Source organism: Paenibacillus oryzae, assembly GCF_001675045.1.
Taxonomy (GTDB): Bacteria; Bacillota; Bacilli; order Paenibacillales; family Paenibacillaceae; genus Pristimantibacillus; species Pristimantibacillus oryzae.
Window position 1 is genome coordinate 57672 of sequence record NZ_LYPA01000050.1, and the last position, 57671, is coordinate 115342.

Sequence of the window (57671 nt, forward strand, 5' to 3'; positions counted from 1 at the left end):
AATAATTGCTCCCAAGATAATGGGGATGCATCGCTTAGTTCTATTTCAAATTGATCAAGCATAGAGCGATTGTAAAAAAGCGCCTCTGTCGAAAAGCGATTAGGAATCGCATAAATTTCATTGCTGCCTTCTTTTGTAATCCTCTGTTTCAATACATCAGGAATGACCGAGGCATCAAACCCCGACTTCTGTATATAAACATCCAAAGGAGCAAGCAATCCTTGATCAATGAGCGGACTAAGCGCTCCGCTCCAATTTACAACATCAGGTTGAAAACTGGAATATAAATTTTCAAGATTTTCACTTGGCCCCCCATCGCGAGGAATCAATTCATAAGGTACAAATTCGATCGTAATATCATAGTTCTCCGTACGTATGCTATTTCCGTATTGAGCTTCAAAAAACACAGGCATAACGCCAGCAATTTTTAGCGTGATAGCCTGGGTCTCTGGAGCAGATTCTTGACAACCAAATAGAAAAGCTCCAAATCCAACGATCACAAAGGATTTAAGTGCTCTTGAAAAAAATCGAGGATGAACCGTCATCATTTCCCCCCCTGGTGATGTTTTAATAACTATTATTAGCAAGTGCCTCCAATTCCTTAAGTGTATCAAACGAGTTCTGAATAATAACATTAGATTCGGAAGACAACAGGTATGCATACGGTGTAGCAGGTATACGAAATTTCAACTCTAATACGCCCTTTTCAACTGTTACTATTGGTACATCTAAATTGTAGTATCTTCTAATCTCCACTATTTCTTTTTCAGCACCTTCAATGATTAACAAAAAACTCATGTTGACATCCATACTAATATCTTTAATTTGTTCTAGCAAATCCAAACATATGGAGCAATATGTTGTAAGTAATACTACAAGTGACAATTTATCTTTGATAGTATTCTTTCCTAACTCTCCAAATTCCTCCAACAGCATTAAAAAATTTTCTTGTATGGGGCCAGTTTTTTTGTTTTTATTGAATATCTCAAAAATTTTTTTCCTAGTTAACTCCAATGAACTCTGGTTCATTTTGCTGAGACCTCCACATTTTCGAATACTTTCCATTTTGTTTGATGAGTTGATCATGGGATCCCGTTTCAATCACTTTTCCCTCATGCAGTACAATAATGTGATCCGATTTGGATGAGTTTAATAAATTATGAGTAATAAGCAGCGTCATTTTATTTTGTCGATTTTTTATAATATCATGAATCAATGCAGTTTCAGTTTCGGGGTCTAATTCAGAAGTCGCCTCATCAAGAATTAATATATTCGAGTTTTTATATAATGCTCTTGCAATAGCTATTCGTTGCCATTGGCCGCCTGATAATTGTCTTGCATTAAGATATTCGTTTCCTAAAACCCAGTTATAATCTAATTGGTTAGGCAATAAATAAGGGTATTGCTCCATCAACTTCGCGACATTGCTCTTTTCATGAATGGATATTTCAGACATCGCTATATTTTCATAGGCTGTTAACGGATAACGGATATATTCCTGATTCACAATTGAAATCTCTTTAAACAACTGCAATCGATTGATTTCGTTAATGTCGATCCCGTTTATATAAAGCATTCCATTAGAAATTTCATGAAAACCAAAAAGTATTTTTGATAGAGTAGATTTCCCCGAACCATTTTCACCTACCAGCGCGACAGTTCCCTTGCTTGCCAATGCTAATGAAATCTGTTCAATCGCTGCGTTTTGACTGCCCGGATAAGCAAACGAAAGCTGGTTGCAAGAAATACAATTTACACTGTCGATAGTTATTTTTTTTGAAATTAGTTCATGATCAGGTAAATATTTTTTTTGAAACTCTTGAAAACGATTACGAAATATACCTATTTCCTTAAATGCGTTTATTTGGCTCCAAAAAGATCTTAAACTGACATCAAGTGAAATTGCCGTTGCATTTATAACTATATAGTCGCCTAAAGTAATCCGTTGATTTGAAAACAATATCAAAAGGACTACTTGAATGACAAGATAACTTAATGGAGTAATAGCCTCTATGGGCAAACTGAATTTTATTTCCTTCAGTACAAAAGAAATCCTCTTTTTAATGTTTGCATGAGTTACTTTTATCCACTTACCTATTAACATTTCTCTTGCCTCATAAACAATTAGTTCTTTTTGTACATAGGGATGTGTTAATAATCCTGACAGGTTGGAGCTCTCCATTGCTATTTGTGAAGCTTCTTGATGATAGCGATGTTCCCTTTGCACCTTTTTTATTCCATACCAGGCAGTGGGAAGAGACACTATTAACAAAAAGACAGTAATAATCCATGTATATTGAAATATTAAATAGATATACATAGAAATGAGAACCGCATTATGCAATAAATTTAAAACTGAATTAATAACCTGTCCTACATTCCCCATGCTCCCCTGGAGTATATTAAGATCCTGCCTGTACGTCGGGGACTCTAAAGCCGTTATAGTTAAAGGCTGCAATTTTTCGATTAAAAATTTGTTTATTAAATACGCTACGTCAAGTGCTAGCTTCTCTTGGAAAAAGGACTGGGATTTATTGAGAATTAATTCCGTGGCCTGCAAACTAAATAAAATAAAACTGTACATAACGAGTATATGTATAGAACTTGATTCATTTAAAAAATCAAAAAAAATTTTCGTATATCTGAATTTAAAAAAATTCAATAGGGGGAATATTGCCAGCATAACTAACAATATTACTGTCGTTTTTTTATTCCCTCCAAAAAGAAGCTTCACCCAATAACGTATTCCGTATTTATCCTGTATCATTCTGTTATTCCAGATAAGAAATCATCCATTTTTTCCATTGCTGTCTGATTAAAGGGAGCGCTCCACTGAACTTTATTTTCCCGATCTATAAGCAAAATCCACGGAACACCAGGAACTGAAAAATGATCAATTAAAAACTGCCTTTTTTGGCGCAAAAACAATAATTCCTCAGAGATGACACTTTTTAGTTCCACATAATCTTCTAGTTCACATTCTATCAATACGATTAAGTTTGTAAAATCAACTCGGCTAACAACAGAATCCAGCACAGAATAACAAGCCGAACAACTCGTACTTAGAATAATAATGGCTATCCCCGTTCTATTTAAATCCTTTAAAGAGAGCTTTTTTTGATCATCAAAAAAACAATCAGAAATGTAATCAAATCTCTTTAACGGAGTTATTGTTTTCATAAAAGGAGATGTATTAATCACCCTATCATCACCTCTCTACCAGTTAAAATAGAGGAATGTTTGAAACAAACATTCCTCACCTTGAATTAATGTGAACAACAATTTCCATCTACATCCCACGAGTCAGTATGAGTCTCAACCCTTCCATCTTTCATGCAAGAGTATTCTGCATAATTCCGTTTCTTATAAATTGGTTGCGTTGTGCTGCAAGCAGTCCAGCCACAATATTGTCCATAAGTCACGTTTAATTGAACATAACCAGTTGGGCAAGCCATATGTTTCTCCTCCTCTCACAAGAAAATTTAATTGTGATTTCCATCACACTTAAAGTATACCAAACTCTTCCTTAAATAATATAACCCATATGAGGTATTTTTTTGATTATTAATAAGAATTCTTTTGTTTATTTATTTAACTAAATAAACCATATTTTAAACAAATATAAATTTATAACTGTAATACTCCATCCCATGGCGAGTTTGTGTGATTCTACAAACAATAGAAATGGCTCATCCTTGATATTTGTTTCGTTTGTACGATAAAGGAACCTTTTACCACTTTGTACGATAAACATACACCCCTTTACACTAAAATCTGCACAAAAAAAGTTAGGGTAAACGAATAGTTTACCTCTAACTTTTTAAGAGAAAATACCGGCAGAAGCCCTATCCGATTCTGCTTGAGATTTTGCTTAAGAATCTGCTTGATAGAAATAGCCTTACTAATCTATGCCGAGTCCTTATCGGGAGGATACAGCACGATTTTGCCGTCCTCAACCTCCACCCGCACCTTGTTGCTGCGATGAAAGCCGCCGTCCTCCAAATAACCGGCGGGTATTTGCAGACGGCCCGCCTTGTCGAGGACCGCATATTCAACGTGGCTGTCCTCTTGCTGCTCGGCAGCTACCTCCAGACCGTCTTGCTCTCCGCTTCCTTGACCCTTGCGGAGTATTTCCGCTGAGGTTTTGCCGTCGCGTATTTGAACAACGCGGTCCACCTTGCGCGCCAGCAACGGGTCATGCGTGACGATAACAATCGTAATCCCCGTTGTCCGGTTCAGCTCCCGGAACAGGTCCAGCACCTGCTCCGAGGTTCTGGAATCCAGCGAGCCGGTTGGTTCATCCGCCAGCAGAAGACGAGGCCGGTTGGACAGCGCAATGGCGATTGCCACACGCTGCTGCTCGCCGCCGGACAGCTCGCTGAGCCGATTTTTCATTTTGCCGCCAAGGCCAACCGCCTCCAGCAGCTCCCTTGCTCTCTCCCGACGCCGCTTACCATGCAGCAGCATAGGCAGCTCGACATTTTCCATCGCGGTCAAATACGGGATCAGGTTGCGGGCATTGTTTTGCCAGACAAAGCCGACCAGCTCTCGCTTGTAGGCGACAAGCTCTCGTTCCCGAAAGGTCAGCAAATCCCGCCCGCCCACTCTCAGCTTGCCGGCAGAGGGCTTATCCAGGCCGCCCAGCATATTGAGCAGGGTGGATTTGCCGCTGCCGGAATTTCCGATGATGGCCATCAGCTCGCCATCCTCCACGGTCAAGTCCAGCCCCTGCAAGGCAACCACTTCCAGGTCTGCCGTCTTGTAAATTTTCACAAGCCCTTCGCAATGAATCATAGTCTACTCCTCTCCCAGCTTTAACGCCGATGCGATCCGGATTCGCGACAGACGATAGCCAAGCAGCAGAAGCCCCAGGCCTAATGTTGAACCAACAATTCCGTATAGCTGTATATAATCACTGGCCCGGTAGACGACCTCGAATGGCGGCACCTGCTCCGTTGTGGCAAACGACATTTCAAACAGAGGCACAAAACGCTCGCTAACGAGATTGCCAATTAAAACACCCATCAAAACCGCCGCCCCGGAGGTCAACAGCTGCTCAGCCGCCAGCATCCCAAAAAGCTGAGGAAACGGCAGGCCCATCGCCCGCAGCACTCCATATTGAAGCGTTCTTCCCGACAAGGTAAGCACCCAAAACAGCAAAAAGCCAAAAAAGCAAATCACCATGGAAATGACAAAACCCAATGTCATGACGCCATTAATCGCCATGCGGAACGGGTCGTTGCGGGATTGGCTCAGAGCCTGCTGTGCATCCTTCAGTCCGCTAACGGCAACCTTGCGTTCCGAAAGCTGGCTATAAATATCGCTGCTGGATACGCCATCCTCCAACTTCAGCCATACCTCATAAGGCTCCACAGCGAGACGGTTCTGAATGGTAGCCAGATGTCCTACGACAAGACGCGGTGCAACGACTTTTCCATCCTCCTGCACTGGGCCATCGGGAAGCGGATTCCAGCTTGGCCAATAGTCGATAATTCCGTAGACCGTAAAGGTCGTTTGATCCACGCCGTCCCATGAAATCCGCAGCGGATCGCCAGGCTTCAGCTTAGCCTCCTCTGCAATGGAACGCGATATCAGCACAGCCCGAGGATCAGGCGCAATCAAATTCAAATAGCTGTTGATGGGATGCTCCAGCAAGGAGTCCTTCATCCATACCGTATTGCCAAAATCCTGCGTATGAATGCCCATCAGCGTTGTTCGGCCAGCCTGGCCGCTGCCAGGCGCGCTGAAACGCGCATCCTCCTTTTTGAACACCTTGGAAGCAGCCGCTACTCCCTCCAGCTCTTGAAACGGGGCAAACGGCGGCTCCGTATATTGCACGCGGCGCGCAGTTGTTGCGGTTGATGAGCCGCTATCCCCTTGAAGCTGCTGCGGAGCGCCTCCCGCCATGATCGTAACAGGAGCATCGCTCTTCCAGCGGGTTGTCAGCGCCATATCCGCTCCAACGTTGTACCTGATTTTACTCTCCAGATTATCATTGATCGTTCTGGCCGAGCTTGCGCTGAAAATGCCTGTTGCAACCGTCATAATAAGAAATACCTTAATCGTCAGGTATTGCCCGGAGGAGCGGCTGACCTGCACAAGCGTCCCGTACATGGAGGGCGGCCACCAGCGCTGCCCCGCCCGGAACACCAGCTTGATCAGCCATGGATATACACGAAGAGCCAGGAGACCGCAGCCAAGCGCAAACAAGGCAGGCAGCAGGAACAGCATCGGGTCTATCTGAAGCGCATCGGAATCAATTGCCAGACGCTTCAGATCCTCCTGTCTTTTATTGAAGTTATGCAATAAATAAAGAGATAGCGCAATGAGCGCAATATCGGCTCCCGTTTTGTGCCAAAACGACATCCCCGCAAGCCGGGCTGTAGCCTGCTTGCGCGCTACTATGCTTGTTCTAGTTGCCGCGAAGGCCGGAATCAGAATCAGAATAATGGCCGCTCCAACTGCGATGGCAGCGATTTTGTAGGCAATGCCGCTTAGCGCCACCTCGAGCGCAGATCGCTGCACAAATTCCAGAAAACCGCTGGACGCGCCCAGCACTCTTGTAATGGCAACGCCCAAAAACGGGCCTGCCGCCAATGCCGCTCCTCCCAGTAAAAGGCTTTCGAAGGTATATGCCGTCATAATTTGCAGACGGCTTGCGCCCCGGCTGCGAAGCACGGCAATTTCCGTCTTCTGGCGCTCGATAATCAAATTGGCCGCCATATACAAATAAAAAGCAAGCATCATCATAACCGGCGAATAAAGGGAAAGCATCATCAGATCCAGCTTTTCCCGCTTTCCCTCGTAGGAGGCAATGGTTTGAAGGGCCGGAACGTTTACTTCATCGGCTCCAAGCCGTCCCCGGAAGTAGCGACGGAGCTCTGTGCTTGCTTTTGTAAAAGCCTCCATATTCTCCAGCTTCAAGCCGCTGTAATTTAAAGCAACGCGCCATTCCAGCTCTGAAACTCTCGCCTTTCCTCCCTGCACGAACTCCCGCTCGAACTGCTGGAAAGGCACAAGAAAGCCATCCGTAGATTCTGTGGTCAAAAAAGGCAGATACGGGTCTGCCTCAGGGTCCGTTTCAATGATGCCCACAGGTACAACTCTGAACAGAACCTTCTCCTGCTCCGGGTATTCCGCGACGAGCTCTTCGCCTAATCCCCGCTTTGCGGCAAATAGAAACCGCTGCGTCACCAGCGCCTCGAATACGCCGTCTGTACGGTCAGCAGGCATTCTTCCTTCGATGAGCTTTACCCTTGATTCCATGTCGGATAGCGACTTGAAGGCGCCGGAGGTTTTCTGAGCCTGCTTCTCCGCCTCGCTGGCGTCGGCTCCATAAACTTTCATTTTTGGCGTGGCGCGCTGCCGGTAAGCGGACATCTGCTCCAGTCCTGCTCTTGCGGGAAGCCCCTCCATATAACGGTCGGCCCGGGCAATCGCTTCCGCCGTATCCTCGGCGCTTTTGCTTGAAGAAATCGTTGTTGCAGCCCGGACATAGCCGGGATAGACGAAGCTTTCGCTTTGCAGCCTTTGAAGCTCCTTTTGCAGCGTTCGCTGAAGAATCGCTTCGGAATAAAGCGGCATCGAGCTGAACAGCGCTACGCATATCGTAAGCCCGAACCATAGATTTAATTGCAGCCATTTATTGCTGGCCATCTTGCGAAGGATCATGGTCCACAAGGCCATATGCACACCTCATTTATTTTTCGTCCCTGTCGGGCATGCAGCTGCGGGTTTAGTGGTTTACGACCACCATCTGCCCCTCATCCAGCCCGGATACGATTTCTGCTTCGGTCGCTGTCGTAAGACCAACCTCCACATCTACCTCCCGGCGCTGGCTTCCGTCCGCAATTTGCACATAGCTGCGCCCCATGTAGGAACGCACCGCCGAACGGGGCAGCAGAATAACGTCGGCGCGATTTTGCAGCTCTATGATCATTTCCGCGCTATGCCCGATCTGCACATCCTCCGGCTGCTTCTCCATTTCAACAATAAGCAAAACCGCGTTTCGCTCCGTCTGAATTTCATCTGTTGTAAGCGGAGCATTGGCCGGAGTTTGCAGCACCGTACCATCATAGGCCTTTCCCTTGTATCTCAGCTGAACCGGCATGCCGGTTTCCACCATCATCAAATCCTTGGGACTTCCTGCCGTATAGGTCAGCTGTATGCGGGCAGGGTCGGCGATGGTCATAATGGTCTGATGGGCGCTTACGGTATCGCCCGTCTGCAACGTTTCCGCAAAAATAACGACGCCATCAATCGGAGCGTATAATCTGGAATTTTCCAGCCGGCTCTCCATAGATTCCAGCAGCAGCGTTTCCCGCTCCAGATCGATTTCGCGCAGACGCAGCTCCGTCTCGGACACGTCGGACATTTTGGACTGCCTGTACTGCAGCCAGCCTTTCTCAACATTCATTTTCTGTAGCCGGAGCTGCAGCTCCAGATCGCCGCTGTCCAGCTCCACCAGCACATCCCCCGCTTTGACGGAATCTCCCACCGCAACATTTACCGACTGTACCTTTCCGCCGGATTCAAGAAATGAAGCCTCCTCCGTGGCAGCGGATACAAAACGGGCCGTGCCTCTGAGATACGTCTGGATATTTCCCTTGACCGCCTGCACGAGGTTTAGCTCCTCCTCCGTCGGCTGAATAAGGGGGGGCTGCACGGTTTCCTCCTCCATTGGAAGAAGGGAACATCCCGAGAGGACAATACATGCAATAATCCATATTGCCGCCAGCTGTTTGAAGCGCGAACGGCTAATCCGCCGAGAGTTGATTTTGCGTAACAATACGTCCATCCTCCAATGCCACAACATAATCGGCAAGCTCCATAATTCCGGGATCATGCGTTGTCATCACAATCGTCATGCCGGCCTTCTGCACCAGCTCGCGAAATACCTTCATTACCTGGTAACCCATTCTGCTATCCAGCTCCGCAGTTGGTTCATCCGCAATCAGCAAGGTCGGCTTGTGCGCAATCGCCCGCGCAATGGCCACGCGCTGCTGCTCTCCGCCTGAGAGCTCCATGGGGCGATGCTTCATTCTGTCCTTCATGCCAACCTTCTCCAGTGCCTCGATCGCCGCTTCGCGGTTGCCGCTTGATGGCGCGCCTGCGATGCGCAAGCCGTATTCCACATTTTCATAGGCGGACATGAGGGGAATCAAGCCAAAGGATTGGAAAATAAGCCCCAGCTCCTTTCGCCGCAACCGGCTTCTCTCCAGAGGCGACAAGGCCGTTATTTCTCTATTTTGCAGAAATACCTGTCCACCGGTCGGCTCATCCAGGGCGCTCAGGATGTTAAGCAGTGTTGTTTTCCCTGACCCCGAACGCCCCTTAAGCGCAACCAGCGTACCTGTCTTTACATTCAAATGAATATCTGCAAGCGCTGTCACAGCAGTTTGGCCTTTACCGAATACCCGCCGTATGCCAACGGCCTTCAATAACGTTTCCCCATCGTTGGTACGACACGCTTCCAATAATAGCTCCTCCTCACGGATTCAAAACAATCTGCTGCCCTTCCTCTATGCCTTTAACAATTTCAATGTCCGAACCGGACGTCAGCCCCGTCTCGACATCCCTCACCAAACGGCTTCCTTCCTCCAAAATCTGCACATAATTGCTGCCGGAGAGAGAAAATACTGATGTTCGCGGAACAATGATGGTGTTTTCCCTTTGTTGAAGGGTTATTGCGATCTCCGCACTATGACCTATAACGGCTTCGGGAGGAAGCTGGTCCATATCAATAATAATTCGGGTGGCATGCTGGAGTTTATTTCGGGGATCAGCCCGCATAGGCAAAGCAGAGGGCGACTGCACAACTTTTCCTTCATAAAGCTTTCCTTTATACGTCACCTCAACCGGCATGCCCGTCTCCACGCCAAGCAGCTCGGAAGGCTGTTTGACGCTATACACCAGTTGCAGGCTGGAAGGATCCGCCACGGTTGCAATGGCTTGATAGGGCTGCACGCTGTTGCCTGCTTTCAGCTTCTCGGCAAAGGTTACAATGCCTTCAAAAGGCGCTTTTAGCTCCGAGTCTGCCAATCGAGTCGTAAGCGCGCGCAGCGCAGCCGTTTCCCGCTCCAGATCGGCCTCCCTGGACAGCAGCGCAACTTCGTCGCCATCCATTCCAGCTGTCTCTTTATATAGAAGGACTGCCCTTTCTACATTCAGCTTTTGCAGCTCGATCCGGTCCTCCAGCTCTCCCGTTTCCAGCTGCACCAACACTTCGCCGTTTTCAACCTTTTTTCCCGTTTCGGCATAATAAGCTTTAATAACCCCGCCGGAGCTTCCAACAACCAGCTTCGTTACGCGGGACGGCACAAAGGTTGCATTGCCGCGCAGCCTGGTTTCGATTGTTCCTCTTGAAGCGATTGCCGTTTCAACCTTCTCCTCCGGGGGCTGAAATAAAGGAGCCGCCAAATCAGCGGGTTTGCTCTCTCCCAAAGCGCAGCCGCCCAGCAGCAGAACCGCCAAAACGCAACCGCCTAGCCGCACTGCAAACCCCTTGCCAGGAAGAATTGAACTGCCGCCTCCTTTTTGTCGATCAACCACCGTAAAGCCTCCTCCGCTTGGCTTATTGCCAGCTGCGTTTCCTCTGTTTATCGCTATTATAAAATAAGAACACCCTAATCAGCGCCCGTCTGATTATAGGTGTTCACATGTCATTTGCTATGATTCATTGCCAGCACACAACTCAAAAGGCTGCTTTCAAAAATTTTGCTACCCCGTTATTGTTGTTGCTTTCAATGATTTTGTCTGCTGTATTTAATATCGTTGCATGTGCATTGCTAACCGCATACTTTTCATCCGCTGCTTCAAACATGCTTAGATCATTGAGGTTGTCTCCAAAACAAACCACTTTTTCAAAATGGAATTCTTTTTTCAAATAAAGAACTGCTTCTTTTTTTGTTGCATAACGACTCGAAATTTCCAGCCAGTTAAATGGCGGGGTGTAGATGTCCGGGCCATAATGACAGGTGCATTCCTCGTTATCGCTAAAGACTTGAAAAGCTTTGACAAGCTTTTGCGGCTTATCTATTGCATTTACCGTAAGTATATGCTCATTAAAGCATTCATCATAATCGCCAATGCATCTGAATCTCCGATCTCCCTTGCTCAGCCTGTTTGCTATGTAATTCTCCTCGCTTTTATTAAAAATGCCTCTATAGTAAATATGAGCATTTCCAGCCGAATCAATGGTATACACGATAGGATTAAGGCCAGATTCCAAATAAGCTTTGAGGACCTGAGCAGCCAGTGGACCCGGCAAATAATTTTCCTTAATGTTACGGGATTTTGCAGCATCAAAAATAAAAACTCCATTTATTAAAACCATAGGCATCTTTAAACGCAATCCTTTAACGATTTCCCTTACGGACTCTATGGAACGGGCTGTTGCGATAGTAAAGTTCATTCCCTTGTCGACGATCAGATGATTAATAATTTCTATGGATTCATTCTCTATCTCTTGCTTATCGTTCAATAAAGTGCCATCCAGGTCCGAAACGTATAAAACGCTCACAAAATACCTCCTTGTCTTGATGGGGCTGTCCAAAAGAAGGATGTCTTGGAAGCTTTCGGACAGCCCCTGGTAGTTAATTAAACGAAGTCTCTCCCGTAATCACTTATTAGTAATACTAAGAGCCAATTTCATAACCTGATCTTTGTCGAAATCGCTGGTGCGAATTTCATATTGCAGCCGTTGGCCGTCTTCTTCCTCAATCCACAAAAGCTGGCGGTTGAACGCATCGCCCAAATATACGGCCTTATGGCGGTTTACGAGGGTTTGCTCTACCTCATGCGTGGAAAGATCGGGCACATGAACCCGGTTTTTGGTCGTTGTCAGCACATGCTGCTCCCATCGGGACCCGCCATCCTCGCAATTCAGCTTGAAGCCAACCATTTTTCCGCTTGGCGGCAGCGGACGTACAACCGTTTTCCCGCTTTTCTCCGCTTCCTCGCGCATAGCGGATATTTCGCTATCATCCAGTGAACCAAATCCATACATAACGTAAATTTCCGTAATGACCTCGCTCCGGGGCAGTTTAATGACATAAGGCTGCATCTCCTGAAGAAGCGCCTCCAGACCGCCGCTCCAAAGCACATGCTCATAATTCGTCTGATTGCTGACCGTACGGTCGGGATTGTCAGTCAGACTATAAATGGCAATGCCCGATCCCGGCGGCAACCCGCCAACTAGCTGATCGAAGGGATCATCCGCCTCCAGCGAAGCTACCGTCACCTTGCCCAGGAAGCCGCCTCCGTCGCTCCAAAGCTCCAGCTCCTTGAATATTTTGCCCTTAAGCTCCATCGGGGGTTCGATTTCAGCCGCCTGATTCCGTAATGCTGACAAAATGGCTATATCGCGATCTTGATCTGTCATTCTACATTCCTCCGTATTGTCGTTCTTAGTTTTCTTAAGGCCAGATTTAATCTCGACTTGACTGTACCCAACGGGATACCGGCAATTTCCGCAATTTCCTCCTGCGACAAATCATTTAAGTAGCGCAGGATGACAACCTGCTTCAGCTTATAGGACAAGCCTTCAATCTCCCTTACCGCATCGTCGGCTGATAACCTCTCTATAACCGCGCCCGAAAAATCCAGCTCGACCGGAGCGGCTTGAAGCTGCTTCTCCTTGTTGTCCTTGCGTGCCTGTCTCCACTTTTTTCTGCGATAGGACTGGTGCTGCCGGATCGCAATCCCGTACAGCCATGCTCGCAGGGAACGGGACGGGTCAAATCGGGGCAAGCTCCTGTACAGCTCCACATAAACATCCTGTACGATATCGTCCAGGTCCTCCTTGCTGTCCGTTAAAAAATACAGCATCCGGTAAATGGAATGAATGGTTTCATTGTACAGCTCCGAAAAAGCCTCCTGATCACCAGCCAATACTTTATGAACCTCAGCGTTTGATTCCAACAATCTGTCACCCCCTAGCTGGTTATATCATATATTGGCCCTCTGCCGCATAATCGTTCGCCAAAAAGGCAAACAGCGCTCCCTCCACCTTGTGGAAAAAGCGCCATTGCTTTTGGAACTCATGAATTAACCCTTTACTCCGCCAACCATCATGCCTTTTACAAAATATTTTTGCAGGAACGGATAAACCATAATAATCGGCACGGAAGCCACAATCGTCATCGTCGCCCTCACGGACAATGGCGTCACTGAACTTTGTGCGCCGCTCATGCCGCTAATCATGCCGGAAATAGAGCCTGAGCTATTGGTTGTATTGGAGTTTTGCAAAATTTTCTGCAGCTCATATTGCAGCGTGCTTAGGTCAATATCAGAGGAATTGTACAGAAATACGTCAAACCACTGATTCCATTGAAAAACCCCTGAGAATAGAGCCACCGTTGCAAGCACAGGAGTCGTAAGGGGCAGCACGATGCTGACAAATGTACGGAATTCCCCGGCACCGTCAATTTTGCCCGATTCCAGAATGCTTTCCGGCAAGCCTTCAATAAAGGAGCGAATAATAATGAGATTAAATACGCCAATCAAACCCGGCCAGATATAGACCCAGAAGCTGCCGATCAAATTCAGATCGCGCATCAGCAAAAAGGTTGGAATAAGTCCCCCGTTAAAATACATCGTCAATATAAAAGCGATCGTTACAAATTTACGCAATACATATTCTTGCTTGGTCAGCGTATACGCCACCATGGCTGAGCAAAATACGGTCAATACCGTCCCGACCACGGTCCTCAATACGGAAATAAATGACGCGTGGAAAATGGTAGCCTCTCTAAAAATGTAGGCGTAATTATCCAGCGTCCATATGCGTGGAACCAGATAAATCCCGCCCTTGATCGTATCCTGTGCCTGGTTGAATGAAACCGCAAGCACATTCAGAAACGGATACAAGGTTACAATCATTAACAGGATCATAAATGTGTAGTTGCAAATATCAAATATATGGTCGCCCGTCGACTTTTTAATTTTGTATCTTTTAGCTGCTTTGACACTGCCTGAAGCCATTTCCCTGCACCCTCCTTCTAGAATAACCTGGATTCGCCCATTCTTTTCGCCAGATTATTGGCGGCAAACAACAGAATAAAGCTGACGACTGTCTTGAACATGCCCGCCGCAATGGAAAGCGAGAAGTTGCTTTGGTTAATGCCGTATTTCAAAACAAATATATCAATGTTTTCGGAATAGTCCACGTTAAGCCCATTGCCCAGCAAATATTGCGGCTCAAATCCCGATTCCATCAAATAGCCGATATTCATAATTAGCAAAACGATAACAACCGCTTTGATTCCCGGAAGGGTAATGTAAAACATCTTTTTGAATCGGCCTGCTCCATCTATTTCCGCCGCCTCGTATTGGGCTGGGTCAATGGTGGTCATCGCGGCCAAATAAACGATCGTATTCCAGCCAAGATCCTTCCAGATCGAGCTGGCGCCAAAAATAGTCCAGAACTGATGCGGAATGCCTAAGAACAAAATTTCATTTCCTTTATCAATAAAGCCTAACCAGACCAGAACCTGGTTAATGATGCCATCCGGTGACAAGGTTGTCTGAATAATGCTTGCTGCTACAACCCAGGAAATAAAGTGGGGCAAATAACTGACGGTCTGAACGACCCGCTTGAACGCTACCCTGCGGATTTCATTAAGAAGCAATGCAAGCGTAATTGCTGTAAGGAAACCAAATACCAGATTGATGCCGCTCATCACAAGAGTGTTGCGCAATACTCGCAGAAATCTTTCGTCGCCAAACAAAAACTTGAAGTGGTCAAAGCCAATCCACGTTTGATCCCAGAAGCCGAGAGCCGGCTTAAAATCCTGAAACGCAATGGTCCAGCCCCAAATCGGGACATATTTAAAAATAAACAGCCAAATTACAAACGGAATCGACATAAACACCAGAACGCGTTGTTGCTTGAGCTTACGCGCAAACGTTCCTAAGCGCGACGTCTTGCGTTGTGCTCCTGCTGCAACTGCCGCCTGGGCAGTATTGTTCTCCATCTTGCATTCTCCTTCCGATGCCATATCGCGAAATCGCAGCGGAGCCTCGCGGGAGAGCGGATCACTCCGCGCTCCCGGCCTGGCTACCTGTTTCTTTATTTTGCGTCTTCGACTCTTATCTTAACTTGCTCGGTTGTCCACTTCTCATAGCCGGCAGTATCAAGCTTGTTGAAGTCTTTCAGATATTCCTCCCAGTTCGCTTCAAATTTATCCGGTGCGCCCAATACCAATTTTGGATAATGCTTTTTCGTTATCTCGTCCTTGCTTGTTTCCCACATTTGCTCAGGAGAATTTTGCTCCTTGGCAAAGCCCCATGCCGGATACCATGGACGATAGACCGGTTCAGCAAACATTTCGCTGTAGGTTTTTGCGCCGTATTTGTCCAGGAAGCGCTTGTCGCTATCCGTCAGTCTCATTTGGAATACCTCTGGCTGATAAAGCACAGCCTTGGCGTTGCCGTTAGCCAGTGTGGAGTTGGCGTTGTAGCTAGGCCAGTTCCAGCCGTATTGCTTGAAGCCGAACTTTTCATTGAAAGCTTCGTCGATTTTGGCAATTTGCTCCGCAGTACGGTAGTAACGGCCGTTATCGTCAACTTCGTATGTTTCTCCCTGAATACCCCATGAGGTCAATGTCTGATTTTCCTCGGTCAACAGGTTGTCAAAATATTTAATAATGCGAACCGGATCTTTGGCGCTTACGGTAATGCCGATACCACGGTTAGTGACAAGACCGCCTTGCGGATCAATGTAAGCGTCAGGCGTTTGCTCGTCAAACGTTACCGGCAGCGGGAAGTAGTTGTAGGCATCCAGAGACGGATCCTTGCGCGCAGCGTCAGTCAGTACGTTCAAGCCATTCTGAACCTGCCATCTGTAATCGAAGAAGCCCAATACTTTATGGGAGGTCAGCTTGGCGATATATTGGTCATAGTTGTCAACAAAGGAGGACTTGTCGAACAAACCTTTTGCATTCAGCTCGTTAAGCGTTTTCAACCATTTGTAGGTTGCGTCGGTTGCCGCATACGTTTTGGCTTCGTGGCTGTTCAGATCTACCATTACGTTGCCTTCGTTTGGATAACCCATCAAATGCATTGGCGGGTTGGCAGTGGCGAAAAATCTCCAGTCATGCGTCAGTGAAACCATGCCTGTCAAGTTTTCATCCTTGTGCTTTTCCGCATAATTGGTAATCAGCTCAATGTATTGATCAAGCGTTTTCACTTTAGGGAAACCTGCTTCTTCCAGAACGCGGCGTTGAATCCAGAAAGCCGCTCCCGGCTCAGGGTCCGGTACATAATCGCCAACTTGAACGGCAATCGGAAGAATGTACAGCTTGCCGTCTTTATCTCTCATTTGATCCAGGTAAGGACCGTAAACCCGTTTAATATTCGGGCCATGCTCTTCAATTAATTTATCCAGCTCAATAAAAGCGCCTGCATTTAAAACCTCTTCCATCGCAGCGTCCGGAATCAGAACTTCGGGATATTTGCCGGATGCAATCATTGTTCCTATTTTGGTGTTCAAATCGCCTACCAAAAACTCAAGCTTGAAGTTTACTCCAGTTTGATCTTCAAGCATTTTGCCGATTGTTGTTTCATTGGTGTTGATGTCCTTGGTGCCCGCAACGCCGTTGTAAATGGTGTAGGTTACTTTCTCTTGTGTTGTCGATGTCGGTGTGCTTGAGCCGTCGTTGGTCGATCCTGTAGCAGCCGGTTTGTTCGTATTGCCGGAACAAGCGGTGACAACCGATACCAACAGGGCAGCCGTCAGACCGAGTAGCAAACGTTTTTTCATTTTCATTGCTCTTTTTACCCCTCTCTCGAACTAAGTTGGTCGTGCAACTACAGTATAGAATTGATTGCCCCGCTTGATTACCGCCTAAATTATTGATTCTGTTTTATTAATTATAGGTTTCACTCTCATATGGAATGGAAAGTCTAACAAAAGTTCCCTGACCGGGACTGCTCTGAATATCAAAGGTAAAGCCCTCACCATACATAAGCTTACTGCGGTAAACGACGTTTTGAATGCCGATTCTTTCGCCCATAATTTCATCCGAAATCAGGTAATGCCGAAGCTCCGCCACCTTTTCATCCGCCATGCCAATCCCGTTGTCCATAATTTCAAAAACAAGCTTTCCATGGGCTTCCTCGATCGAAATATCAATTCTTCCGCCTTGCTTCATTGGTTCTATGCCGTGGATGCATGCATTTTCAACAAAGGGCAAAAAAATCATTTTGGGAAGCAAGCAGCGTTGCGCTTCCGGCGAAACATTAATAGTAAAATCCAGCTTGTCCTCAAAGCGGTATTTTTGAATATCCAGGAAGCAGCGAATGAACACCAGCTCCTCATTAACCGTAATTCGGTCCTTGCTCCAGGTTAACGAGCTGCGGAAAATTTTGGCCATGCTATGAATAATATGAGCCGTTTCCTCCTCCTGCTTCAGCAAGCTCCGCATACGGATGGTCTCCAGAGCATTAAAGAGGAAATGAGGGTTAACCTGGCTTTGCAGCGCATTTAGCTGAGCCTGGCGTCTTTCCAATTCCAGCGATTTCGTCTGGATATCAGCCAGATAAACATCCTGAATCAGCGACTTGATTTGCAGAGTCATTCGATTAAATTCCAGCGTCAGCTGTCCGATTTCATCACGCGAGTCGGAGTCCTGAATAATTTCGAAGCTTTGGCTTTTTACTTTTTTCATATGCTTTAATATTCTGACTATTCGTTTGTTTATGGATCGGGACATCAACAAGATGATCAGGGTTGGCACAGTCAGCATCAAACAGGCTGACCACACTATAAAATCGCGCGACTTCCATACCTGACTGGCGATTTCATCCTTATCGACCGTGCCGACAATGCGCCAGCCGCGCAAATAATTAATATCACTGAATTCGCTTTTAAACTGTATAAGACGGGAATCCGGAATGGAATCAAAAGCAATGACCTGGCGGTTATCCCAATCCGGCTCGCGGCTGATCGCATATTGGATATTTCCTTCCGGATCAATCAGATAAACATTGCCCGGAACGTTCAAATTGCCTAACATTTCATCCAGATCGTTGTTTCTGAAATCTATCTTCAACAGCTTTTCCTTGTTCATACGATCGGGAAAATAATCCAGGCGCAGCAGCAAGGAAAAAACCGGCTCTGCTCCGTCCTTTTCTTCAGTCCGAATAAACAGAGGCCGCGAGCGCATTTGCTCCGCGGTTACCCGGTACCATGGCTTTGCACGGATTTCATCCGACAAATAGCTAATAGAGCCGGAATGCAACAAGCTTTGATTATCAGCGTAAATGACGATGTTCTGGAAGGACACCGAGCCAGGATTGTAAGCATTCATAGACCGCCTAAGATAATTGTCATACGCTTCAACATAATCCTCAGGATGTACATATTCCTGCTCTAATATTTCATTGGTGCGGAAATCGGCATAAAAAAATGTAGATATCCCAACCGCATCATCAACCCAAATCCGGAAATCGTTGCCGATTTGCTCCACGGCTCGCGAAATATCCTTTATCCGTTGCTCTTTAACATTCGTCGCAATAATGTTATAGAAAATGACATTTATAAGTAAAATCGGAATAAATACGCACAGGAAATAAATAGCCAGCATTTTGTCGCGCAATTTCATATTGTTTAACAGATTCAAAGGCTCAGCCTCCCGCATTTTATTTCCAGCGATTGCGATATTCGGTAGGCGGCATGTTCTCCAGCTTCTCGAATTGGGTAACGAAGTAGTCAGGCTTGTTAAAGCCGACGCGGCTCGCGATTTCGTATACCCGCAAATCGCTTTGCCTCAACAGCCGCTTGGCCTCTTCGATTCGCAGCTGCAGCAAATATTCGTTAAAATAGACATCATACGTTTTTTTGAAAAGCTGGCCTAGATAAGCAGCATTCATATAAAATTGCGCAGATATGCTCTTAAGATTTATATTTTCGTGAAAATGCTCGTCCATATATTGCTTGACCTTGGAAATGACGCCTAAAGCCGAGGAACGAGTCAAGCCGCCGATCATCTCTGCGGCTTCGATCGAAAAAGCCTCCAGCATTGCCCGAAGCTGGTTTAAGGTAATGTTGTGATCATGCCAGCTGATAACAACCTCCATATGCCGAAGCTCCTTTTCATCGCCCTGCAGCTCGCGAATCAGGCGGCCTGTTTCCAGCACGCACTGAACGATAGCGGTTTTGATGGCTTCGGGAGAAAATCGCTCCCTTTGAAATTCGTCAATGATGGCGCCAATTGCCCCCCGAATCGCCTCTTTATCGTTTCTTTCCATCGCTTCAGTAAGCTTGCGCTGCGCCTCATGACTCAAATATTTGTAATAAAGCGAGGCCCCCGCAATATCGGCATGAAGCAATACCTGATCATCCGGTTTCAGAAATTTATAAGCAACCGTTTCCTTTGCGCTGCCGTAAGAGGCTTGAAGCTGCTCCAGCGAAGAGACAGAATGACCGGCATATATTCGGGGTTCTACTCCATCTCCGTTTTGAATTCTTCCCAATACCCCCTGAAGGAAGCGCCTCAAATCCTTCTGGTTCTCCTTGCCGTACAAATCTGGAACAACAAAGCCGTAGCTTTTGCGGTGCTCATAAATAACAGGGGCTCCAAATGCCGGGGCTTCAGCCCTTATGGCTTCGCGAATTTGTTCCTTTTGCACTTTTTTGGGCAGCATTTCCTCACGGCTCCAGGGCGGGGCAACGTTCATCTCTACCAGCGCATAGCTGTAGCTTGACGCGCCTGCAGCCAGCCACGGTCTAGCCCAGTCGCGCAGCCCCTCCTCCTTTAATTCCCCCCGAATGAGCGCCTCGATCTGTTTTTCTCCGCCCTCCAACCGGCTTGCTTCCTGCCGTTTCTTTTTGTCCGACAATTTAACCCGAAGCTTGGACAACGCCTGGATAATATCCTCCTCGTCAATCGGCTTCAGGACGTAATCCGTCACGCCAAACCGCATGGCCTGCTGGGCGTAACGAAAGTCGTTATACCCGCTAATAATGACGAACTCGGTATCCGGCGCAAGCTCCGACGCAGCCTGTATCAGCTCAATCCCGTCCATGCCGGGCATGCGAATGTCCGTAATAACGAGATCCGGCCGTTCTTTTCTAATGATATCCAAGGCGTCATCTCCGTTATCCGCCTCGTCGATGACGGCATAACCATTGCCGCTCCAGTCGATTAGCCCGCGAAGGCCCTTTCGCACAAACAGTTCATCATCCACGATTATAACGGTATACATTTCGATGACCCTCTTTCAATTAGAAATAAAAAAATCTATAGTTTTTAAAGCATTTTCTAAAATTAGTAAAGCATGTACGATGATATGATGTCACTATAGCAGATATCAGGGAGGTTGAAAAAAAATGACCGGCAACCAACAAGGAGCGTTCCACAACGGGATTTACCGCAATCGCTTTCAAAGCTTCGGCTACGGAGAAGCTGCCGTTTCACAAAAGCTGCAAAAGGCATGGTCTGACTTATTTTATGGTGATGATAACATTCGATTTTATTATTCCGCAAGCTCTGATATGGGGTATATTCTGGATACCGGCAACAATGACGTCCGAACGGAAGGCATGTCCTACGGGATGATGATGGCCGTGCAAATGGACAAGCAGGAAGAATTCGACAAGCTATGGACCTTTGCCAAAACCTATATGCAGCATACCGAAGGGCGCTACAAGCATTATTTTGCATGGCATTGCAGACCCGATGGCACGGTCATTTCCCAAGGGCCGGCTCCGGATGGAGAAGAATTTTTTGCGATGGCTCTTTTTTTCGCTTCGCACCGGTGGGGAGACCGCGCAGAGCCGTTTGATTATTCCCGCCAGGCCAAAATCATTTTGCGCGCCTGCCTTCACCAAGGCGAGGACGGGGAAGGCGATCCCATGTGGGACCCGGAAACCAAGCTGATTAAATTTATACCGGAATCTCCCTTTAGCGATCCCTCTTATCACCTGCCGCATTTTTACGAGCTTTTTGCCCTTTGGGCCGATGAAGAAGACCGACCGTTCTGGAAGGAGGCCGCTGCCGCAAGCCGGGCTTACCTGCAAACCGTCTGTCATCCCGTCACTGGCCTTTCGCCTGAATACGCCAACTACGACGGCACGCCGGCTCCTGTGCAGCCTCATGGCGATTACAGACATTTTTACAGCGATGCTTACCGGGTTGCAGCCAATATTGCGCTGGATTGGGAGTGGTTCCGGGCCGATCCGTGGCAGGTCAGACAAAGCAGCCGCATCCAGCATTTCTTCCGGGGAATCGACGTTTCGGATTACCGCCGTTACACAATTGACGGCAAAGCCTTTGATGAACCGTCTCTTCACCCCATCGGCTTGCTGGCCACCAACGCTATGGCCTCCATGGCGGCGGAGGGCGACAACGCCGAATTTTTTGTCCGTCTCTTTTGGAATACGCCGCTGCGGGATGGCGGCCGGCGCTACTACGACAACTGCCTTTATTTTTTCAGCCTGCTTGGGTTAAGCGGAAACTACCGCATTTATCATCCGGGCGCTCAGTCCCAGTGAACCAATAAAACGCTCCCGATTTGCCGGCATCGGCAATCGGGAGCGTTATTTCCTTGCTTTGAGCATGAGTTGCAATGATTATTCAAGCATCAGGAGCGGCTGAATTGCCAGCTTTCAAGCTTAAATAGCGAAGCCTCTTCCTTGCCTTTAAATACCAGATATAGATGATGCACGCCTGCTGCGCCTTTTACTTCCGTGCTTAACTCCTGCCAGCCTGCACCGTTTTCCGAGGAAGAAACAGCCAGTTGTCCGATTTTTTCCCCTTCCGGACTGTCCAGCCGCAGTTCAATAATTCCGCCCTCTTCCACTGCCGCCGTTATAGCAAAGGAAGCTGCGCCTTGCCCAAAATCAACGTTGGACAGGGCAAGCCAATCGCCATTGTGAATGTCCGTTACAACAACGGAAGGGCCCTTCGATTCCGAAGCCGCTTCAACCAGCTCGGTTGCAATTCCCGCGCTCCAGCCCACCGTCGCCGCATCGTTCAAGGCGTACGGATCAAACGTTCCAACCTGGGCTACACCTGCAAAATTAGCCTCGATTTCGCGAATATCGCCGTTCTCCTCGAATACAACCTCATTCAGATGAGTGGAGCGATAGCCTTGGGGATGTCCCATTGCTTTGGATAACGTTTGAGCATGATAAGCAATATAGTAGGAATCGTTAAAGCTGAAAATGGCATGGTGATTGTTGCCGCCAACTCCAAAGAAATGACCCGGATTTTTCAGAATGGTTCCCTTGTACGTCCATGGGCCCATCGGGCTTTCACTAACCATATAGGCAATTTCGCCAGGAGGAGGGCTATCCTCGGTGCGAGCCTCTTGAATAAAGTTGGTGCAATAAGTGTAGTAATATAAGCCGTTTACCTTGTTAATGCCGGAGTCCTCAAACATGAAAGGAGCCGGAATAACCTGGGCTTCGCCCACGACGCTTATCATGTCCTCGCCAAGCTCCATAACGCGGGCTGTATTCGGCATTGCCGCTTGCCCTTCAGGAAGGCCGCCGCCGAAGTAAATATACGCCTTGCCATCGTCATCCATCAGGACGGCAGGATCAAACAGCCAGGTTACATCCTTGACGCCAGGAGTCGCTTCCCTTGAAATTAGCGGCTTGCCGATAGGATCTCTAAACGGGCCGACCGGGCTGTCTCCAACCAATACGCCGATATGGCTGGCATTGTTGGCGAAATACAGGAAAAACTGATCCTTGCCGTCGATTACTTTATGGGCGGCTGCGGGAGCCCAGGATTGCGTTGCCCACTTGGCCGCGCCTTCGCGTCCCGCAACATTGATATAACCATGATCGGTCCAGTTGACCAGGTCGTCGGAGGATATAACCGAAAGCCTGTTGATGGAGCTGTAGGAATTATCCTTGACGTTGCCTGCAGCGTCATATTCAAACACATCGTAGGTATTGTACAGATATACCCGTCCGTCAAATACGAGAGTGTACGGATCAGCGCCAAACTTATGGGCGACTACCGGGTTTCCGTTAGGCGGCAGCTTGCCGACTGCGGCAGCAGGCGGATTGTAATCAACCGACGCGGTTGCTCCGCTCACATCGTATGCCTTATTTTCCTTGCCTTCAATTGTTGCTTCCAGCTTGTTCACTTTGATTTCTTCGCTCATTTTGCTTCTCAACCCCCGATTGCTTTTTAGAATCAGCGTCAACAACTCATTTCCAGAGGCTTCATTGGTAAAAGAAACGGCAGACCCGTCTCCATTACGCATGACAATCCGTATGCCTCCATCAGCCGGACTGAAGCTGACCTCATCTGCCGCCAGATTGTCCGGATTGGGCACTACCTCATCCGCCTCAAGCATATCCGGCAGCTGCACAAACGCCTCCAGGCTTGCCGCCTTCCAGCCCGCAGGCAATGGATCGGCCAGCAGACGCAGTTGCAGCGCGCTTCCCGCTTGTTTCTCCAGCTCTCCTGCGACCTCCAGATAAGCGGCCGGAGGAAGTACAGACGTCTCTCCACCACCAGGCGCCATTGATGCTCTGATAAGGATAAACGCCACAACCGACAGGGTCAGCGCCGCAGCGGCCACTAACAGAAGACCTTTTTTTCTGTTCAGCAAGCGAAACGGCCTCCTTGTCTCTTAAGTCCAAGTCCTCTACAAGCCTTTCCCGCCCTTCGGGATAAGACTAAAGGGCTTACACTAAAAAGTGTACGGTCTCGCCCGCCGGCGTACAACCTGCCGATTCACGTATCTCTACCTGTCAAAGTCTATATAAGCTGTCGCGGTATTCCTGGGGCGTCAGTCCGGTTGCTTTTTTAAAGAAACGAGTGAAGGAGTGAGCAGCGTCGTAGCCTACCAGCAGCGCGACCTCCCTTATTTTGAGATCGGCGCCCTTCAATAGCTCCTTGGATCGCCTGATTCTGCATTTGTCGATATATTCGGAAAGATTGATCCCGCGCTCCTGCTTGAATAAGCGTGAAAGATAGGAGGGATTGAAGTAGTGAACCTCGGCAAGATGAACAAGAGAGACGTCCTCCCCCAGATGATCCTCGATGTATTGGCAAATCCGGTCAATAACATGGCTCGTTTTGTCCCGGTCATCCATCCGTCTGAAACGGAAAAGCTCCACCGCCGTTTGCTCCAGGAAACGAAACGCTTCTTTTATGGATGCGTGCCCGTCCAGACGCAGCAGCCTCTCGCGTTCCCCGACCCGCGCCTGCGGCCCCATCCTTTTCATACCGGCTAACAATACGAGAGCAACGGAATAATAGGCCTGAGCGGCCAGCTCCACATTGCCGCTGCTGCTTAGAACAGCATCTTCCAGCTGCTTCAGCTCCCGCAGAAAATCGGCTTCGCGCCCGGCCTCCAGATGAGCCTCCATACTGCCCGATCTGACTGCCGCCGCAATTTCACCATTTTCGCTATAAGCCTCTGACGGCTCTGTACGATCCTTCAGAATCATGGAGATGCCGTCGCCGACTTTTAATTGCTGCAGCTGTTTCAGCCGGTCGTATTGAGGCGTTATGCTCTGCCACTGGCAGGCAAAGCCGCTGAAGGTAAACGCCACGGGAAGCCCGAGCGACGACATGCAGGCCTCCTGGATCAGCTCCAGCATGCCTTCCAGGTAAAGCGACAGGTTTTTGTCCGGCTCCTGCGCCAGCGGCTGCAGCAGCCACACCATGTCTCCGTGCAGATCCAGCATACCGACGCTTGAAATGCCGTCTCCCATAAACGAGTTCCAGATCAATTGAACCGCCTTAAAGGCATCTCTTTTTTCGCCATAGGCCTTCCCCGATATAGTGGAAAAACGGCCCAGCGTCAGCATGACGGGCAGGTCCGGGTTCAGCGGAATATCAAGCCGGCGCAGGTCATCGGCCAGTCGCTCGCCTGAGCCTTGTATCAGAGAGCTGTCGGCAATAAGCTGGCGCAATAATTCCCATTGCTCCAAAAAAACCAGCGTTTCGCTCTGCTCCTGCAGCTTTTGCAGCGTTTCCCCCATTTGTCCGTCTCTCTCGAATTCCTGGATAACCTCCAGAACTGTTGCCATAACCTTATCATATCCTTCGGTTTTCAGCAGATAACGCGCATTAGGGATCTGAATTGCCTGATAGGCGTAATCGAATTCGCTGTATCCCGTCAAAAAAACAACTCTGCATCTGGGCCATTGGCTTCGGATTTGCCCGCTCAGCTCCAGTCCGCTCATGCCGGGCATGCGGATATCGGTAAGCACGATGTCGATTCTCGTGCGCGACATCCAGCCCAGCGCTTCCTTCCCGGAATAGGCGCGGCAGACATCGAGCTTATCCGGCATCCAGTTATGGAACACTTCGTACAAACCGTCTGTAATGATTTCCTCGTCATCCACAACCAGCAATCTATACATGTAGGTTCTCCTCCGTCAATGTAATGACAATGACGACCTTTAGGCCGTTCAGACAGCTTCTGGACAAAAATAACCCGCTGCCTTTGCCGTATGTCAATACAATCCGTCTGTGTATGTTGATGAGCCCCGTCATTTCATGACTTTGATCCGTATCCTCCAGCCGTTTTTCCAGCTCCGCAATTTCATCGTCAGTGATGTCCGCGCCGTTATCCTCCACCGATATGCGAATTTCATCGGAGGTGGCTTCGAATGAAACCCGCAGCAATCCTTCTCCAGGCAGCTTTTCGAGACTATGCTCATAGGCATTTTCGATAATGGGCTGAATAATCAGCCGCGGCACTTTGACAAGCGCAAGCTCCTCCGGCAGCTCTTGGAATTCGACGGCAATGCGGCGAGAGAAGCGAAGCTTCTGGATTTCCGTATACATCCGGGAATGCCTGACTTCGTCGGACAGCTTGACATTGTCCTCGCCGTTGCGCGTAATAAAGCGGAAATATTCGCCAAGCATGTTGGTGAACAGCTCAATGCGCTCCTGATCCCCTGTTTTAGCCAATGAATTGAGAATAAAAAAGCTGTTGTACAAAAAATGCGGGTTAATTTGAGACTGCAGCTGCTTCAATTCCGCCTTCTGCATCATCAATTTTTGTTTGAAATCCTGATCGATGAGCGTTTGCAGACGTTTGAGCATATGATTAAACCGGTCGTACAAATAACCGAACTCGTCGCTGCGCTTATGCTGAATTTGCATGTCAAAGGTTCCGCCCTCCATCTTGCGAAAGCTTTGGACTAGAATAAGGAGCGGCTTATGAACAAATTTGTACGTTGAGACGACATAAATAAGGATGGCGAGCAGGGACATCAGCGCAAAAAGCCAGGCCCAGGTATAAAACTTGCCAAGCGGTCTTTTGACCACATCGGTTGGCAAATACGTAACGAGTGAAAGCTTCAGCTCGTTGGAGTAGGCCTGGTCGATCAAATAGCTGGCGCCGTTCACCTCCAGGGAGGACGTTTCGTTCATTCTCCCGCCTTCCATATAGCTCTGCATAATCTGCTTGTTGTCATCACTGTCCGCCAGCGTAAAGCCGGACAGCTCCGAAATCAGGAAGGAACCGCTCTCGGGATAAACGCCAAGCTGAATCAGCGACTCCTTCAGCATCTCCTCGTCGAGCTCGATCGTTACGGCAAACAGCGGCTCCTGTCCTTTTTTTGCGCCTTGCTTAAAAGCAGCCAGATGCAAGGAGTCGCCAATCCGAAAGGGCCGGCTGTTGGGACGGGCGCTAACCCGGACAATCTCCTCGTACCGGTCCGCTTCAAAGGGATTAATTCCCGTCATTGCCGTAATCGTTTTGTCAATCGAGCGTACATGCACATCCACGTCCTTGATAAAGGCGCTGCTGTTTTTAATAGATACTAGCCGGGGCAGCAAATCATTCAAGCTTGCTTTCCGGGTTACGCTGTTCATTTGATCCCACATAAGGGCCATTTTGTTTAAGTCGCCGTCCTGCAGCAGGTCGTATTGCTGAATTTCCATCCATTCAATTTCCCTGTTCAGATCATCCAGGTAGGCCGTAAGCTGCGCCTTCATATTCCTGGATATTTCATCGCTCGCATTTTGATAGCTCCAGTTGTAGAGATAGACGCCAAGAAAAATGATGGGCAAAATAATAAAAAAATAAGTTGTCAGCAGTCTGACAAAAATCGTATTTCGCAAAGCCTTTGCCGGAAGTTTAAACACCTCTATGCCCCCAATGCTGCTAGGTTACTAATGAGTTAAAAAATCACTTATTGGAGGTCTTGTCCTCTTTCCTCATACCACTGGTTAACTTCGGCCGTTATTTGCGCGCCTCCCAGTATCATCCACTCCTCCACGAACCGGTCAAACTCCTCCAGTGGATTCCCCAAAATAATATTAATAAAGGCATCATGGCTCAAATCGTTCAATATGATTTGTTTTTCTATCATAGCTTCAGTAGGCGCTCCAACAAATGCGTCAAAGAGCAGCTGTTTATTTTTTTCATAACCGTCCAGCACGCTCATCGCACCGTTTTTGCCATACGTTTTTTCCCAGCCCCAGCCAGATTCGCTATCTTCGCCCCCGGCTGCGTACAAATCCATTTTTTTCTGGATAAAACGGGCTTCGTCCTGCAGCAGCGCCTCATGTCCGCTTTCATAGGCCTCCTTGATTTGACGGTAAGCCTCGAGATTTTTTTTGGCGGGAAACGGCGTTACGGGGGAAAGGCCCCATACGGGCATGGAGTTATTGTAATAGACTTCATACTCCGCTGTTTTACCCCAGTTTTTCTCCAGATACAGGTTAAAAAGCTTAACAACGGCTTCGGGATGGGTATAATCCTTTCTTACGGCATAAAACTGGCTGGTATTAAATTTAAGCGGCACATAAACGGGCTGCTCCGTAGCGGATACAATAGGATAGGCCTGCCATTCCGAGTCCGGGTCATTCTCCCGGCTTATTTGCGCCAAAAAGGAGCCCCATTGCTCCCCGTACAGCATGCCGATTTTCCCCTCCGCAATTTGCTGCTTCACTTTTCCGCCGTTTTTAATTGCAAATTCGCTATCCAGCTGTCCTTCCCTGTACATAGCTTGCAGTGCCTTTAACGCTTCCTTGACCTCGGGCTGGATGCCGCCGTAGACGAGCCTTCCGCTCTCATCCTTAAGCCAGATGGCTGGATAAGCGCCGTATCCCGCCATAAACCCGGTTAATCCCATAACGGGATCGAACAGATATTGGGTGGCCGCCAGGCCATACGTATCCCTTAATCCATTGCCGTCGGGATCGCCTTCTGTAAACGCTTTCGATATTGCCAAAACATCGTCTATCGTTTTTGGAGGCGCAAGCTTCAGCTTCTCCAGCCAGTCGGTCCGAATCCACAAATAAAGCGCCTTTTCGATGGATGCCTCCGTTTCCGGAATGCCCATCAGCTTACCGTTAATGGTCCCGGATTCCAGCGCTCCTGCACCCTCCTGCGTCAAAATTTCCTTGGTAAACGGCGAAGCGTAGGTCTCATACGCGTCTGTCAATTCCTGAATCAAGCCGGCATTGCTAAGCTGTCTCAGCTGCTGGGCATTGACCTTAACCACATCAGGCAGTCTTCCCGCAGCAAGCATGATTTCCTGTTTCTTGTAATATTGCTCGCTTCTCGCTGTCCATTCATAGGCAATCTCGATGCCCAGCACATCGCGGTATAAGCGGCTCCATCGGTTGTCCTCCAGCGTTTCGCCGGGCAAATCATCAATCAAGTCCTTCAGGCCGTCTCCAACCTCTCTTGCCATGCTGAGACGGATCGGCGGATTGTACCTGCTTAAATAGGCGTCATCATAAACAGCTTCAGGATTGCCCTCGGCTTCCTGTACGCCCTCAGGACTTGCACTGCGGCTGCACGATACAAGTATACTGCTCATGACAAAGGCGGATAACAGCAATTTGACCATTCGCTTTCCGCTAATCTGCAACTGACAATCCCCTCCCATGACCATTAATTGTCTTATTATAACGAAAATCACACTAGACTCAATCCACAATTTTTTACTTATCGTCCGTTTGTTGACCAATTTCGTTTATGATATCCTCTTGATTCCAATTAACGGAAAAAGCCGCCCCGCTGCAGACTAATCTGCCAAAGCGGGACGGCACGGTATATGCAGCGGCGACTGCCTATAGATAGCTGAACGGCTCCTTGGCGTCGACAAAGTAAACGGGGGAGCCGCCTGCCAGCGGTTTCAGCCACTCTGCCATATCCTTCATGCCCCACTCTTCGGTGCGCTCATGACCCACGATGATCATCGCTTTGTTCATTCCCAGCATGGCTGCGTCATTGACGTAGGCGCATAATGTCCACTCTGTAATTTCACCGCAAATCATAACATCCAGGTCGCGGTCCCGCATGAGCTCCATCGGCATATGCTCCTTGCCAAGTCCCAGGCTTCCGCCTCCGACCAAAATTCCGATTCGGGAACAGCCCATATCGGGCCGCCCTACAATCCGAATGTGATCCATCCCAAGGCGTTCCTTGAGGAAGGCGGTCAGCTCCTGCACCGTCGTTTCCTCAATGCCGTATCCCCATGGCGAAAGAGGGTCCAGCTGCTTCCCTTCCCAGCCCAGCCGCCGAATCAAGCCGTCGTAAATACGATCGGTTTTTGCCATATGCATATGATCATGGAAACGCCATATCGCTATTTCATGTTGTTCGATTAATTGCTTTTTCGCTAAATATACGGGGTCGTCCTGCAGCCAATCCAGATGGTCGGCTCCCGTAAAATAGGTTGGCTCGTGCGTTATGATCAGATTAGCGCCAAGCTCTATCGCCCTTTGGATGACGCCAACCGTTGCCATAAACGTCGTTACGATGCCGCTTACCTCCATATCGGGATGACCGCTTGCCAATACGTCACACGTTTTCTCCAGCCTTTTGTCCCCGCAGCTGTCCCGCAAAACATTGTCGATAATGTCCTGAACCTTCATAAGCGACACATCTCCCTTTTTTAGGTGCTTTATAATACATTCGCTTCACCGCTGTTTAACCCTCCACAGCCCGGATAACAACGCTTTAGGACTTTGTGGAATCTACAAGATGCCAAGTAAGGCCATAGCCACCTGAACCGCTCCAGCAAACGAACAAAAAAGTGCAGACCACGGGGTGTTGCCCCCTTGATCTGCACTTTTGACAGTCTTAATCGATTAGCTGGCCGTCACATGTATATTGTCGATATTGGGGCCTTCCGTCCCCGTTGTTACTAGTCGAAGCGTATTATTCCCCGTATTCATAGGAACCTGAATCGTTTTTTCACCCCAGGTCGCCCAGCCTCCGGTAGCGGAAAAAGGAGTATTGCTGATCACCTTGACGCCGTTTACGTAGACGTCCAGATTTCGCGTGCCGGTTTCCAGCGCGTAGCGGATTTTGACATTTTTAGTGCCGGTGGTGGCGCAATAAATACTGTTCCATTGAATCGCGGCGTCGCTTGCCGCCTGAAAATCGACAAAGCCCGTGCCGCTATATCCGCTATGCGTCGTCGCCACCGTAGCATTGGTTAACGTTGTTCCGGTCTCTGCCTCATAGGTCGTGCCGCTAGTATTGCCGCCTCCGCTCAAATCAGCTACAAAGGTAGTGACGCTTCTTGGAGGAAGCTGTGCGGTAAACGCTCCGTTTGATATCGAAAGGGCAGGTCCAGCGGACAGATTACGGGTTGCATCGGTAATCCATGAAGCTGCCGTCGAGGCATTGCCGTTTTGCAGCACAAATCTTTGGCTGACAGTCGAAGCGCTGCGGTTCACCGCTACGATAACGGCTTTGTTGTCTCCCTTATAGGCAGAGGTAAATACATTGTTTTCCGGGTTTTTCGTTGCATCCACCCGCACATAGCCGGGACGCACAAACTTGGAATAGTGGGCCATGGAATAGCCGCGTTTGCTGATAGTGCCATCTTCCTTCATAGGACCGTAGGATCTGCGGATGTACCACCACAGATAAGCCTGAAATTCCGCATCGACGAGATTGTGATGGATGTGATAGGCAACATCCAGCGCCTCGGGCCAAAGATCGGCGGAGCTGCTGCTGTTGGGATAATAAACCTCGGTCATCCATAGCTCCTTGCCTGCTCCCTTTTGCTTGAACAGAGGATAAGGGAAGCTGCTGAACTGCGTTCCGTAGGTGTGGGCTCCCAAAATATCCATATTGGCCAGCGCCTGAGGATCATTCAGGATGGGGTCAGACATATTTTTGAGATAGGAAAACGATTCCGGGGCCATGACCCGCGTACCTTGAATAGAGCCTGCATTCTCCTTCATGAAACGAAGCATTTCCTGCGGCGTCCACCAGGTCCAGTCATGCGCGTAATCCGGCTCATTCTGCACCGAAATCGCATATAAATCGACGCCGTTGTTTTTCATATACGAAACAAAATTATTCAGGTGCTGAGCATACGCAGCGTATTTATCATAACGCAGCCGCTTTGCATTGGTGTCGCCGTTGCGATTAAACGTTTCGATCATGTCGCTTGGAGGATTCCATGGAGAAGCAAACACGATTGCTCCAAGCTGAATCGCCCTTTGCGCGGTTGCTACCTCTCTCTGCCAGTTGCTGGGATTAGGATCTACAAAAATCCTCAAGATGGAGAAGCCAAGCTGATTTTGTCCGTTGCCAAAGGCCGTGTCCCGTTGCGAAGACGTTAAATCGCCAATCCAGATAGGATGGTTCATTCCACCAAAGCCGCGGATAAGCTGCTTTTCCGATGCCAGATTAACGACAACATCACTTGCTGCCGAAATTTTGGCAGGCGCGGGCACAATAATGAGCGACAATGCCAGCATCGACGCCAATAACACACAAATCGACCTTCTGAACCGTGAAATCATTTCTTCATCTCCTCCTAAAATGGGTTTATGGTAACCTCCTTACGGCTATCGCAAAGCCGCCCAATCACCGCCTTTCAAATGAGGCAATAAATAAGGCAATAAATGTATGCGCTTTCAATATACTTTATACCGTCATCAAGTGTTACCGGACAAACTATAGCTTTTTCTCAAAAAAACATACTTTTTTCCCTGAATTGCTTCACCTGCATGGACCAAACAAAAAGGTCCGGCTCTGGCGCCAGCCGCACGTAACTGCGCGCTGAACGCCAAAGGGGACCTTATGTCGGAGGTTATACTAAGCCATTTAACCCTTAACGCCGCCAAGCGTCATGCCTTGAACAAAATAGCGCTGCACAAAAGGATACACCATAAGAATCGGGACGCTGGCAATGATGGTCATCGTCGCCCGAATTGAAGTTGGCGTTACGGACGTTCCGCTCCCTCCCTGGGATTGATAAATATCTCCCGCCGATGCCGTCGCTGCCGTTGTTGAGGTTTGCAGGATTTTCATCAATTCGTATTGCAGCGTGCTTAGCTTGATATTAGAGGAATTATACAGGAAAACATCAAACCATGAATTCCATTGCCCGACGGCTACAAATAAGGACACAGTTGCCATAGCCGGGATCGTAAGCGGCAATACGACGCGGACAAAGGTTGTAAACTCCCCTGCCCCGTCAATACGCGCAGATTCCAATATGCCGTCCGGCAGCCCTTCGATAAAGGATCGAATAACGATCATATTAAAAACCCCGATGATGCCCGGAAAAATATAGACCCAGAAGGAATTGATCAGCCCCAGATCCCTGATCAGCAGGTACGTGGGAATCAGCCCTCCGCTAAAATACATCGTAAACACAAAAAACATCGTCACAGCCTTGCGGAGCACAAATTCCTGCCGGCTGATCGTAAAGGCAAGCATCGCCGTACAAAATACGGAGACAATAGTGCCCAATACGGTGCGAAGGAACGAGATTAATGTCGCATGGTAAATATCGGATTCGCCGAAAATATAGCTGTAATTATCCAGTGTCCACAGCCGCGGCCACAAATAAATACCGCCCCTGACCGCATCATTGGCGTCATTGAAGGAAACCGCGATCATATTGACAAAAGGATAAATCGTTACGATCATCAAACCAATCATAAAGACGATATTGCCGTAATCGAACAGCCGATCGCCGAGGCTTCTTCGCCGCAGACGCGATTTTTTCAATGCAAGCATGAAGAAAACCTCCCTTTAGAAAAGTCTGCTTTCTCCCATTCTCTTCGCCATATAGTTAGCAGAGAAAAGGAAGAAGAAGCTGACGACCGTTTTGAAAATGCCTGCCGCCGTACCCAGCGAAAAGTTGCCCATCCCTATGCCGTATTTCAGCACAAAGATGTCCAGATTTTCTGAATAGTCCTGATTCATCCCGTTGCCAAGCAAATATTGCGCTTCAAACCCGGACTCCAGAATATGACCCATATTCATGATCAGTAAAATAATAATAACCGGCTTTAGTCCGGGCAACGTTATGCTTAACATGCGCTGGAGGCGGTTGGCGCCGTCGATTTCCGCCGCTTCGTATTGGGAAGGATCAATAGCTGTAATGGCGGCCAAATAAATAATGGTATTCCAGCCAACCTCCTTCCACACCTCCGTCGCTCCCAATATCCCCCAAAAATAATGACCTTTGCTCATCCACAATACAGGATTGTCCAAAATGCCCAGCTTGGTCAGCAGCAAATTGACAATGCCGTCCGGCGATAAAACCGTGAGCACGATGCTGGAGGCAACAACCCAGGATATAAAATGCGGCAAATAACTGACCGTTTGCACAAAACGTTTGAAAACAATATTTTTCAGCTCGTTAAGCAGCAGGGCCAGCGTAATCGCAGTAACAAAACCAAGTACCAGCTTGATCGAGCTCATAACTATCGTATTGCGGAGTACGCGGTAAAAGGAATTGTCGGAAAACAGGAACTGGAAATGTTGCCATCCGACCCATTCCTGCTCCGCAAAGGTTCTGGACGCCTTAAACTTCTGAAAAGCCATCGTCCAGCCCCACAGAGGCATATATTTGAATACAAACGCCCACAGCACAAATGGAATACACATAAACGCCAACGTTTTTTGCTGAAGCAGCCGTTTGAAAAATAGCGCGGTTTTATGAATATTGGGCTGATTCAGACCCGTGGCCAATGGTTCGGATTTTATCGGTTTCTCCACCTGATGTCGCCCCTTCCGCGTTAACCTACCATTTGCCCGCTACCCGATCCTGCACGGCTTTGGTTATCGTGGCTTCATAGGTTTCTTTGTCCAGCTTGTTCAGCTCGGAAATGTAAGCTTCCCATGCCGGCTCAAATTTGGATGGCGACTCCAGAATTAGCGTAGGCAAATGCTTTCTCTGCAAATCGTCCGATTTGGTCGCAAAAATCTGCTCGGGCGAGCCTTGCTCCAGCGCAATGGACCAGGACGGGAACCAAGGGCGCGGGTCAGGCTTGTTGAACAGCTCACTGAACGTTTTGACGCCGTAGGCTTCAAGAATAGCTTTATCGCCTTCGGTATAGGAATACGAGGCCACCTCGGATTGATTGCCCGGACTAAAAGCATTGCCGTCGGATAGCGTCGACTCTCCGCCATATTTTGGCCAATCCGTCACGAAGTAGGTAAAACCAAAGGTGCGGCTAAGCTCCAGATCGTCATGATATTTGCGCTGCTCGTCGTTTGCGAAATAGAAACGGCCGTTTTCGTCTACGCTGTACGTTTGGTCCTTGATGCCCCATTGAACCAAAATCTGATTTTCTTCCTTCAGCAGATTATCAAAATATTTGATGATGCGGACCGGGTCCTCGGCTTTGGTTGTAATGCCAATACCATAGTTCGCAACAAAACCTGGAGGATCGATGTATTGATCCTTTATGTCCTTGTCAAACACAATCGGCAGCGGCGCGTAACGCTTCTCGTCGATACCCGCCGAAAGCAGGTTTTTGGTGGCGTCGCCAACTTGCCAAGCGTAGTTAAAGTAACCCAATACCCGCCCGGAGGTCAGCTTGGCCAAATATTGGTCCTTGTTCATCGTAAAGGACTCCGGGTCGAACAAGCCCTCCGCGTTGATTTCGTTCAGCTTTCCGATCCAGCGCTTCTGATATTCTGTTCCCGCCACGATTTTGGCTTCATGGGTTTCCATATCGACGATGACGCTGCCGTCATTTGGATAGCCGGCAAGATGCATCGCGGGGTTCTGCAGGGTGAAGAAGTTGTTGGCGACACCGGCCAGCGAAACAAAACCGATTGTATCCATGCCGTCAACTTTCGGATATTTCTCCTTGTATTTCTTGATGAAATCGAAATATTCATCCAATGTTTTGATCTCGGGGTAGTTAAATTCCTTTAATACTGAGCGTTGAATCCAGAAAGCTCCGCCGCCAATATTGGGGCCGCCGATATATTCGCCTTGATTGGCGGTATAAGGAAGCGTATAGATTTTCCCGTCCGTATGCCTCATTTTATCGAAATAGGGTCCGTACACCCGTTTAATGTTGGGCGCATGCTCCTCGATCAGATCATCCAGCGGAATGTAGGCTTCCGCATCCATCAGCTTGGACATTTCGCCGCTGGAGCTGATGACATCGGGATATTCTCCGCTGGCGATCATGACGCCGGCTTTTGTTGTGCTGTCTCCAACGACGTATTCCAGCTTCCAATCAACGCCGGTTTGCTTCTGCAGCTCCTTGCCGATCACCGTTTCACTGGCCAACACATCCTTTTTTCCAGGCGCAAAGTGATAATACGTAAAGGTGACCGGTTCATTGGATTCCGTCTCTCCTCCGGTTTGCGCAGAAATGCTGTCTTCCCCGGAGCCGTTGCCAGGACTGCTCGACGGCGTTCCTTCCGCTGCCTTACCGCACGCCCCTAAAGCCATCGCCGCCACAACGACCAGCGCCATCATCCAAGTCTTGCTTTTTGCCATACCACCTGTTTCCCCCTTTAATCCCCATCGTTTTGTAAGCACTTTCAATATAACAAGAAAACGTTGTGGCGATTACCCATAAATCTATACCTCCTGCTTTGTAAAGCATATCCTCTTTCTGAAAGCCTGTTATTGCCCGCTTGCTTTCAAAGGCAATAAAATCTGTATTTCCGTGCCTTCTCCCTCCGCGGATCGCACGGTCAAGGAATACCGCTCCCCATAAATGAGCTTCAGGCGGTTATACGTGTTTTTCATGCCGACCCGCTCCCCGATTTCTTCATGCTCCTCCAGATAACCCAGCAGCTCGTCCAGCTTCCCGGCAGCCATGCCGATTCCGTTGTCCGCCAGCTTGAACCGAAGCTGATCCCTGTACAGATCGACAGCAACGCTAATCATTCCTTTTTCGGGACTGGATTCAATGCCGTGTATGCTGGCATTTTCAACAAACGGCAAAATGACCATCTTCGGTATTCGGTACTGGAGTATGGCAGGATCAGCCACAATGCTGTATTCCAGCATTTCCCCAAATCGGTATTGCTGAATGTCGAGGAAGCTTCCGATCAGCTCCAGCTCCTCCTGTACGGTCACCTCATTGGCGCTCCAGGAGATCGATTTGCGAAGCATTTTGGCCATATGCTGAACGATTTTGGCCGTTTCCCGTTCGCCCTTGATTATGCTCCTCATTCGGATGGACTCCAGCACATTAAACAGAAAATGAGGGTTGATCTGGCTGTACAGGGCGTGAAGCTGCGCCTTTTGCTGCTTGAGCTCCAGATCCTTTCGCTGAATGTCCGCGATGTACACCTCGTTTATCAAATTGTTGATTGTTTCCGTCATCCGGTTAAACTCAATGGTCAGCTGCCCGATTTCATCTCTGGCTTCTTCCGGGGGAATGCTCTGGAATTGCTGGCTTTTCACCTTTTTCATATGCTTCAGAATGCGTACAAGCCTGACATGCAGCGACCTTGACATGGCGGCAATGATCAAGGTGGGCAGCACAAAGTTGATGCAGGCCAGCCAAATGACGAAGGAGCGTGATTTGGACACCTCTTGCATATAAAACTTTTCGTCCAAAATGCCATGCAGGCTCCAGCCATTCAAATAATTGATGCCTTCATAAGCAGACTGGAACCGATGGTCCGCCTTATCCAGCTCCATGTCCTGCACAAAGCCGGCTTGCGGTTGCGGATTTTCTCCATCCTCACTGCGCTTGGCAAAAACAATTCTCCCTTCCGGGTCGGCCAGGTACACGTTACCGGCAAAGCTGCTTCCATCAAACGTCTGGGCGATCAGCTTCATATTGAGGTCGATTTTGACAAGCTGCTGAAAGCCGCCGGTATGGTAGTTGTTTAGCCTTTGTATCAAGCTGAATCTGGAATCCCAATAGATAAGCGCGGGAAAGGCATTTCGGACAGACTGGCCTTGCGACTGGACATACCAGTCCAGTTGCTTGGTCGCATCCGTTAACGGTTCGATGTAGCCCGACCTCAGAATGGTAGGATTATCGCTATACACCTGGTAGCCGCGAACCCCGTGGATGGATTCCTGATCGGACAATGCACCCTTCAGATAAGAATTGTAGGTTTGAATATAATCAATTTGACTGGGAAAAAGCTGAGAAATCGTTTTGTTAAAAAGGGGATCGGCATAGAGGGAATAAGCAAGTCCTACCCCCTGGTCGATGATACCGCGCAGCTCGGTTTTCAGATGATTCAGCGCCATGACGGCGTCCGCGTTTTTTTGATTGCGGATATTGGTAGCGGTGACATGATAGAAAATGAGATTGGTGGCGACAATGGGAATAAAAACGGACAAGACGTACATGAGCAGCAGCTTGTCACGCAGCTTCATAAAGTTTAGCTTAAAGGGGGTTATCCATTTCATAGGCCTGCTCCCTAATCTTTGCCGCTCAAGCTGTTGCGATATTCGCTAGGGGTCAGCTTGTCCAGCTTTTCGAATTGGGTGGCAAAATAATCCGCATTCTGAAAGCCGACTCTGGCAGCAATTTCATACATGCGCAAATCGGTTTGGCGAAGCAGCCGTTTGGCTTCTTTCATCCGAATCTCCAGCAGATAGTCGTTAAAATAAACGCCATAGGTTTTTCGGAATAGCCGCCCCAGGTAGACGGCGTTCATATAGAACTGCGAAGCAATGCTTTTCAGGCTAATATTTTGGCTGTAATGAAGGTCGATATAGCTTTTGATCGCCTTAATGCCGCCGTTGGATGACTCCTTGCGCAAAATGGCGATACAATCGTCCGCCTCCGTCAATGCTCCAATAAAATGCCGCTTTAGCAAATCAAGGCTCCAATTGGCGCGCGTTATTCCCTGCGACAGCTCTCTCAAGGAAACGAGGCAATCGGGATTTCCGTTCATTTCGTTCACAGCTCCGACTATCCCGGCCAAACATCTGGAGAGAGAGCCCGCTACGGCCTGCGGAGAAAATCGCTGCTCGCGAAACAGTCCGAATATGTGCTCCGTTGTTGCGGTAAAGCCTTCGCGGTCGCCCTCCTCCACCTGCAGAATCAGCTTGCCGGACAAATCCGGGCTGATGTCAAATACATACAAGGGTTTGCCGCTAACGCCCGCATAACGGATAACGCCTTGTTCAGCATATTTATGTCTGGCAGCTTCATTGGCGGCAAGGCAGGCATCCCGAATATGAATGGGCTGATATACGGGATCGCCGCAATAGATTCCAACTTCGGCGGACAGGCGGCGGGAAAGCGTCATACGGATCTGCTCCAGCTTCTGCTGGAACACTGACTCCTCGTTGCAGAGACGAGGTGTCTGGAGCAATAGCGCGAATTGGCCAGGGCTGGACTCTCCAGAGGCTAGCAAGGCTCTATTGATATCAATAGAGCCCCACGCCTCCAGGAAGGTTTTGTTAGTTATCGACTCGTCCTGCGGAGGGGCGTAAACCTCGGCAATAATATACAGCAGGGAGGTCCCTTCCTGAATGCCCAAAGCTGCCGCGTAGCGCTCCGCCTCCTCATCGTCGGACGTTCCTTGAGCCAGCGCTTCCAGCATCAGGCTTTTGAGCTGGCCGTCTTCAGCAAGACCGCGCGCTGCTTGCGCTGCCATGCCAAGACTGAGCTTGCGTAAAGTGGAAGCCAGTTCCTCCTCGTCGATCGGCTTCAAAATATAGTCGCGAACGCCGTAGCGCAGCGCCTGTCTGGCATAGTTGAAATCGTGATAGCCGCTAATAATAATAAAAAGCGGTTTATAGCGGCCAGCCTCGTTAACGAGGCGAATAAGCTCCAGCCCGTCAATCGCGGGCATGCGTATATCCGTAATGACCAGATCCGGCTTCAGCTCCTCAATAAGCCCCAGCGCCTCCTTGCCGTTTCGCGCTTCGCCAACGATGGTTAGCTTCATTTCGTTCCACTCCACAAGCTCCAGCAGCCCTTTTCGAACATAAGTTTCATCGTCCACCACCAATACTTTATGCATGAACCGTGCAGCCTCCTTTTTAATCGGATGGTTGAGAACGCAAAAAACCGAAGGAAACACTCTCCTTCCTCCGGTCTTTTGTTGCTTGCTTGTATGCTTTTATCGATGTTCGTAATAGCTCACATTTTACATTTAACGCTATTTCAGCATTGTTTCGGTTCCATACGTTTTTTCCCATGCTGCTTTTCGCTCATCAATGATGGCTTGACCGCCTGAATTGAGATAATCCTTCATGCCAGAGTCATATATTTCGTCAAATTTGTCTACAGCCGCTACAACGGCCTTATTCAGGATTGTATCCCGTTTTTCTTTAAGCGCCTGGCCTTGCCCGTCTTCTGCCTTGATTTGCCCTACATTGGCATTTTTGCCGATACGCCCATCATTCGTTGTAATTTTATGGGCAATTTCAATTAATTTGGAGTCAACGCCGGCATATCCGTTTGCAATTGACTTGACTGTTAAATCCGGATCGCCAAGATTAATGCCATTGCTTGTAATGGTATAGTCGATGTTTGCTGGAGAGTTCATAATTTTTTCGCCTGTTGTTGCAATGGTCTTCAAGGAGCCGTCAGGCAGCTTTTCATGCGTTACGCCTTCTTCTCCAAACTGAAGGAATACGCGATTTTCAAACTTGGAAATCCAGTTTACATAGAGCAAAGAAGCAATTGGCTCTTTGTTTGTAGCCGGGAAAAACACCTTGCGATCAATGGGACCTGATAAAAATTTCTTATAAACTCCAGCGTCATTCGGGAATGACTCGACCGCAACATAAGCCGCATCAGGACCAACAAGCCGCTGAAGGCTTGCATGAATGCTATCGTCGCCGTTCCGGTAAGGATAATCCCAGTTATGCATAAATGCGCCTACATGACCCAGCTTCATTAAATTATCCTCGGTTGTATCTCCTGCAGGATATAGAGGGAAGTCCTTCCAGACCAAACCTTCGTTGTACCATTTGTTCAGCGTTCTTATGCCTTCCTTGTAGTTCGGCATAAGGAAAAGGCGGTCATCAAAGCCATTTACATAGATGTCTTTATCTGTTAGATCATTAGGCATAAAGGATGTCGTCAAATGATCCGCACGCCAGCCGACATCAAAGCTCGTTGAAAATGGAATCATCTTGTCAGCATCCGCCCCTAAAAGGGTCGAAGCATTGTCCTTAAAGGCTCTAAGCATGCTTTCAAACTCCTGCAGGTTGGTTGGCGGCTCAATATTAAGCTTCTGGAGCCAATCCTGGCGCACAAAGGTATTGATGCGGTTAAGCACATTCAAACGGCCTTCCAGCGCCCACAGTGTTCCAGTGGCCGGGTCCTGATCCCAATAGATGTTTGTTTCAGTTAAGTACTCAAACATATCCGGAAAAAGCTCTTTATTTTCCGCCAAAATAGGAGCAAGGTCAAGAATACCTCCCATATTAGCGTAGGTTTGAATGGTTGGATAAGAATAGGTAAGGCTGACATCCGGCGCTTGATTCGCTGCCAAATAATTGTTAATGACCTCGGTCTCTGTCCAGCGCGGAACAGGAACAAAAGTAACCTCTACATTATGGTCGCGCAGCATGCCTTCTTTGATATATGTTGTATAAAAATTATCCTCTGGCTTGGTTCCCCCATCATTGCCGCGGTCATATACCTCTACTGTAATTTTGCGGGTTTCCTTGAATTTCAAATTGGAATCAAGGCCCAATGCTTCCAGTTTTGCATCAGTCCCCCCTTCACCGGAATCAGATGGAGATGAAGAGGCTGTTGGAGCAGTTGAAGCTGATGGAGCCGGTTTGTCGCTGGTGCATCCTGAAAGCGCCAAAGCAAAAGCGGCGCTAATCGTCAGAATGGAAATTCCTTTACGAAATCCCATGTTTGTTCCCCCTTTTCATTTGCAGTGCGGATTGATTTATAAAAATTGACATTGCCAATTTCTATCCTCATGAAAAATTAGCCTTTGACCGCTCCGATGGTAACGCCCGATATAAAATATCTCTGCAGCCATGGATAGACGAGCAGAATCGGTACCGTCGCAAACATAACGGTTGCTGACTTGATCGTTTCAGACAGGCCAGGGCTTGAAAAACCCTCCTGTGTAGCCACATCAATGCTGCTAATGCTATTAAGAATGTTGTAAAGCAATAACTGAATAGGGAAATAGGTTCTGTCGGACATAAACATCAATGCATCCGAGAAGCCGTTCCAGCGGCCTACTGCATAAAAGAGGGCCAGCGTTGCAAGCACAGGAGTAGACAGCGGCAGATAGACGTTGATAAGCACCTTCAGCGGCCCTGCTCCATCCAGCTCGGCGGATTCTCTGAGACTATCAGGTATCCCGAACAAAAAGCTGCGCATGATGATGACATAAAATACACTAATACTGTTTGGCAAAATCAGTACCAGCGGATTATTGAGCAAGTGCAGCTCCTTCAAAAGCAAATAGGTCGGGATTGTGCCTGCGCTAAAATACATCGTAAAAATAATGATGGCCATGATGAGCCTTTTCCCTTTAAGGTTTTCGTATATTAGGGGATATGCGCACATGATGGTCATAAACATAGACCAAAACGTGCAGATAACGGTTAGTATCGCAGTCCACAACAACGACCATGTGTATTTGGAGTCGCCAAGCACAGTCGCATAAGCTTCGAAATTAAGCCCTTTTGGCAATAGCAAAACTTCATTTTTCACTAAAGCATCGGCAGAGCTTAAGGAGCGCGCCAATATATTCAACAGCGGCAGGAGACAAGCTAAAATGCACAACACACAAAATAATACGATAATCCAGTCTCCGATTTTGGTGCCTCTTGATTTGATCATCTCATGAGCCTCCTTCTACCAGATGCCGCGTTCGCCAGATTTTTTTGCCAGAGCGTTTGCCGTAAACAAAAAGATGACACACACGACGGATTGAAATAAACCGACTGCAGTTGAAAGCGAAAATTGCAAGCCCCGAATACCGTTGTTGTATACGAATATAGAGATAACGTTTGAAACATCGGTAACGAGCTTGTTGCTAAGCGCGTAAGGTCTGTCAAATTCGCTGCCCAAAATGTGACCCAGGCTTAAAATGAGCAAGATCATAATCGTAGGACGAAGCCCCGGCAGCGTAATATGCCAAATTTTTCGCAGGCGGTTTGCCCCATCCACCGCTGAAGCCTCATAAAGCTCCGGGTTAATTCCCGCAATAGCTGCCAAATAAATAATGGTATTCCAGCCGCAGCTTTGCCATATGCCCAAAACAATGTAGGTGACTACCCAATAAGAAGGCTCATTCAGAAACGGTATGGATGCAAATCCCATCTTGTTTAGCATGATGTTAACAAGCCCGGTAGTTGGCGCAAGAAGCTGAAGCGCCAGCCCGGAAATAATAACCCAGGACAAAAAGTGCGGCATATAAACAACCGTTTGGGTAAATCGTTTAAACCGCTTGAACGCTAGTTCATTTAAAATAATGGCCAGCATAATTGGCGCAGGGAATCCAATCAGCAGATCCAGGAAATTAAGCATAATGGTGTTTCTAAGCGCATACAGAAAGTCGCGATTGGAAAACGCCTTAATAAAATATTCAAACCCGTAATTTCCTGCCCAGTCCATCGCCCAGGGGCTTTTTACAATGCTGTAGTTTTTGAAAGCAATCTGAATGTAGCCCATCGGTATGTATCGGAAAATAATAAAAAAGGCCAACGGAAGAAGCAGCATCGCATACAGAATCCAGTAACGCTTCATATACAGAAGTGACTTGCTTTTGACTGAAATCTCCAATTTTACACCGCCCTACATTTTTCTCCTAAAAAAGCGCTTACAGAAACTTCGGCATAAGAGGTATGAATTAAACTTTTTAAGGACGTCAGGCTGCTCATTAATTCCCCTTAAAAGCGGCTAAACCGTTCCCGTTCTTTATATAACTTAGCATTTAAGATTCGTTGGAACAATAGCATAAATAAAGCTAAGGGGGGCTAATTAAAGATAATTTCTCTAAAACAGCTATACTAGATTAGGCTGATTTTTAAGACATTGCGATGGAGAATAACCTTTAACCATTTTGAATTGCTTGCGAAAATGCGATAGATCCTTATAGCCGCAGCGCTCTGCCGCTTCACTAACTTTACATTCGCCATTTTGCAGCATGTTCTCTGCATGATTGATCCGCATTATTGTCAAATATTGATTCAACAGCATTCCCGTTTCATTTTTGAATAACGCCCCGAAGTATACGGTATTAAGCCCTACCATATTGGCAATTTCCTTTACAGAAATGTTGCTCGCATAGCTTTCGGATATATAGTTAATAGCTTTTTTCACCCGATAATCCATGCTGGAGCGATCCTGCTTTAAAAGGATCAGCTCAAACAATCTATGAATAATGACAAGCAGCAAACCTCTGGTTTTGATGCGATAACCGGGCTCCTTGCGAACCCAGGCATTGGATAACTCGCGAAAAAGCCCAACAAGGTCGCTTTTGATCCCGATATGCGACAGTAAAGGAAAAGGCATATCCGCCAGCTCTCCTTCCATGGTATAAAGGGTGAAGTTGGCTGAGTACAAATTCATCAGATCGTCGACGATGCAATGAGCCTTGCGAATGCTTCCACGGGGAATACAAAGAAGATCGCCGCGCTTGACCTCGTAGGATATGCCATTAATGGTATAGATGCCTTTCCCCTCTATGACATAGGTGAGGTCATTGAATGAAATTTCGTTTTTGATAATTTCCCATGTCGGCGTACACTTTCTATAGATTAAGTAGCTGATATCAGGAACTAAAGAATCATTAATTTCCACTGTAATCGCACCCCTCCCAAATAATTACTTTTACTTATACCCTATAACCATGCTACAACCTTGTCAATGCGCAAAAAGACCGAAGGAGGAAAGCGCTTCTCCATCGGTCTATTATTATGTCGGCAACGTCCTAGTTTGGAAACTTCCTCATCCAGCCCTGCTCATAAGCGTAACGCGCCAGCTGCACCCGGTTCTCCAAATGGAGCTTTTGCAGAATATTTTTCAGATGATTTTTGACGGTATGCTCGGAAATATCGAGGCGGGACGAAATCTCCTTATTGCTCATGCCTTTGGCGACCAGCCCCAAAATCTCGGTTTCGCGCGTGGTCAAAGGGTTTTCCTGAACACCTTCACTACCAATCGGGGACAGCTCCTTCAGGATGCGGAATGCAAGCTCCCGCGTCATCGGCGCTTCATCCACCGCGATTGCTTTCAGGTATTCATGCCATTCATCCGGCTTCATGTTTTTCAGCAAATAACCCTGCGCGCCTTTTTTGAGAGCTTCGAACAGATGGGCGATATCGTCGGAGACGGTCACCATGACCACCTTGATATAGGGAAGCTGCTGCTTGAGCAATCTGGTGGCCTCCAGCCCGCCCAGACCCGGCATGCGGATGTCCATCAGGACAAGATCCGGCATCCACTGCTGACACAAGCCCAGCGCTTCTTCTCCGCTCGTTCCTTCCGCCACAACCTCAAAGGCGTCATCGCTTTCCAGAATCAAGCGAATGCCCTCTCTTGCCATCTCGCTGTCGTCGATAATAATAACCCGGAACGGCGACAAATCAGCCACCCCCCTTTGCAATTGTAACCCGCGTTTCCCCGTTTATCCGTTCAAAAGAAAGCTGCCACGCCATTTGCCTGGCCCGGTCCTGCATCATTTTGATGCCATATCTGTTCCCGGCGGCAGCCCGTTCGTGGTCAAAGCCCTTACCGTCGTCGCTGATGCAGCAAATCCAGCCTTTGCCTGCCGTTTCGGCCAGCAGGCTGATGACTGAGGCGTCGGCATGCTTATAGCTGTTCAGCATAGCCTCGCGGATAATAGCCAGCAGCTCCACCTTTTCCTTTGGCGTAAGCATGCCCTCGGGAATGGACCACTCCGTCTGGAAGGAAACCGCTGACTCCTGCTCCAGCTCACGGATCAGGCTGTCCACGCTTTGCAGCCAAATATGCTTATCGGAATCCGATACATGGCGCAAGCTGGCAATCGCCTGCCTTACATAATCATTGGCTCGAAGGACGCTTTCCTTTAATTTTGCCAGCGGCGCGGCTTCTCCTTGCTCCTTTTTTTCCATTTGCATAACCTGAGCGTTTAAGAAAAACAGAGATTGCGCAATGCCGTCATGCAGCTCTCTGGCGATTTTTTCCCGCTCCTCCATCACGGCTTGCACCGCCTTGGCCCGGTTTAATTCCTCCTGGTTATGCTCAATCATACGGAACAACTGAGTCAGCAGCAAAAGGGATACGAGCAGCACGATGACGGGTGTCAGCCAGTTGCCAAGCTCCATGGAAATGTAGGGAAGCAAAAACTCATGCCGCAGATATTCCCATAAACCAACGGCCAACGTCGGAATCGTCAGAATCAACCATTTGATCGCCTTGTACGACAATTGCAGCCTCTCCTCTCGCGCCTATCTATGCACGGAATCTCTCTCTATTTTCTCTATTTTAACGACAAGACTGCTGGAACGCATCTGTATCTTTTTTAAACTGCTCTCCAGCAGTCTTTCTCACTAAACATAATCAGTCAGCACTTCCGGTACGGTCAAAAATGTCCATTAAAGCGACTTTTTACGCTCAAGTCAATTTGTAACGGAAGTTTTTGGCCGTCAGGGCTGGCAAAAGAGGCATTTTCCGCTTAATTTCTGCTGCAACGGACGGATATGACCATAAGAATTGGTTTAGGCGGCTAAACGACGCTCCTACGGCCATTTTTGTCCGTCAAAAAATAAGGAGCCCCGCTATATCCCAGTGTACTGAATAATCGATGTCATTCACCCTTCACTGAGCCTCCCGATTATTCGTTCTTTAATTGATTCATTAAGTCCAGAATGTCTGACATCTCCGTCAGCTCTCCTTCGTGCCTTGCGATCAATTCGCCATCCCGATCCACCAGCAGAGTAAGCGGCATGCCCACAACGCGATAGTGGCGTTTGACCTCCATCTCTTCGTCCAGCACAACAGGGAATTCAAGCTCATAACGATCCACGAAAGCCTGAGCCTGCTCCCCTTTTTCGCCGACATTAACTGCCAATACATCAATACCGCTCAGCTTGTAGGCTTCATTAAGAAGCGGCAGCTCGTTGACACAAGGGTTGCACCACGAGGCCCAAAAATTAATGAGCACCCCTCGGCCCTTGTAATCCGCCAATCGAACCGTCTCTCCCAGTAGATTGGTCAACGTAAACGCCGGAGCGGCTTCCCCCACAACAGCCCGGGCCTGCGGCTTTTCCATATAGGGCAGAAGCGAATAGATTACGCCCGCCGCAATAACGAGCAGCAATGCCAATTGAACAGCTTTTTTTGCTTTCATTCCAACACTTCAGCTCCTATTGCCTCTATCAGGCCAAACCAAAAAGCTCGCCAAAAGCTTTCTGCAGCCCCGCTTCTCCATGCTGCCCCTTAATCTCTTCTTTCCTGCCATCCAGGACCAAACGGCCATCGCGCAAAAAGACATAACGATCGCCCAGCGCCTCCGCAATCTGCAGTTGATGCGTAGAAAAAACAACCGTTTGACCTTCCGCCGCCGCTTGCCGGACCAGAGCAACAAAGGATTCCATCCAATAAGGGTCAAGGCCGTTTGTTGGCTCATCCATAATAAGCAGCGGGGGCTTCGCAAGCAGCGCTTGCGCAAACAGCACCCGCTGGCGCATGCCTTTGGAGAAAGAGGCCACCGGCTTGCCGCCAGTGCCGCTCAAGCCCACCTGCTCCAGCACCTCTTTGGCACGCGCCTTTCCCAGGCCCCGCAGCCTGGCCCAAAACAGCATCGTCTCCAGCGCTGTAAGCCCCTGACTAAACCGGTAATCATCCGGCATATATCCAATCTGACGGGCATAAAAATCCCGGTTTTCTCCCCATGCAACGCCGTTAATTGCAATGCTGCCGCCGGATGGGCGCAGAATGCCTGCCAGCATGCGCAGCAGCGTGCTTTTGCCGGCTCCGTTGCCTCCGCATAGCGCAACCACTTCTCCCCGTCCGATATCCATCGTCAATTCGGAAACAACGGTTTTGCCTTTAAATAGTTTATGAACCGCTTGAATGTCGAGCAGCCTGTCGTCAGCCAACTCTTCTCCCCCTTTCCCACACTGCATAAGCAATCAGCAGGGCAACGCCGATCCAGGCCATCATCGCGCCCGCAAAAACGGGCGTTCCCCAAGGCGACCCGATCCACCGCATCCAGTTGTAATATTCCGGCCCCAGCGTCGAACCTCCCCCCAGCTTCACAACGGTGAACAAGCGGGTAAGCTCTGCCGGATTCAAGAAGGTCAATACAGTGATCGCCGGCTTGATTACGGAATAAGGAAGCATACCCAGCGCGGCGATCAAAAGCGACGGCCAGGCAATGACGGCAAAAAACCAGATGCCGACCGCAAGCGTAAGCGCCTGCCAGCGGTTTTTGGCAATCGTTCCGACCAGCATGGAAGCGCCAAGAAAAAACAAGGATAAACAAATGCAAAAGACCAGAAGCTGTCCATAGGTGGAAAAATCAAACCCTCCGCCCAGCAGCCAGCCCGCAACGCCGGACAAGCCAAAGCCAAGGGCAACGATAACCAGCAGCACAACGGATAGTCCGATATATTTGCCCGACAAAAACGCCCATGTGCCCAGTGGGTAGGTGGACAGCAACTCCCAATTGCCCTCTTCCTTTTCACCCGTCAGTGAAAAAGCGCCCAGCATCAGCGCCATCAGTGGGAGCAGATAAAGCGCCAGATTCAGCATCGTCCCGCTTATGCCTGAGTAGCCTTTTACGTAGCTTTGGGCATTAATCAGCAGCAGGCTGAGCATAAATAGAGCAAAAAGGGCCATAAAGGAATAGGCCCATGGATTGCGAAAACCAATTTTTATTTCTCTTGCCGCTACATAGCCGATTTCATTCACGAGCCATGGCCCCCGGAGGCTTGCTCGCCGTGACCCGACGCTTCTGCGCCGTGAGCTTCACCGGCAGCCTGCTCGTCATGTCCGGACGCTTCTTCGCCGTGAGCTTCACCGGCAGCCTGCTCGCCGTGGCCAGACGCTTCTGCGCCGTGAGCTTCACCGGCAGGCTGCTCGCCGTGGCCAGACGCTTCTGCGCCGTGAGCTTCACCGGCAGCCTGCTCGCCGTGGCCAGACGCTTCTGCGCCGTGGCCGCCGTCGGAGGAATGACCGTGACCATCCATTTGCATCATGTCGTGGTTGACCTCCCACGTATGGTTAGCCAACTGGTCGGCTGTCATCATCACGCCTGCTCCCTTATCCTTGATAAAAGCCAACGCGTCGGCTTCTTTTTCAAAGGAAACAACGCCGTAAGCCATTGGGGTCTGGTAGGAGGCATCGTACGCATAATACGCTTTTTCATAACGCAGCCATTGCTGGCTGTTGTAATCGCGGACAAACGCCGCGCCAATCGTTTCCGTTCCATTTTCCGTCTTCCATGTATTCAGACAGCCAATATCGTCAAATTTGAGCGATTGTCCGTCCTTCGTTACAATCTGGGTTGCAAACTGATCGTCCTTAACCGCCATTTTGCAAATAGCGCATACATCGGTTTCTTCATTGATCGCCTGCGCTTTATACTTTTCTCCTCCACACGCCGCCAGCAGCAGCATAACCGCCATAATGACCAACAATCCTGCATTCCTTTTCATTGAACAACTCTCCTCATTCCAAAAAATAGTAGGCTTGCACAACCCAGCAGAGCTAGTCCCAGTAAAGCAGACGCAGCATCCCCCTCAGAACGTTCAGCGGACTGAAGGCTTTCCGGCGAAGGGGCCATCAACGGAGCCGAATCGCGAGCCCAGCCACTGGAATCCCCCCCATAAAGCCCTTCCAGAAACACCATGCCGGGCGATTGAAAAAACAATTGAAAGGGCGGCCGCTTCTGCGTCAAGCCTTGAAAAAATGGATTGATAGCATACGAAATATCGCTGCTTCCATCGCCATCGGCATCAATGCCCTGAAAACCATCCCAGTAATTCCCACTAATACTGTTGCTTCTGCTGCCTCGCGCTTGCGCGTCCGCAACATTGCCGACAAATCCATTTCCCGTTATTTCGTTATCGTCGGACTCCAGGAGCTGGAGGCCGATAAAGTTATAGCTGACGCTGTTGCCCGCTACTTTGTTCAGCGTCGATTGCTCGATATAAAGCCCCACGCGATTGCCATCCACTCTATTGTCCTTTACTGACGTTTCATGGGCGTCATACAGCAAAATGCCTTGAGAATTCACATTTTCGCTTTGCTTGGTAAACGTATTCCCAACAACGGAAACCTGACGCGCGGTCATCACCATTGCTCCGGTTACGTTCCGATCGCCTTCATTGTTTTCGATCACCGTTCCTTTGGTATACATGCAATGGACGCCATACCGCGATAGCCTGAGCACATTGCCTGATACCAAGGCATCGTCGCTGTTTTCCATATAAATGCCATCATGTACATCCGTAATCTCATTGCCCGTTAACGTCCAGCGATGTGCATTATACAGATCAATGCCATTTCCCTTATTGGCCTGACGTACACCTTTTGGCGCCCACTGAATGACCGTATCCTTTATTGTTCCGTCATGGGCATCCCTGATTGCTATTCCATCCGCACCCGTCAAAATATGAAGCCCCGCCAAAATAACCCGCTGTCCCGAAACTAGCACAGTCGCATTTTCCTTCACGCTAATATCCTGTATGGACAAGCCTTCAACCTCAACGCCGTCTCCCTGTATGGAGAGCGCAGGCCGCGAGCTGTTGTTGCGCAGGATAACCCCGCCCGGCTTGTCCGCGCGCAAAACAATGCGTTTATCGATCACAACAGGCCCTTCATATACGCCTTCCTTTAAAATAAGGCTATCTCCAGGTTTTGCCGCATCCAGCAGCGCCTGCAGCTCTTTATGCTCCTGATGCTTCTGATGATTCTGCAGGACCTGTGGCTCTTGCTTCGCTATGTCTTTCCCGGGCCCGGAAGCTGAAGTCGTTACGCCAGCATCAACCGCAAGAAGCGAAACGGCAACTACGGCCAAAAAGCATACTCCTCTAACGATCAACCGCTTGACTTTGACCGGGTTCATTTAACCTCCACCCATTTCTTCTTCGTGATATGAATATCATCGACATAGAGATGGACGTACACCGTCAAAATCCCCTTTTCCGGAAACGTGAAGGTACCGCCAAATACGCCTTCGCCTTCATATGCGGCATCCACAAGCTCCAGCTCTTCGCCAATTCGGATGTCAAAATTTACGGTGGCTGTCTCCGAAACATCCATGCCTTCAAATTCTACATGCAGCTTCGTCGGACTGCCCGCCGTTACCGTTTCGGGAGTTGTCGTAAGCTTGGCGTCCACGGCATCCAGATCAATCGGCTGTTCCCCCGAGCATGCCGTCAAAAGGATGGATAACGCTATCAAAATAGAAAAAGCGCCTATTTTCAGCTTCATTGCTTCATTTCCCCCCTTTTCATCAACTTTTTATCAGGTTACATTTTAGCAATAGGAGGCCACGCGTCCTATAACTCTTAAGGGCTATTAAGGGTCATAACATCGACAGCTTTGTGTCGGTATTCCTCCGCCTGTTTGTTTTTCCATTGCCATTGTTCACGGATTTTGCTCACAGACTGCCTGAATTACCGGTTATAATCATATTTTTCACAGGTACAGGCCCCGTTAACCCTGTCTATGGAATGTTCTCTTCTTTTTCGTAGGAATAGGTCCCGTCCGCTGAATCCGTCACGTCAACCTTTAAGAGCCATAAGCCGCTATCGTTGATAAAACGCCCTGCAGATTCATAGGTGTATTTGTCAAAGCCTTCAAAACCATAAGGGTCCGGCCCGCCCTTCACATATTGAAGCGGCACCTCGCTTGTTTCGCCATCCCGTCGAAGGGAAACCGCCGCCGAACCCGGTTCGCCCAAACCGGCTGGCAGCCATACATCCAGGCGCAAAGCTTGTTTGCCGCCCTTTTCTTGCCGTATTCGCAACGACATATGAGCATCCTTGCCCATAACATGCCAATAAACGGGCTCCTTCAGCACAGCGCCTCCTGAAGCAAATCGCGTGAGGGCCGGGCCTGTCAGGAGCAGCACAATCAGAACACATGCCGCAGTCAACATAATGATGGCAAAGCTTTTCCGCGATTTTGTCATCGCTATCCCCTTCCCGCCCTTTCTTCTGTTTTCTCCCCTTATTTTTCCCTATTTGTTCCTGTTTAGCTATAGCTCCTTAGGGCCATGGCCCACCCGTTCCATTGAGAAACAACTATTACATCAATCAACTGTCACAAAAAACAGACAAAAAAGGCACAAACACCGGTTAGTGTTTGCGCCCTTTTATTCGAAATAGACAGGATATGCTTATGTACTCGCCAGATGAAATGTTGTACAAAGGAGCAGATCATTAAAGGTAACGTCTTACTCTTTTCATATAGTGTGTATATTGACTTCCGAACTTACTCCTGCACCATCGTTCCTCGGAAAGAATAATCCAGTGCGCTGTTAGTTGGAAAATGAACACGGCAATAAATAGGATTATGGAATGCATTAACAATGCGCAGCCAACAAAATAGATAAAATATCCGATGTACATCGGGTTGCGAGAAAAGCTGTAAATGCCGCTTTCATTTAACCCGCTCTGGTTAGGCTTTGCGAATGCAAGCGTTGAACAAACCAGAACAACCATGCCTAAAACGCAAAAAAACAAGCCCGCTATAAATAGCGGCGAGCTTGTTTGTACCTTTAAAAAAAGCGGATACAACATAATAAAAACATTCGATAGCTGATAAACATAATAAGCCGCTTTTTCTCCGCCTTCTAACGGAGCAAACATAGCGGCGCGACTCAAAGCAGATTTGCCTTGCATCCCCAATAGGCCAAACCTAATCAGGAGGAGCGGTAAAACTAAAAGAAACGCATTCACTACGCTTCCCCTCCCGCTCCCGCAGTGAAGGCATTCATCCGCTCCGCAAAAGCCGCCATTTTCTGATTGCGCAAAAAGTCCTCCATTTGCCGCTCGGCAGACGACATGACCTGGTCGATCAGACAGTCGGGACCATGATCAAGCCCACAATCGAACAGGGACGAGGTTCCTTCGATGGCATGGATGATGTCCAGAAACGATATAGTTTCCCAATTACGTTTCAAGCGGTAGCCCCCGCCCGCTCCAGATGCGGATTCAATCATATTGGCTTTGACGAGCTTCGTTAATATTTTGGACAAATACGTCGGGGATACGTCTTGCCGTTCGGCTAGCTGGTGAACGCTCATCGGCTGCTTAGGCGTTGCAGCTGCAAGAAACAACATCGTATGAAGGGCGTAATTTGTAGCTTTGGAATATTTCATAGGGAGTCCTCCGTCCGGCTTCCGTTTCCCCCTATCATAACTGGTTATTGGATAAAAATACAACGGGATAACCCTTATCTTATTCCATTTCCTCCTCTATCAGCTCCTTAACTACACTCATCGCCGCCCTGGCGCCATCCGCAGCTGCAAATATGAGCTGGGACGGCATCACATAAGCTGCATCGCCGGCCGCAAACAATCCCGGAACGCCGCTGTTGCCCCATGAGTCCGCAGCAATTCCGCCAAGCTCGTTGCGCTCATAGTGGAGCGTTGCTTGAAAATCGGCGCGGGGCTGCAGAACCGGAGCCACAAACCCTCCAGAACGCGGAAGGATGGCGCCATCAGCAAAAGCAATAGCCTCAAGCTTGCCCTCCTGATGGACAAACGAAGTCACCGGCTGCTCCATAACCATTATGTTCTTTTTGCGAAGCCGCTCTTTTTCCTCTTCACTCAGACTATTGCTGCCATTTGTGCAAACGACCAGATCCTTGCTCCAATGGCTGATCATTTTGACCATGTGATAAGCGCCCGGCTGCTCCGAAAAAACGGCCAGCGGCTGACCCCTCAATTCAAAGCCATCGCAAAACGGGCAATTAAACAGGCTTTTTCCATAACAGTCCCGCAATCCCTCGACATCGGGCAATATTTCCTTCAGCCCTGTTGCCACCAGCACTTTTCGTGCCAGCACCCTGCTGCCGTCTTCACCAGAAAGAACGAAGCCGTTTTCAGCGCGGGTAATTTCCTTTGCTTCCCATTCATAACGGGTGACCGTTGGATAGCTCAGCACCTCCTCATAAGCAATACGGCGGAATTCGGCGGGTTTGATGCCATCGCGGGTCAAATAGCTATGTGATGCATGCGTGACCGCATTTCTTGGCCGATTATCGTCAATCAATGCAACGCTTATTCTTGCCCGTCCAAGCACCAGTGCCGCTTGCAGGCCAGCCGGCCCTCCTCCAACAATTGCGCAATCAACTTTTATCATCATTTTCGCCTTCTCTCCATTAAATGTATTAAAGACTTTTAATATCCTTAATTAGTTCAAAACAGAGATCAGTGCTTGACTTGGGCAGAGATGAAACGCTACGGGACAGAGGGTTCTTCCGCTAGGCTCTGTTTTCTGTCATGCACTGATTATTAGGTTGAGCTAATTATTTATTCGAAAAACTAAATAAAAGACTTAGTGTGTCTATAATATCTCCATTAGGACGGCATGTCAACCTGTTTGGCGATCAGTTCACACACCGCACGGTTCAATACATCATCAAACCCACTCATCAGCCACCTTCCTTTTTGGCCACTTTCATTGTTCCCATTATCCATCAAACCCCGGATTGCCCCATTTGCATCATGCCAAAAAGCTCGGGTTTGTTCCCCGCAGGAGAAACTGCCCGAGCTTTTTATACCGTTGTATCTAAAAAATAAAATTGCAGCGTTGACCAGCCAGCAGCTTTACTTTCAGACGATTGTCCGAAACGCGGCTCCACTGAATGTCCTCGTCTTTGCACGAAATGCGTATTGGCTCATTCGGAACAGCAAGCTCGCACTCCTGGTCAAAGCTCGACAGGAGGGAAAGGCCGGCCAGTTGTCCATTTTCCCATTGCAGATCCACTACATAGCCGCCTCTGGCGCGCAGGCCGTTCACATAACCGGTCGGCCACTTCTCAGGCAAGGCAGGTAGAAGCTCCAGATAACCTTGATGCGATTGCAGCAGCATCTCCGCTATACCTGCTGTTGCGGCAAAATTGCCGTCAATTTGGAAAGGAGGATGCGCATCGAACAAATTGGCATATACGCCGCCTTGACCACGGTTTCCTTTGCCGTCATTGCTCACCAAGGTCAGCAGATTGGACAACAGGTTTTCCGCGCGATTGCCGTCTCCGAAGCGCGCCCACAGGCTGATTTTCCAGCCCAGGCTCCAGCCCGTGCCATCATCGCCGCGGCGTTCCAGCGACACCTGCGCAGCCTTGAACAGCTCGCTGTCGGTTTTCTCCGTGATCAGCTTGCCCGGGTAAATGCCAACCAGATGAGATACATGGCGATGATGAACATCCTCGTCGTCAAAATCCTTGTACCACTCCTGAAGCTGTCCATGCTTGCCGATCTGGAACGGCAGGAGACGGCGTCTGGCTTCAGCCAGCTCTGCCGCAAGCTCCTCATCTACGCCCAAAATTCCGGCTGCTTCCGCGCAATTATCGAACAGCTCCGCAATCAGCATCAGATCCATCGTTGCCGCAGCGCTGATGGCATAACATTTATCGCCTATTCTGAACTTATGCTCCGGAGACGTGGAAGGCCCGGTAATCAGGAAGCCTTTATCATCCTCGTACAGCCAGTCCAGACAAAATAACGCCGCTTCCTTCATAACAGGGTAAGCCCGCTCTCCAAGGAACGCTGCATCCCTGCCAAACAAATAATGCTCCCATAAATGCTGGGTCAGCCATACCCCTCCCAGCGGCCAATAAGCCCAGATGGGGTCGCCGTCGCCATAATCGCCGACCGGAGCGGATTGCGCCCATATGTCGGAGTTATGATGGGCTACCCAGCCCCGTGCGCCATAATTGACCCGCGCGGTTTCTTTACCGTTGACAGCCAGCCGCTCGATATACGACAGCAGCGGCTCATGCAGCTCGGCCATATTGCAGCTCTCCGCCGGCCAATAGTTCATTTGCGCGTTAATATTCAGCGTATAATTGCTGCTCCACGGCGCGCGGGTTTCTTCGTTCCATATCCCCTGCAGGTTGGCGGGCATCGTTCCTTTGCGGGAGCTGGATATCATAAGGTAGCGGCCAAAGTTGAACAATAAAGCGGATAAGCCGGGATCGCTGCTTCCATACGTTGCAATGCGCTCGTCCGTTGCCATACCTTCAGGCGCCAGGCTGTCTCCAAGATGAATGGAAACCCGGTTATATAACTCCTGGTAATCGTTAATATGGCTGCTCTTCACTTCATGGAACGGCTTTGCTGCAACAGCGGCGATAATGGAGCTAGTAACAGCCTCCGGCAGCCTTTCCTTGCTGCTAGCGCCTTTCTCTGAATCGAAGGAGGTAGCCGCGCTAAAATACAATACAGCAGAGGTAGCGCCATAAACATGCAGCCCGTCGTGGTTGACCTTCCACTCTCCCCCGTCAAGCACCGCTTTTAAACGCCCGTGGAAAGCAAGCGCCTCGCTCTGTTCAGCGTCGCCATACAGGATAGGATTTTCCGAATAGTAATAGCTTGGCCACACCTGCTCCGGCGCAACGCCGTGAATCGTAAACGCGTCCCCCTCCGCGCTTGTCGCATGGCGAAGCAGGCTAGACAGCTTCGCCCGGAAGCTCAGCAGGCCAGGCTTGGAGGATTCCAGCCGAATGACAATGACCCCGTCAGGATGGGACGCAAACACCTCTCTTTTGTAATCATTGCCGCCCACCGTATAAGAAACCGCTGCAATGCCGTTATCCAAATCCAATGAACGCTTATAGTTGTGAAATTTGTTCCCATGCTCCATCGTCAGCAGCAGGTCGGCAAAGGGCAAATACGATTGCGTATAAGGTCCCATGATTTCCTTGCCCAGCGCATCTGCTGTGGCATAGTCCTCCCGGCTGATACTTTCTCTGATTTTTGGCAAAACTGCTTTTGCACTGTCATTATTCCAGTCCTTCGGAGCTCCAGACCATAATGTGTCTTCATTAAGCTGAATGCGTTCAGACTCTACCCCGCCAAATACCATAGCGCCAAGGTTGCCGTTGCCGACCGGAAGCGCTTCCGTCCAATAAACGGCTGGCTTATAATAAATCATACTCATTGCAATAGATCCTCCCAAGTCAATCAAATTCATCAATACCATTTATCCCATTGGGCCGGAAACAGCCTGACCGGTGCCCGGGAATCGGGCTACTCTAATAGTTTATACCAATAAAATCAGGAAATATATTGCGCATTTTGATCTATTTCGGACTTTTTTTAAGATAACCTGCAAATGAAGGATTGACATGAATCATCCAATGTCATTATAATAAAAATAACATATGATCAACTATTCATATATTAATAAAAAAAGACCCTTAAGGAGCGGATCTCAATGTCTGGACATCAGCATGACCACGGCCATAATCATGGACACTCTCACGGACATACCGGCAACAAAAAAATACTGCTTATTTCATTTATAATCATTACCGCCTACATGATCATAGAAGCAGTTGGCGGCGTAATGACGAACAGCCTGGCCTTATTGTCCGACGCGGGCCATATGTTATCCGATTCCATTGCGCTTGGCATTGCGCTGCTAGCGTTCCGTTTCGGCGAAAAAGCTGCCAACAGCGGCAAAACCTACGGCTACAGACGATTTGAAATTTTGGCTGCCGTTTTAAATGGCATAACGCTGATTGGCATTTCGCTCTATATTTTTTATGAAGCGATTGAACGCTTTGCCAATCCGCCGCAGGTTGCAACAACAGGTATGCTGATTATTAGCACAATCGGCCTTTTGATCAATATTTTGGTCGCATGGATTATGATGCGGGGCAGCGACACCAAAACCAACCTGAACATGCGCGGCGCGTACCTGCACGTCATTAGCGACATGCTGGGCTCGGTAGGAGCTATCGCCGCAGCGCTTCTGATGATGTTTTTTGGATGGGGTTGGGCTGACCCGCTTGCCAGCGTAATTGTGGCGGGTCTAGTGCTGAGGAGCGGCTTTTTTGTAACCAAATCGTCTCTTCATGTATTGATGGAGGGAACGCCTAGCCATCTGGATCTGAACGATATCGTAAGCAGCATTCTGGACACAAAAGGCGTATTGGGCGTCCATGACGTGCATCTCTGGTCCATCACCAGCAATCAAAACGCCTTGACTGCCCACATCGTCGTAGATGGAGGCAGCAGCGTTTACGATACAGAACTGCTTATCAAAAAAATCGAGCATGCTCTTGAGCATAAAGGCATTGCCCATGTTACCCTGCAAGCGGAGTCGGAGAAACACGGGCATGAGGATTCTGTCCTGTGCACAGCAAAGCCAGGAACGCCGGACGCTCATGCCCATCACCATCATTAATGCAGGCTAAGCCGGGTTGGTTGTCCAAATGCCTGCGCTTTTGAGCAGAACCCTTTGCGGCAGCTTCAATCCGGCAAGGATTAATTCTGCAACGTCCTCCGGCTGCATCATATGATCCTCGTCGCCGATTTTTAAGCCCAGACCAACCGCCATTCCCGTATTAACCGTGCTAGGCGTAAGCGCAGTTACGCGAATATTGGATTTGCGAACCTCCTGCATCAAAGCTTCCGTT

General features: G+C 48.7%; 48 protein-coding genes (2 of these 48 cut by a window edge). 2 read left to right on the plus strand and 46 right to left on the minus strand.

Going from position 1 to position 57671, the window contains the following annotated elements; translation table 11 throughout:
* The 17 genes from A7K91_RS10340 to A7K91_RS10420 form a co-directional block, all read right to left on the minus strand.
* Nucleotides 1-548: the 5' end (the start) of an extracellular solute-binding protein gene (locus tag A7K91_RS10340; RefSeq protein ID WP_169833397.1), read on the minus strand. The gene continues 841 nt to the left of window position 1, outside the view; only the first 548 of its 1389 coding nucleotides appear in the window; the start codon lies at nt 546-548; the stop codon falls past the left edge of the window.
* A gap of 19 nt (nt 549-567) precedes the next feature.
* Nucleotides 568-1029 (minus strand): hypothetical protein, encoded by a 462-nt coding sequence (locus A7K91_RS10345; protein ID WP_068682338.1) that lies wholly within the window; start codon nt 1027-1029, stop codon nt 568-570.
* Complete coding sequence (locus tag A7K91_RS10350; protein WP_068682340.1) at nt 1001-2767, minus strand: ABC transporter ATP-binding protein; 1767 nt, start codon at nt 2765-2767, stop codon at nt 1001-1003. The genes A7K91_RS10345 and A7K91_RS10350 overlap by 29 nt, the downstream gene beginning before the upstream one ends.
* Nucleotides 2764-3201, minus strand: a complete 438-nt coding sequence (locus tag A7K91_RS10355; RefSeq protein WP_068682342.1) for a hypothetical protein — start codon at nt 3199-3201, stop codon at nt 2764-2766. The genes A7K91_RS10350 and A7K91_RS10355 overlap by 4 nt, the downstream gene beginning before the upstream one ends.
* A 705-nt stretch (nt 3202-3906) precedes the next feature.
* Nucleotides 3907-4794 (minus strand): ABC transporter ATP-binding protein, encoded by an 888-nt coding sequence (locus A7K91_RS10360; protein ID WP_068682344.1) that lies wholly within the window; start codon nt 4792-4794, stop codon nt 3907-3909.
* A gap of 3 nt (nt 4795-4797) precedes the next feature.
* A complete protein-coding gene (locus A7K91_RS10365; RefSeq protein WP_068682347.1) occupies nt 4798-7686 on the minus strand; it encodes an ABC transporter permease in 2889 nt (962 codons plus the stop codon).
* Between the two features lie 49 nt (nt 7687-7735).
* Nucleotides 7736-8680, minus strand: coding sequence for an efflux RND transporter periplasmic adaptor subunit (locus tag A7K91_RS10370; protein WP_245697395.1), 945 nt, complete (start codon nt 8678-8680; stop codon nt 7736-7738).
* A gap of 76 nt (nt 8681-8756) precedes the next feature.
* Nucleotides 8757-9476, minus strand: coding sequence for an ABC transporter ATP-binding protein (locus tag A7K91_RS10375; RefSeq protein ID WP_068682351.1), 720 nt, complete (start codon nt 9474-9476; stop codon nt 8757-8759).
* Nucleotides 9477-9489: 13 nt separating this feature from the next.
* Nucleotides 9490-10551, minus strand: coding sequence for an efflux RND transporter periplasmic adaptor subunit (locus A7K91_RS10380; RefSeq protein WP_169833398.1), 1062 nt, complete (start codon nt 10549-10551; stop codon nt 9490-9492).
* Nucleotides 10552-10693: 142 nt separating this feature from the next.
* A complete protein-coding gene (locus A7K91_RS10385) occupies nt 10694-11521 on the minus strand; it encodes an HAD hydrolase family protein (protein WP_068682353.1) in 828 nt (275 codons plus the stop codon).
* Between the two features lie 99 nt (nt 11522-11620).
* Nucleotides 11621-12382, minus strand: coding sequence for a hypothetical protein (locus A7K91_RS10390; RefSeq protein WP_068682355.1), 762 nt, complete (start codon nt 12380-12382; stop codon nt 11621-11623).
* Nucleotides 12379-12924 (minus strand): sigma-70 family RNA polymerase sigma factor, encoded by a 546-nt coding sequence (locus tag A7K91_RS10395; protein ID WP_082967362.1) that lies wholly within the window; start codon nt 12922-12924, stop codon nt 12379-12381. Before A7K91_RS10395 ends, A7K91_RS10390 begins: the two co-directional genes overlap by 4 nt.
* Before the next feature lie 123 nt (nt 12925-13047).
* The gene (locus tag A7K91_RS10400; protein ID WP_068682357.1) at nt 13048-13983 is read right to left on the minus strand and encodes a carbohydrate ABC transporter permease; all 936 of its coding nucleotides are present in this window, start codon (nt 13981-13983) and stop codon (nt 13048-13050) included.
* 17 nt (nt 13984-14000) lie between these two features.
* Nucleotides 14001-14975, minus strand: a complete 975-nt coding sequence (locus A7K91_RS10405) for an ABC transporter permease (RefSeq protein WP_068682359.1) — start codon at nt 14973-14975, stop codon at nt 14001-14003.
* Between the two features lie 95 nt (nt 14976-15070).
* Nucleotides 15071-16768 (minus strand): type 2 periplasmic-binding domain-containing protein, encoded by a 1698-nt coding sequence (locus A7K91_RS10410; protein ID WP_068682361.1) that lies wholly within the window; start codon nt 16766-16768, stop codon nt 15071-15073.
* Between the two features lie 100 nt (nt 16769-16868).
* Nucleotides 16869-18623 (minus strand): sensor histidine kinase, encoded by a 1755-nt coding sequence (locus tag A7K91_RS10415; RefSeq protein WP_342671734.1) that lies wholly within the window; start codon nt 18621-18623, stop codon nt 16869-16871.
* Nucleotides 18624-18642: 19 nt separating this feature from the next.
* Complete coding sequence (locus A7K91_RS10420; RefSeq protein WP_082967363.1) at nt 18643-20208, minus strand: response regulator transcription factor; 1566 nt, start codon at nt 20206-20208, stop codon at nt 18643-18645.
* 124 nt (nt 20209-20332) lie between these two features.
* Between A7K91_RS10420 and A7K91_RS10425 the strand changes: the two genes are divergently transcribed.
* Complete coding sequence (locus A7K91_RS10425) at nt 20333-21496, plus strand: family 8 glycosyl hydrolase (RefSeq protein ID WP_068682368.1); 1164 nt, start codon at nt 20333-20335, stop codon at nt 21494-21496.
* 89 nt (nt 21497-21585) lie between these two features.
* Here the strand turns inward: A7K91_RS10425 and A7K91_RS10430 are convergent, their stop codons facing one another.
* From A7K91_RS10430 to A7K91_RS10565, 28 genes are all read right to left on the minus strand, one after another.
* On the minus strand, nt 21586-23574 hold the full coding sequence (locus A7K91_RS10430; RefSeq protein ID WP_245697397.1) for a glycoside hydrolase family 43 protein: 1989 nt from the start codon (nt 23572-23574) through the stop codon (nt 21586-21588).
* 142 nt (nt 23575-23716) lie between these two features.
* On the minus strand, nt 23717-25339 hold the full coding sequence (locus tag A7K91_RS10435) for a response regulator transcription factor (RefSeq protein ID WP_068682370.1): 1623 nt from the start codon (nt 25337-25339) through the stop codon (nt 23717-23719).
* On the minus strand, nt 25332-27074 hold the full coding sequence (locus A7K91_RS10440; RefSeq protein ID WP_068682372.1) for a sensor histidine kinase: 1743 nt from the start codon (nt 27072-27074) through the stop codon (nt 25332-25334). Before A7K91_RS10440 ends, A7K91_RS10435 begins: the two co-directional genes overlap by 8 nt.
* 47 nt (nt 27075-27121) lie before the next feature.
* Entirely contained in the window at nt 27122-28789 is a 1668-nt protein-coding gene (locus A7K91_RS10445; RefSeq protein ID WP_068682455.1) for an extracellular solute-binding protein, read from the minus strand.
* A 223-nt stretch (nt 28790-29012) separates the two neighbouring features.
* Nucleotides 29013-29819 (minus strand): Nif3-like dinuclear metal center hexameric protein, encoded by an 807-nt coding sequence (locus A7K91_RS10450; protein WP_068682374.1) that lies wholly within the window; start codon nt 29817-29819, stop codon nt 29013-29015.
* Nucleotides 29820-30035: 216 nt separating this feature from the next.
* Nucleotides 30036-31709 (minus strand): glucuronoarabinoxylan endo-1,4-beta-xylanase XynC, encoded by a 1674-nt coding sequence (gene xynC, locus A7K91_RS10455; protein ID WP_068682376.1) that lies wholly within the window; start codon nt 31707-31709, stop codon nt 30036-30038.
* A gap of 304 nt (nt 31710-32013) precedes the next feature.
* Nucleotides 32014-32934: a carbohydrate ABC transporter permease gene (locus A7K91_RS10460; protein WP_068682378.1), complete on the minus strand. Its 921-nt coding sequence runs from the start codon at nt 32932-32934 to the stop codon at nt 32014-32016.
* A 15-nt stretch (nt 32935-32949) separates the two neighbouring features.
* Entirely contained in the window at nt 32950-33894 is a 945-nt protein-coding gene (locus A7K91_RS10465; RefSeq protein ID WP_245697410.1) for an ABC transporter permease, read from the minus strand.
* Between the two features lie 52 nt (nt 33895-33946).
* On the minus strand, nt 33947-35665 hold the full coding sequence (locus A7K91_RS10470) for an ABC transporter substrate-binding protein (RefSeq protein ID WP_068682380.1): 1719 nt from the start codon (nt 35663-35665) through the stop codon (nt 33947-33949).
* A gap of 129 nt (nt 35666-35794) precedes the next feature.
* On the minus strand, nt 35795-37549 hold the full coding sequence (locus A7K91_RS10475) for a sensor histidine kinase (RefSeq protein WP_068682382.1): 1755 nt from the start codon (nt 37547-37549) through the stop codon (nt 35795-35797).
* A gap of 11 nt (nt 37550-37560) precedes the next feature.
* Complete coding sequence (locus tag A7K91_RS10480) at nt 37561-39117, minus strand: response regulator transcription factor (protein ID WP_068682460.1); 1557 nt, start codon at nt 39115-39117, stop codon at nt 37561-37563.
* A gap of 138 nt (nt 39118-39255) precedes the next feature.
* On the minus strand, nt 39256-40971 hold the full coding sequence (locus tag A7K91_RS10485) for a type 2 periplasmic-binding domain-containing protein (RefSeq protein WP_068682384.1): 1716 nt from the start codon (nt 40969-40971) through the stop codon (nt 39256-39258).
* Nucleotides 40972-41048: 77 nt separating this feature from the next.
* Entirely contained in the window at nt 41049-41918 is an 870-nt protein-coding gene (locus tag A7K91_RS10490; RefSeq protein WP_068682386.1) for a carbohydrate ABC transporter permease, read from the minus strand.
* Nucleotides 41919-41933: 15 nt separating this feature from the next.
* A complete protein-coding gene (locus tag A7K91_RS10495; protein WP_245697398.1) occupies nt 41934-42863 on the minus strand; it encodes an ABC transporter permease in 930 nt (309 codons plus the stop codon).
* A 222-nt stretch (nt 42864-43085) separates the two neighbouring features.
* The gene (locus tag A7K91_RS10500) at nt 43086-43883 is read right to left on the minus strand and encodes an AraC family transcriptional regulator (RefSeq protein WP_082967365.1); all 798 of its coding nucleotides are present in this window, start codon (nt 43881-43883) and stop codon (nt 43086-43088) included.
* Between the two features lie 130 nt (nt 43884-44013).
* Nucleotides 44014-44667, minus strand: a complete 654-nt coding sequence (locus A7K91_RS10505) for a response regulator (RefSeq protein ID WP_082967366.1) — start codon at nt 44665-44667, stop codon at nt 44014-44016.
* 1 nt (nt 44668) lies between these two features.
* Nucleotides 44669-45493 carry a sensor histidine kinase gene (locus A7K91_RS10510; protein ID WP_068682390.1) on the minus strand — a complete coding sequence of 275 codons (825 nt, stop codon included), beginning with the start codon at nt 45491-45493 and terminating at the stop codon, nt 44669-44671.
* Between the two features lie 407 nt (nt 45494-45900).
* Entirely contained in the window at nt 45901-46416 is a 516-nt protein-coding gene (locus A7K91_RS10515; protein ID WP_068682392.1) for a redoxin domain-containing protein, read from the minus strand.
* Nucleotides 46417-46444: 28 nt separating this feature from the next.
* On the minus strand, nt 46445-47194 hold the full coding sequence (locus A7K91_RS10520; protein ID WP_068682394.1) for an ABC transporter ATP-binding protein: 750 nt from the start codon (nt 47192-47194) through the stop codon (nt 46445-46447).
* Nucleotides 47160-47981 carry an ABC transporter permease gene (locus tag A7K91_RS10525; RefSeq protein ID WP_068682396.1) on the minus strand — a complete coding sequence of 274 codons (822 nt, stop codon included), beginning with the start codon at nt 47979-47981 and terminating at the stop codon, nt 47160-47162. Before A7K91_RS10525 ends, A7K91_RS10520 begins: the two co-directional genes overlap by 35 nt.
* Nucleotides 47978-48727: a nitrous oxide reductase accessory protein NosL gene (locus A7K91_RS26000; protein ID WP_082967367.1), complete on the minus strand. Its 750-nt coding sequence runs from the start codon at nt 48725-48727 to the stop codon at nt 47978-47980. Before A7K91_RS26000 ends, A7K91_RS10525 begins: the two co-directional genes overlap by 4 nt.
* The gene (locus tag A7K91_RS10535) at nt 48724-50139 is read right to left on the minus strand and encodes a right-handed parallel beta-helix repeat-containing protein (RefSeq protein ID WP_082967368.1); all 1416 of its coding nucleotides are present in this window, start codon (nt 50137-50139) and stop codon (nt 48724-48726) included. The genes A7K91_RS26000 and A7K91_RS10535 overlap by 4 nt, the downstream gene beginning before the upstream one ends.
* A complete protein-coding gene (locus A7K91_RS10540; RefSeq protein WP_068682398.1) occupies nt 50136-50507 on the minus strand; it encodes a hypothetical protein in 372 nt (123 codons plus the stop codon). Before A7K91_RS10540 ends, A7K91_RS10535 begins: the two co-directional genes overlap by 4 nt.
* A 235-nt stretch (nt 50508-50742) precedes the next feature.
* The gene (locus A7K91_RS10545) at nt 50743-51210 is read right to left on the minus strand and encodes a hypothetical protein (RefSeq protein WP_068682400.1); all 468 of its coding nucleotides are present in this window, start codon (nt 51208-51210) and stop codon (nt 50743-50745) included.
* 250 nt (nt 51211-51460) lie between these two features.
* Nucleotides 51461-51922, minus strand: a complete 462-nt coding sequence (locus A7K91_RS27370) for a methyltransferase family protein (RefSeq protein WP_342671735.1) — start codon at nt 51920-51922, stop codon at nt 51461-51463.
* A 56-nt stretch (nt 51923-51978) separates the two neighbouring features.
* On the minus strand, nt 51979-52401 hold the full coding sequence (locus A7K91_RS10555) for an Rrf2 family transcriptional regulator (RefSeq protein ID WP_068682404.1): 423 nt from the start codon (nt 52399-52401) through the stop codon (nt 51979-51981).
* A 79-nt stretch (nt 52402-52480) separates the two neighbouring features.
* Nucleotides 52481-53383, minus strand: a complete 903-nt coding sequence (locus A7K91_RS10560) for an NAD(P)/FAD-dependent oxidoreductase (protein WP_156739466.1) — start codon at nt 53381-53383, stop codon at nt 52481-52483.
* A gap of 432 nt (nt 53384-53815) precedes the next feature.
* Nucleotides 53816-56188 (minus strand): glycoside hydrolase family 95 protein, encoded by a 2373-nt coding sequence (locus A7K91_RS10565; protein ID WP_068682408.1) that lies wholly within the window; start codon nt 56186-56188, stop codon nt 53816-53818.
* Nucleotides 56189-56464: 276 nt separating this feature from the next.
* Here A7K91_RS10565 and A7K91_RS10570 point away from each other — a divergent pair, with 276 nt between their 5' ends.
* On the plus strand, nt 56465-57439 hold the full coding sequence (locus A7K91_RS10570) for a cation diffusion facilitator family transporter (RefSeq protein ID WP_068682410.1): 975 nt from the start codon (nt 56465-56467) through the stop codon (nt 57437-57439).
* A gap of 6 nt (nt 57440-57445) precedes the next feature.
* Here A7K91_RS10570 and A7K91_RS10575 read toward each other — a convergent pair whose 3' ends face one another.
* A protein-coding gene (locus A7K91_RS10575; protein WP_068682412.1) for a 3-ketoacyl-ACP reductase crosses the window boundary here: on the minus strand, nt 57446-57671 show its final stretch. 491 nt of this gene lie beyond the right edge of the window; the window shows 226 of its 717 coding nt (coding positions 492-717); the start codon falls outside the window, past its right edge — the gene reads right to left on this strand; its stop codon occupies nt 57446-57448.

Excerpts from the sequence above, each read along its gene's own strand:
- A7K91_RS10345 (WP_068682338.1), bottom strand. The coding sequence starts at position 1,029 with ATGAACCAGAGTTCATTGGAGTTAACTAGGAAAAAAATTTTTGAGATA.
- A7K91_RS10350 (WP_068682340.1), bottom strand. The coding sequence starts at position 2,767 with ATGATACAGGATAAATACGGAATACGTTATTGGGTGAAGCTTCTTTTT.
- A7K91_RS10360 (WP_068682344.1), bottom strand. The coding sequence starts at position 4,794 with ATGATTCATTGCGAAGGGCTTGTGAAAATTTACAAGACGGCAGACCTG.
- A7K91_RS10365 (WP_068682347.1), bottom strand. The coding sequence starts at position 7,686 with ATGGCCTTGTGGACCATGATCCTTCGCAAGATGGCCAGCAATAAATGG.
- A7K91_RS10370 (WP_245697395.1), bottom strand. The coding sequence starts at position 8,680 with ATGGAGGAGGAAACCGTGCAGCCCCCCCTTATTCAGCCGACGGAGGAG.
- A7K91_RS10390 (WP_068682355.1), bottom strand. The coding sequence starts at position 12,382 with ATGACAGATCAAGATCGCGATATAGCCATTTTGTCAGCATTACGGAAT.
- A7K91_RS10400 (WP_068682357.1), bottom strand. The coding sequence starts at position 13,983 with ATGGCTTCAGGCAGTGTCAAAGCAGCTAAAAGATACAAAATTAAAAAG.
- A7K91_RS10405 (WP_068682359.1), bottom strand. The coding sequence starts at position 14,975 with ATGGAGAACAATACTGCCCAGGCGGCAGTTGCAGCAGGAGCACAACGC.
- A7K91_RS10410 (WP_068682361.1), bottom strand. The coding sequence starts at position 16,768 with ATGAAAATGAAAAAACGTTTGCTACTCGGTCTGACGGCTGCCCTGTTG.
- A7K91_RS10420 (WP_082967363.1), bottom strand. The coding sequence starts at position 20,208 with ATGTATACCGTTATAATCGTGGATGATGAACTGTTTGTGCGAAAGGGC.
- A7K91_RS10425 (WP_068682368.1), top strand. The coding sequence starts at position 20,333 with ATGACCGGCAACCAACAAGGAGCGTTCCACAACGGGATTTACCGCAAT.
- A7K91_RS10435 (WP_068682370.1), bottom strand. The coding sequence starts at position 25,339 with ATGTATAGATTGCTGGTTGTGGATGACGAGGAAATCATTACAGACGGT.
- A7K91_RS10445 (WP_068682455.1), bottom strand. The coding sequence starts at position 28,789 with ATGGTCAAATTGCTGTTATCCGCCTTTGTCATGAGCAGTATACTTGTA.
- A7K91_RS10450 (WP_068682374.1), bottom strand. The coding sequence starts at position 29,819 with ATGAAGGTTCAGGACATTATCGACAATGTTTTGCGGGACAGCTGCGGG.
- xynC (WP_068682376.1), bottom strand. The coding sequence starts at position 31,709 with ATGATTTCACGGTTCAGAAGGTCGATTTGTGTGTTATTGGCGTCGATG.
- A7K91_RS10460 (WP_068682378.1), bottom strand. The coding sequence starts at position 32,934 with ATGCTTGCATTGAAAAAATCGCGTCTGCGGCGAAGAAGCCTCGGCGAT.
- A7K91_RS10470 (WP_068682380.1), bottom strand. The coding sequence starts at position 35,665 with ATGGCAAAAAGCAAGACTTGGATGATGGCGCTGGTCGTTGTGGCGGCG.
- A7K91_RS10475 (WP_068682382.1), bottom strand. The coding sequence starts at position 37,549 with ATGAAATGGATAACCCCCTTTAAGCTAAACTTTATGAAGCTGCGTGAC.
- A7K91_RS10480 (WP_068682460.1), bottom strand. The coding sequence starts at position 39,117 with ATGCATAAAGTATTGGTGGTGGACGATGAAACTTATGTTCGAAAAGGG.
- A7K91_RS10485 (WP_068682384.1), bottom strand. The coding sequence starts at position 40,971 with ATGGGATTTCGTAAAGGAATTTCCATTCTGACGATTAGCGCCGCTTTT.
- A7K91_RS10490 (WP_068682386.1), bottom strand. The coding sequence starts at position 41,918 with ATGATCAAATCAAGAGGCACCAAAATCGGAGACTGGATTATCGTATTA.
- A7K91_RS10515 (WP_068682392.1), bottom strand. The coding sequence starts at position 46,416 with ATGAAAGCAAAAAAAGCTGTTCAATTGGCATTGCTGCTCGTTATTGCG.
- A7K91_RS10520 (WP_068682394.1), bottom strand. The coding sequence starts at position 47,194 with ATGCAGTGTGGGAAAGGGGGAGAAGAGTTGGCTGACGACAGGCTGCTC.
- A7K91_RS26000 (WP_082967367.1), bottom strand. The coding sequence starts at position 48,727 with ATGAAAAGGAATGCAGGATTGTTGGTCATTATGGCGGTTATGCTGCTG.
- A7K91_RS10535 (WP_082967368.1), bottom strand. The coding sequence starts at position 50,139 with ATGAACCCGGTCAAAGTCAAGCGGTTGATCGTTAGAGGAGTATGCTTT.
- A7K91_RS10540 (WP_068682398.1), bottom strand. The coding sequence starts at position 50,507 with ATGAAGCTGAAAATAGGCGCTTTTTCTATTTTGATAGCGTTATCCATC.
- A7K91_RS10545 (WP_068682400.1), bottom strand. The coding sequence starts at position 51,210 with ATGACAAAATCGCGGAAAAGCTTTGCCATCATTATGTTGACTGCGGCA.
- A7K91_RS27370 (WP_342671735.1), bottom strand. The coding sequence starts at position 51,922 with ATGCAAGGCAAATCTGCTTTGAGTCGCGCCGCTATGTTTGCTCCGTTA.
- A7K91_RS10555 (WP_068682404.1), bottom strand. The coding sequence starts at position 52,401 with ATGAAATATTCCAAAGCTACAAATTACGCCCTTCATACGATGTTGTTT.
- A7K91_RS10565 (WP_068682408.1), bottom strand. The coding sequence starts at position 56,188 with ATGAGTATGATTTATTATAAGCCAGCCGTTTATTGGACGGAAGCGCTT.
- A7K91_RS10570 (WP_068682410.1), top strand. The coding sequence starts at position 56,465 with ATGTCTGGACATCAGCATGACCACGGCCATAATCATGGACACTCTCAC.